This window comes from Pseudomonas cichorii (genome assembly GCF_003700275.1).
GTDB classification, from domain to species: domain Bacteria; phylum Pseudomonadota; class Gammaproteobacteria; order Pseudomonadales; family Pseudomonadaceae; genus Aquipseudomonas; species Aquipseudomonas cichorii_B.
Genome location: NZ_RBRE01000093.1, coordinates 1 through 56,269, shown reverse-complemented (window position 1 = coordinate 56,269; position 56,269 = coordinate 1). Strand labels below are relative to the sequence as shown.

At 56.1% G+C, this 56,269-nt stretch carries 62 protein-coding genes and 4 tRNA genes (1 of these 66 cut by a window edge); 3 read left to right on the top strand and 63 right to left on the bottom strand.

Features of this window, described 5'->3' with window-relative positions; genetic code table 11:
• The 7 genes from ALQ04_RS25175 to ALQ04_RS25145 form a co-directional block, all read right to left on the bottom strand.
• Positions 1-368, bottom strand: partial view of an NAD-dependent epimerase/dehydratase family protein gene (locus ALQ04_RS25175; protein WP_122318521.1) — the start only. Its footprint begins 562 nt before the window's first position; 368 of the gene's 930 nt are visible here — the first part of the coding sequence; the start codon lies at positions 366-368; the stop codon falls past the left edge of the window.
• Positions 361-1,245 (bottom strand): sugar nucleotide-binding protein, encoded by an 885-nt coding sequence (locus ALQ04_RS25170; RefSeq protein ID WP_122318520.1) that lies wholly within the window; start codon positions 1,243-1,245, stop codon positions 361-363. The genes ALQ04_RS25175 and ALQ04_RS25170 overlap by 8 nt, the downstream gene beginning before the upstream one ends.
• Before the next feature lie 260 nt (positions 1,246-1,505).
• On the bottom strand, positions 1,506-3,578 hold the full coding sequence (locus ALQ04_RS25165) for a mechanosensitive ion channel family protein (protein WP_409077293.1): 2,073 nt from the start codon (positions 3,576-3,578) through the stop codon (positions 1,506-1,508).
• 477 nt (positions 3,579-4,055) lie between these two features.
• Entirely contained in the window at positions 4,056-4,904 is an 849-nt protein-coding gene (locus tag ALQ04_RS25160) for an ureidoglycolate lyase (protein WP_122318518.1), read from the bottom strand.
• A gap of 38 nt (positions 4,905-4,942) precedes the next feature.
• Positions 4,943-5,677: an SDR family oxidoreductase gene (locus ALQ04_RS25155; protein WP_122318517.1), complete on the bottom strand. Its 735-nt coding sequence runs from the start codon at positions 5,675-5,677 to the stop codon at positions 4,943-4,945.
• Positions 5,677-7,068, bottom strand: a complete 1,392-nt coding sequence (locus ALQ04_RS25150) for an MFS transporter (protein WP_122318516.1) — start codon at positions 7,066-7,068, stop codon at positions 5,677-5,679. The genes ALQ04_RS25155 and ALQ04_RS25150 overlap by 1 nt, the downstream gene beginning before the upstream one ends.
• 202 nt (positions 7,069-7,270) lie before the next feature.
• Positions 7,271-8,221 carry a LysR family transcriptional regulator gene (locus ALQ04_RS25145; protein ID WP_122318515.1) on the bottom strand — a complete coding sequence of 317 codons (951 nt, stop codon included), beginning with the start codon at positions 8,219-8,221 and terminating at the stop codon, positions 7,271-7,273.
• A 115-nt stretch (positions 8,222-8,336) separates the two neighbouring features.
• On the opposite strand from ALQ04_RS25145, the gene ALQ04_RS25140 reads away from it, so the two are divergent.
• Together ALQ04_RS25140 and ALQ04_RS25135 are read left to right on the top strand one after the other, a co-directional pair.
• Entirely contained in the window at positions 8,337-9,518 is a 1,182-nt protein-coding gene (locus tag ALQ04_RS25140; RefSeq protein WP_122318514.1) for a fumarylacetoacetate hydrolase family protein, read from the top strand.
• Between the two features lie 43 nt (positions 9,519-9,561).
• Entirely contained in the window at positions 9,562-11,349 is a 1,788-nt protein-coding gene (locus tag ALQ04_RS25135) for an IlvD/Edd family dehydratase (protein WP_122318513.1), read from the top strand.
• 47 nt (positions 11,350-11,396) lie between these two features.
• On the opposite strand, the gene ALQ04_RS25130 is transcribed toward ALQ04_RS25135, so the two are convergent.
• The 7 genes from ALQ04_RS25130 to ALQ04_RS25100 form a co-directional block, all read right to left on the bottom strand.
• A complete protein-coding gene (locus ALQ04_RS25130) occupies positions 11,397-12,557 on the bottom strand; it encodes an L-talarate/galactarate dehydratase (protein ID WP_122318512.1) in 1,161 nt (386 codons plus the stop codon).
• A 185-nt stretch (positions 12,558-12,742) separates the two neighbouring features.
• Positions 12,743-13,789, bottom strand: coding sequence for a LacI family DNA-binding transcriptional regulator (locus tag ALQ04_RS25125; protein WP_122318511.1), 1,047 nt, complete (start codon positions 13,787-13,789; stop codon positions 12,743-12,745).
• A 195-nt stretch (positions 13,790-13,984) separates the two neighbouring features.
• Positions 13,985-14,401 (bottom strand): hypothetical protein, encoded by a 417-nt coding sequence (locus ALQ04_RS25120; RefSeq protein ID WP_122318510.1) that lies wholly within the window; start codon positions 14,399-14,401, stop codon positions 13,985-13,987.
• Positions 14,398-14,970, bottom strand: coding sequence for a type VI secretion system amidase effector protein Tae4 (locus tag ALQ04_RS25115; RefSeq protein WP_122318509.1), 573 nt, complete (start codon positions 14,968-14,970; stop codon positions 14,398-14,400). Before ALQ04_RS25115 ends, ALQ04_RS25120 begins: the two co-directional genes overlap by 4 nt.
• A complete protein-coding gene (locus ALQ04_RS25110) occupies positions 14,970-15,554 on the bottom strand; it encodes a PAAR domain-containing protein (RefSeq protein ID WP_122318508.1) in 585 nt (194 codons plus the stop codon). Before ALQ04_RS25110 ends, ALQ04_RS25115 begins: the two co-directional genes overlap by 1 nt.
• Positions 15,555-15,826: 272 nt before the next feature.
• Positions 15,827-16,372 carry a single-stranded DNA-binding protein gene (locus ALQ04_RS25105; RefSeq protein ID WP_122318507.1) on the bottom strand — a complete coding sequence of 182 codons (546 nt, stop codon included), beginning with the start codon at positions 16,370-16,372 and terminating at the stop codon, positions 15,827-15,829.
• 9 nt (positions 16,373-16,381) lie between these two features.
• On the bottom strand, positions 16,382-17,776 hold the full coding sequence (locus tag ALQ04_RS25100) for an MFS transporter (protein ID WP_122318506.1): 1,395 nt from the start codon (positions 17,774-17,776) through the stop codon (positions 16,382-16,384).
• A 140-nt stretch (positions 17,777-17,916) separates the two neighbouring features.
• Between ALQ04_RS25100 and uvrA the strand changes: the two genes are divergently transcribed.
• Positions 17,917-20,751 (top strand): excinuclease ABC subunit UvrA, encoded by a 2,835-nt coding sequence (gene uvrA / locus ALQ04_RS25095; protein ID WP_183142273.1) that lies wholly within the window; start codon positions 17,917-17,919, stop codon positions 20,749-20,751.
• A 106-nt stretch (positions 20,752-20,857) separates the two neighbouring features.
• Here uvrA and bfr read toward each other — a convergent pair whose 3' ends face one another.
• The 49 genes from bfr to birA all read right to left on the bottom strand — a co-directional run bounded on the left by bfr (position 20,858) and on the right by birA (position 56,169).
• Positions 20,858-21,322: a bacterioferritin gene (gene bfr, locus ALQ04_RS25090; RefSeq protein ID WP_122318504.1), complete on the bottom strand. Its 465-nt coding sequence runs from the start codon at positions 21,320-21,322 to the stop codon at positions 20,858-20,860.
• Between the two features lie 155 nt (positions 21,323-21,477).
• Complete coding sequence (locus ALQ04_RS25085) at positions 21,478-22,926, bottom strand: catalase (RefSeq protein WP_122318503.1); 1,449 nt, start codon at positions 22,924-22,926, stop codon at positions 21,478-21,480.
• Positions 22,927-23,091: 165 nt separating this feature from the next.
• Positions 23,092-23,478, bottom strand: coding sequence for a 50S ribosomal protein L17 (rplQ, locus tag ALQ04_RS25080; protein WP_025262043.1), 387 nt, complete (start codon positions 23,476-23,478; stop codon positions 23,092-23,094).
• A gap of 42 nt (positions 23,479-23,520) precedes the next feature.
• Positions 23,521-24,522 carry a DNA-directed RNA polymerase subunit alpha gene (locus ALQ04_RS25075; RefSeq protein WP_025262044.1) on the bottom strand — a complete coding sequence of 334 codons (1,002 nt, stop codon included), beginning with the start codon at positions 24,520-24,522 and terminating at the stop codon, positions 23,521-23,523.
• Positions 24,523-24,544: 22 nt separating this feature from the next.
• The gene (gene rpsD / locus ALQ04_RS25070) at positions 24,545-25,165 is read right to left on the bottom strand and encodes a 30S ribosomal protein S4 (protein WP_122318502.1); all 621 of its coding nucleotides are present in this window, start codon (positions 25,163-25,165) and stop codon (positions 24,545-24,547) included.
• An 18-nt stretch (positions 25,166-25,183) separates the two neighbouring features.
• On the bottom strand, positions 25,184-25,573 hold the full coding sequence (gene rpsK / locus ALQ04_RS25065; protein WP_002555466.1) for a 30S ribosomal protein S11: 390 nt from the start codon (positions 25,571-25,573) through the stop codon (positions 25,184-25,186).
• 30 nt (positions 25,574-25,603) lie between these two features.
• Positions 25,604-25,960 carry a 30S ribosomal protein S13 gene (rpsM, locus tag ALQ04_RS25060; RefSeq protein WP_122318501.1) on the bottom strand — a complete coding sequence of 119 codons (357 nt, stop codon included), beginning with the start codon at positions 25,958-25,960 and terminating at the stop codon, positions 25,604-25,606.
• Between the two features lie 130 nt (positions 25,961-26,090).
• Positions 26,091-26,207 (bottom strand): 50S ribosomal protein L36, encoded by a 117-nt coding sequence (gene rpmJ, locus ALQ04_RS25055; RefSeq protein WP_002555468.1) that lies wholly within the window; start codon positions 26,205-26,207, stop codon positions 26,091-26,093.
• A 28-nt stretch (positions 26,208-26,235) separates the two neighbouring features.
• Positions 26,236-27,570: a preprotein translocase subunit SecY gene (gene secY, locus ALQ04_RS25050; RefSeq protein ID WP_122318500.1), complete on the bottom strand. Its 1,335-nt coding sequence runs from the start codon at positions 27,568-27,570 to the stop codon at positions 26,236-26,238.
• On the bottom strand, positions 27,571-28,005 hold the full coding sequence (gene rplO, locus ALQ04_RS25045; protein WP_007924183.1) for a 50S ribosomal protein L15: 435 nt from the start codon (positions 28,003-28,005) through the stop codon (positions 27,571-27,573).
• Between the two features lie 3 nt (positions 28,006-28,008).
• Complete coding sequence (gene rpmD, locus ALQ04_RS25040; protein WP_010220317.1) at positions 28,009-28,185, bottom strand: 50S ribosomal protein L30; 177 nt, start codon at positions 28,183-28,185, stop codon at positions 28,009-28,011.
• Between the two features lie 2 nt (positions 28,186-28,187).
• The gene (gene rpsE, locus ALQ04_RS25035) at positions 28,188-28,688 is read right to left on the bottom strand and encodes a 30S ribosomal protein S5 (RefSeq protein ID WP_024687031.1); all 501 of its coding nucleotides are present in this window, start codon (positions 28,686-28,688) and stop codon (positions 28,188-28,190) included.
• Positions 28,689-28,691: 3 nt separating this feature from the next.
• Positions 28,692-29,042 carry a 50S ribosomal protein L18 gene (gene rplR, locus ALQ04_RS25030; protein ID WP_002555473.1) on the bottom strand — a complete coding sequence of 117 codons (351 nt, stop codon included), beginning with the start codon at positions 29,040-29,042 and terminating at the stop codon, positions 28,692-28,694.
• 10 nt (positions 29,043-29,052) lie between these two features.
• Entirely contained in the window at positions 29,053-29,586 is a 534-nt protein-coding gene (gene rplF, locus ALQ04_RS25025; protein ID WP_122318499.1) for a 50S ribosomal protein L6, read from the bottom strand.
• A 12-nt stretch (positions 29,587-29,598) separates the two neighbouring features.
• Complete coding sequence (gene rpsH / locus ALQ04_RS25020) at positions 29,599-29,991, bottom strand: 30S ribosomal protein S8 (RefSeq protein ID WP_025262048.1); 393 nt, start codon at positions 29,989-29,991, stop codon at positions 29,599-29,601.
• A gap of 211 nt (positions 29,992-30,202) precedes the next feature.
• Entirely contained in the window at positions 30,203-30,508 is a 306-nt protein-coding gene (gene rpsN, locus ALQ04_RS25015) for a 30S ribosomal protein S14 (protein ID WP_122318498.1), read from the bottom strand.
• Positions 30,509-30,521: 13 nt separating this feature from the next.
• Positions 30,522-31,061 carry a 50S ribosomal protein L5 gene (gene rplE / locus ALQ04_RS25010; RefSeq protein ID WP_004883677.1) on the bottom strand — a complete coding sequence of 180 codons (540 nt, stop codon included), beginning with the start codon at positions 31,059-31,061 and terminating at the stop codon, positions 30,522-30,524.
• Positions 31,062-31,081: 20 nt separating this feature from the next.
• Positions 31,082-31,396 (bottom strand): 50S ribosomal protein L24, encoded by a 315-nt coding sequence (gene rplX, locus ALQ04_RS25005; protein ID WP_002555478.1) that lies wholly within the window; start codon positions 31,394-31,396, stop codon positions 31,082-31,084.
• Positions 31,397-31,407: 11 nt separating this feature from the next.
• A complete protein-coding gene (rplN, locus tag ALQ04_RS25000) occupies positions 31,408-31,776 on the bottom strand; it encodes a 50S ribosomal protein L14 (protein WP_002555479.1) in 369 nt (122 codons plus the stop codon).
• 23 nt (positions 31,777-31,799) lie between these two features.
• Positions 31,800-32,066: a 30S ribosomal protein S17 gene (gene rpsQ, locus ALQ04_RS24995; protein WP_002555480.1), complete on the bottom strand. Its 267-nt coding sequence runs from the start codon at positions 32,064-32,066 to the stop codon at positions 31,800-31,802.
• Positions 32,067-32,068: 2 nt separating this feature from the next.
• The gene (gene rpmC / locus ALQ04_RS24990) at positions 32,069-32,260 is read right to left on the bottom strand and encodes a 50S ribosomal protein L29 (protein WP_002555481.1); all 192 of its coding nucleotides are present in this window, start codon (positions 32,258-32,260) and stop codon (positions 32,069-32,071) included.
• A complete protein-coding gene (gene rplP, locus ALQ04_RS24985) occupies positions 32,260-32,673 on the bottom strand; it encodes a 50S ribosomal protein L16 (protein ID WP_025262050.1) in 414 nt (137 codons plus the stop codon). The genes rpmC and rplP overlap by 1 nt, the downstream gene beginning before the upstream one ends.
• A gap of 12 nt (positions 32,674-32,685) precedes the next feature.
• Positions 32,686-33,372 carry a 30S ribosomal protein S3 gene (gene rpsC / locus ALQ04_RS24980; protein WP_025262051.1) on the bottom strand — a complete coding sequence of 229 codons (687 nt, stop codon included), beginning with the start codon at positions 33,370-33,372 and terminating at the stop codon, positions 32,686-32,688.
• Between the two features lie 13 nt (positions 33,373-33,385).
• Positions 33,386-33,718 (bottom strand): 50S ribosomal protein L22, encoded by a 333-nt coding sequence (gene rplV / locus ALQ04_RS24975; protein ID WP_002555485.1) that lies wholly within the window; start codon positions 33,716-33,718, stop codon positions 33,386-33,388.
• A 13-nt stretch (positions 33,719-33,731) separates the two neighbouring features.
• Positions 33,732-34,007, bottom strand: a complete 276-nt coding sequence (gene rpsS, locus ALQ04_RS24970) for a 30S ribosomal protein S19 (RefSeq protein WP_002555486.1) — start codon at positions 34,005-34,007, stop codon at positions 33,732-33,734.
• 16 nt (positions 34,008-34,023) lie between these two features.
• On the bottom strand, positions 34,024-34,848 hold the full coding sequence (rplB, locus tag ALQ04_RS24965; protein WP_122210823.1) for a 50S ribosomal protein L2: 825 nt from the start codon (positions 34,846-34,848) through the stop codon (positions 34,024-34,026).
• 14 nt (positions 34,849-34,862) lie between these two features.
• A complete protein-coding gene (gene rplW / locus ALQ04_RS24960; RefSeq protein ID WP_002555488.1) occupies positions 34,863-35,162 on the bottom strand; it encodes a 50S ribosomal protein L23 in 300 nt (99 codons plus the stop codon).
• A complete protein-coding gene (gene rplD, locus ALQ04_RS24955) occupies positions 35,159-35,761 on the bottom strand; it encodes a 50S ribosomal protein L4 (RefSeq protein WP_122318497.1) in 603 nt (200 codons plus the stop codon). The genes rplW and rplD overlap by 4 nt, the downstream gene beginning before the upstream one ends.
• 12 nt (positions 35,762-35,773) lie before the next feature.
• The gene (gene rplC, locus ALQ04_RS24950; RefSeq protein WP_004397052.1) at positions 35,774-36,409 is read right to left on the bottom strand and encodes a 50S ribosomal protein L3; all 636 of its coding nucleotides are present in this window, start codon (positions 36,407-36,409) and stop codon (positions 35,774-35,776) included.
• An 81-nt stretch (positions 36,410-36,490) separates the two neighbouring features.
• Positions 36,491-36,802, bottom strand: a complete 312-nt coding sequence (gene rpsJ / locus ALQ04_RS24945; RefSeq protein ID WP_003186070.1) for a 30S ribosomal protein S10 — start codon at positions 36,800-36,802, stop codon at positions 36,491-36,493.
• Between the two features lie 140 nt (positions 36,803-36,942).
• Positions 36,943-38,136, bottom strand: coding sequence for an elongation factor Tu (gene tuf, locus ALQ04_RS24940; protein WP_025262054.1), 1,194 nt, complete (start codon positions 38,134-38,136; stop codon positions 36,943-36,945).
• 31 nt (positions 38,137-38,167) lie between these two features.
• Complete coding sequence (fusA, locus tag ALQ04_RS24935) at positions 38,168-40,270, bottom strand: elongation factor G (RefSeq protein ID WP_122318496.1); 2,103 nt, start codon at positions 40,268-40,270, stop codon at positions 38,168-38,170.
• A 30-nt stretch (positions 40,271-40,300) separates the two neighbouring features.
• A complete protein-coding gene (rpsG, locus tag ALQ04_RS24930) occupies positions 40,301-40,771 on the bottom strand; it encodes a 30S ribosomal protein S7 (RefSeq protein WP_010490886.1) in 471 nt (156 codons plus the stop codon).
• Between the two features lie 122 nt (positions 40,772-40,893).
• Complete coding sequence (gene rpsL, locus ALQ04_RS24925; RefSeq protein WP_002555494.1) at positions 40,894-41,265, bottom strand: 30S ribosomal protein S12; 372 nt, start codon at positions 41,263-41,265, stop codon at positions 40,894-40,896.
• 198 nt (positions 41,266-41,463) lie between these two features.
• Entirely contained in the window at positions 41,464-45,663 is a 4,200-nt protein-coding gene (gene rpoC / locus ALQ04_RS24920; RefSeq protein ID WP_122318495.1) for a DNA-directed RNA polymerase subunit beta', read from the bottom strand.
• Positions 45,664-45,726: 63 nt separating this feature from the next.
• Positions 45,727-49,800, bottom strand: a complete 4,074-nt coding sequence (gene rpoB / locus ALQ04_RS24915) for a DNA-directed RNA polymerase subunit beta (protein ID WP_122318494.1) — start codon at positions 49,798-49,800, stop codon at positions 45,727-45,729.
• Between the two features lie 219 nt (positions 49,801-50,019).
• Positions 50,020-50,385 (bottom strand): 50S ribosomal protein L7/L12, encoded by a 366-nt coding sequence (gene rplL, locus ALQ04_RS24910; RefSeq protein WP_025262058.1) that lies wholly within the window; start codon positions 50,383-50,385, stop codon positions 50,020-50,022.
• A gap of 78 nt (positions 50,386-50,463) precedes the next feature.
• Entirely contained in the window at positions 50,464-50,964 is a 501-nt protein-coding gene (gene rplJ / locus ALQ04_RS24905) for a 50S ribosomal protein L10 (protein WP_122318493.1), read from the bottom strand.
• A 193-nt stretch (positions 50,965-51,157) separates the two neighbouring features.
• Positions 51,158-51,853, bottom strand: coding sequence for a 50S ribosomal protein L1 (gene rplA / locus ALQ04_RS24900; RefSeq protein WP_122318492.1), 696 nt, complete (start codon positions 51,851-51,853; stop codon positions 51,158-51,160).
• Complete coding sequence (gene rplK, locus ALQ04_RS24895; protein WP_025262061.1) at positions 51,853-52,284, bottom strand: 50S ribosomal protein L11; 432 nt, start codon at positions 52,282-52,284, stop codon at positions 51,853-51,855. The genes rplA and rplK overlap by 1 nt, the downstream gene beginning before the upstream one ends.
• A 118-nt stretch (positions 52,285-52,402) precedes the next feature.
• Positions 52,403-52,936: a transcription termination/antitermination protein NusG gene (gene nusG, locus ALQ04_RS24890; protein WP_025262062.1), complete on the bottom strand. Its 534-nt coding sequence runs from the start codon at positions 52,934-52,936 to the stop codon at positions 52,403-52,405.
• A gap of 9 nt (positions 52,937-52,945) precedes the next feature.
• Positions 52,946-53,314, bottom strand: a complete 369-nt coding sequence (secE, locus tag ALQ04_RS24885) for a preprotein translocase subunit SecE (protein WP_122318491.1) — start codon at positions 53,312-53,314, stop codon at positions 52,946-52,948.
• A gap of 46 nt (positions 53,315-53,360) precedes the next feature.
• A tRNA-Trp gene (locus ALQ04_RS24880) sits at positions 53,361-53,436 on the bottom strand.
• 170 nt (positions 53,437-53,606) lie between these two features.
• A tRNA-Thr gene (locus ALQ04_RS24870) sits at positions 53,607-53,682 on the bottom strand.
• Between the two features lie 26 nt (positions 53,683-53,708).
• Positions 53,709-53,782 (bottom strand) — tRNA-Gly (locus ALQ04_RS24865).
• A gap of 24 nt (positions 53,783-53,806) precedes the next feature.
• Positions 53,807-53,891: transfer RNA gene (locus ALQ04_RS24860), tRNA-Tyr, on the bottom strand.
• A gap of 143 nt (positions 53,892-54,034) precedes the next feature.
• On the bottom strand, positions 54,035-54,463 hold the full coding sequence (locus ALQ04_RS24855; protein ID WP_122318489.1) for a hypothetical protein: 429 nt from the start codon (positions 54,461-54,463) through the stop codon (positions 54,035-54,037).
• 7 nt (positions 54,464-54,470) lie between these two features.
• Complete coding sequence (locus ALQ04_RS24850) at positions 54,471-55,220, bottom strand: pantothenate kinase (protein ID WP_122318488.1); 750 nt, start codon at positions 55,218-55,220, stop codon at positions 54,471-54,473.
• Positions 55,210-56,169 carry a bifunctional biotin--[acetyl-CoA-carboxylase] ligase/biotin operon repressor BirA gene (birA, locus tag ALQ04_RS24845; protein WP_122318562.1) on the bottom strand — a complete coding sequence of 320 codons (960 nt, stop codon included), beginning with the start codon at positions 56,167-56,169 and terminating at the stop codon, positions 55,210-55,212. The genes ALQ04_RS24850 and birA overlap by 11 nt, the downstream gene beginning before the upstream one ends.
• Between the last annotated feature and the right edge of the window lie 100 nt (positions 56,170-56,269).

The following is a 56,269-nucleotide window of genomic DNA, read 5'->3' as shown; positions in this document are numbered from 1 at the left end:
GCCGCACTGGAGGCGAACAGGACACGCTTGATGCCGGCCTCGCGCATGGCTTCGCAGACATTCAGGGTGCCAATGAAGTTGCTCTGATGGGTCTTGACCGGATCTTCCACCGACGCCTGTACCGAAGCCACCGCAGCCAGGTGCACGACTGCCTGACAGCCCTGGGCCGCGCGGGTCACCAGGGCGCTGTCGGCGACATCGCCCTCGATCAGTTCCAGACGCGGGTTAGCCATCTGCAGGTTGCTGCGCTTGCCGGTTGAAAGATCATCGAGGATGCGTACCGCATACCCCTGGGCCAGCAAGGCGTCGGCCAGGTGCGAGCCGATGAAGCCCGCACCGCCGGTAATCAGGATTGGAGCGTCAGACATGTCGATAGTACCGATCCAGCAGGCTTGGCAAGCCCGCACGCCAGGCGCGCGGCTTGATACCGAAAGTGTGGAGAATCTTCTTGCAGGCCAGTACGCCATGCTGCGGCTCTTCCGCGGCATCGGGACGGGCGGCGTGAGCTTGCGCAGTGGGCGACTCGATAGCCAGCGGATGCATCAGCCGCGCCTCGGTGAGAACCGCCTGCCCCAGCGCCAGAGGCGTCGTGGCCTCATGCCCCGCGTAGTGGTAAGTACCCCACAATGGCGCTTCGCAATCGAGCTGCTTGAGTATGGAGATGAGCACTCGGGCAGCATCGTCGACGGGTGTCGGGTTGCCGCGGCGGTCATCGGCCAGCAGCAATTCGTCAGGCTTTTCGGCACGAGTCAGGAAACGGCCCAGTACACCGTCGGCGCTGTCGTCCAGCAACCAGCCAAAACGCACCAACACATGTTGCGGGCAGGCCGCACGCACGCTCTGCTCGATGCGCCACAAGGCCTGGCCACGCAGGCCCAGGGGAACAGGGTCGTCCTTTTCGCTGTAGGCCGTTGCCCGCGAGCCATCGAACACTCGATAGCTGGAAGGTTGCACAAGAACGATGTTGTGGTGCTGACACAATTCGGCCAGGCGCTCGACTGAGCGTTCCTGTTGGGTCAGACGCGCCTCACCCACTGTCTCCGCCTGAAACCAGTCGAAGTAGTAAGCAAGGTTGATCAAGGCATCGGGACGGGTGTCATCGAGCAGTTGCGTCAGGCTCGCTGCATCCCAGCCGTCTTGCGGGGGACGCGGCGCGAGGAAACCAATGTCTTCCTCGGCACCCAGACGAATCAGCGCTTGCCCGAGGGCATTCCCGCCGCCCAATAGCATAAGGCGCATTCGCATAGAGTCAGCAGGCTCGGTATCAGAATCATCAAGTAATCAGGTGAAAAACGTCTGCAAACATACCACGTTGACCGCTATCACCCAACAGTTGCCACGGGTACTCGATCATGCGGCGCTGAAAACAGACTGCACAGGAACGAATTCACTCTCGAAAAAGCGCCATATTCATGGAACTGCCGTAGCGCCCCCATCCCACAGGATGCACACAATCCATTGTGGTAGGGGGCTTGCCCGCGACAGGTCAGGACGGTGTTTACAGCTTACTCGGCGGCGGGTTGCGGGGCCGGGGCTGCGCCCGGGTTCATGACCACCTGTGGATAAGTCTGGGCAAAGCGCACGTCCGGATTCTTGTCCACAAGCCGCTTGAGCCGCTCGTTGAAGGCACGGCCCACGCTGTACTGGCCGCCCGACGAGGTACGGAACTGGGCAGTCAGGACCACGCCGTTGAGGTCCATGCGGTCGACCCCGAACACTTCCAGCGGTCCTTGCAGGTTGTTCTTGAGCAGAATGTCCTCGGAGATCGACTGCCCGGTCTCGCGAATCAGCGCCAGGGCTTCGTCGATGTCGGAGTCATAGGTGAACTGCACCGAGAAGAACGCATAGGCGAACTGCCGGGACTGGTTGGTCACCGCCTTGATCTGCCCGAACGGCACCGAATGCACGAACCCCTTGCCGTCACGCAGGCGCACGGTACGGATCGTCAGGCTTTCGACCGAGCCGGAATGGCCAGTGCTGAGCACCACCCAGTCGCCGACGGAAAAGGTGTCTTCGATGATGATGAACAAGCCGGTGATCACGTCCTGTACAAGTTGCTGCGAACCGAAACCGATGGCCAGACCGACTACCCCGGCACCGGCCAGCAGCGGTGCGACATTGATCCCCAGGTTGGCCATGGTGGTGATCGAGCAGATCACTACCAGAATGATTTTCACCGCATTGCGCAGCAGCGGCAGGATGGTCTTGATCCGCGTGCTGGGCTGACGTCCGTTGCGATGGTTGAGCGGCGGTTTGAGAGCTTCCTGAATAGCCGTGTCGAGCACCACCCACAGCAACCAGGTGACCAGGAAGATCAGGCCGATACTGCTCAGCGAGTCGCTGATCACCCGTCCCAGGGTATTGCGCTGGGCGAACTCGAACATCGAGAAACCCCAGATCCGCCCCAGGATTTCGATGAACGCCACCGCCAGCACAATGCGCAACACCGCATACATCAGGCTGAGCAGGCGCGCCTTGTACACATGCCCGCCACGCCCCGGTTCTTCGGACTGCTTGAAAAAGTGCTCGAAGACCGTGCTCAGGAATACCGTAGCAATCAGCAGCAAGGTGGTGAACAGTGCGCAACGCAGCGCTTCCTGACTGTCCTCCCCGGCGCCGATCAGGTTGATGGCCGACACCAGGATCATCAGCAGGATCGGCAAGTGCCAAAGGTTGGAGAAGACCTTCAAGGACTTCTGTAGCGCGGGCCTCTCCAGGCGGCTGTTCAACGAGCGGTTGCGGATCAGATGCGCAATGGGACGCCGCACCTTGATCACCAGCATGCAGAACACGACCGAAGCGAACAGCCCGGTGAAGACCGACACGCTGGTGGTGAAGTTGCTGCCCAGTTGCCTTGCAATCTGCGGGCTGGTCAGCGCATCGCTGAGTGCTGCCAGAAAGCCGATGACGAACAACGGTTTCGGGCTGTAGCGACGAATCATGCGCACGGCGGCACGCTTGTGGCCGGAGTTGAACATGACGACGACGCACAGCAGCACCGAGGTGGAAACAATGCCGCTGCTGGTCGCATAGGCAAAACACAGCGACAGCGCACGCCCCACAGAGCTCGGCATGAAATGGCTGACATACAGCGTCAACGGCAGACAGATGACCGCAGGCAGGGTGAAAGGCAGTACATATTTGAGCAGCGCCCGACTGCGCTCGCGGACCTGGAGAAACGGACGTCGATTCAGGCGGATCGCCAGAAAACGCCCCAATGTTGTCAGTACGGCAAATGCGCCCATCCACACCACCGACAACAACAGGAAGTCGCCCACGACACTCCACGGAGAACGTGCCGTGCGCTTGTTGACCAGATCGCCAATCTCGTCGGCCGCCCGGTCAGCCCGCAGGCGCCAGGCATCCCACAGGCTTTCGTCGAGGTTGAGGGTCTTCTGAATGTCGTCGATGCTGGTGCTGATCGCCCCGAGCAAACCACCCTGAACCAGTATCTCGGCAGCGGCGGGGTCGGCCTCGGCGGCTTTTTCATCGGGTTTGTCTGCCGGTTTTTCATCGGCCTTGTCGGTCTTCTCTTTTTTCTCGGTGGCCTTGTCGTCGACAGGAGCCGCTGCAGCCATAGGCAGAGCCGGCACGTCGGCGGCCTGAACATGCAAGCTGCCTGCAAAAAACAGCAGTCCCAACAGGATCAAGGTTTTTAACTGAGACACCGGGCAGTTTCTCCTTCGCTGAAATGACCGACAGGGCCAAAACTCCAAGAAACTGATTCCGGTTCGGCCCGCAAGTTCGATGATGCGCACAAATGTATGGCACTTGCGCATCAAGTATCAGCGTTGTTTGCTCGACGTAGAACAAGCATTCTACGTCATGACCTCAATCGGCCTTGAGGTTCCAGAATGTCCATAGCTACACAGCCTCGCCCGTCATTTCCGCCCTTCTCCGGCGAAACTGCCGTCCAGAAGTACGTATGGTGGAGGATGGCTGGCACAGTCACGCCCCGGAAAAGTATCCATGGCTTACACCGAGGATACCTATTGGCGCGACCGTGCCTAATTTGTCACCAATCGTGAACTGCGGGAGCGGATTCATCCGCAAAATTAGTCAGCCTGCACCGTCACCTGCTGCTGTTCACCCAGCCCGGCAATGCCCAGGCGCATGGTTTGACCGGGACGCAGGAAAACTGGCGTGGGCTTCACTCCCAGACCAACGCCCGGTGGCGTGCCGGTGGAGATCACATCGCCCGGTTGCAGGCTCATGCAGCGGCTCAGGTAGGCGATCAGTTGCGGGACGTTGAAGATCAGCGTGCGGGTATTGCCCTGCTGATAACGATGCCCATCGACCTCCAGCCACAGGTCGAGCGAATGCGGGTCGGCAATCTCGTCACGGGTCACCAGCCATGGGCCGATAGGACCAAAAGTGTCGAAGCCCTTGCCTTTGTCCCAGGTCCCGCCACGTTCCAGTTGCCATTCACGCTCGGACACATCGTTGATCACGCAATAGCCGGCCACGTGTTCCATGGCATTGACTTCGTCGATGTAGCGCCCGCCCTTGCCAATGACCACGCCAAGCTCCACTTCCCAGTCGGTCTTGCTCGAACCTCGCGGAATCTCCACCGCATCGTTCGGCCCGCAAATGGCACTGGTCCACTTGTTGAAGATGATCGGCTCCCTGGGCACTTCCATATTGGATTCGGCAGCGTGATCGGCGTAGTTCAGGCCGATGCAGATGAACTTTCCCACCTGCCCCACGCAAGGCCCGATACGCGGCTTGCCCGGCACCAGCGGCAGGCTGGCGGGATCGAGTGCAGCCAGGGCTGCAAGGCCGTGCGGGGTCAAGGCATCGCCGGCAATGTCCGGCACATGAGCGCCAAGATCGCGGATCTGGTTGTTGGCATCGAGCAGGCCGGGCCTTTCCGAACCTTTTTCGCCGTAACGTAGCAATTTCATCGGGTTCTCCTGTTTCTGTCGAAGGTGCAAACCGGGATTCAGATACTCATGCCGCCATCGATGACATGCAAAGCACCTGTAGTGTAGGAAGAGGCATCGGAGCCCAGATAAAGAACCAGTCGAGCGATTTCCTCTGCACTGCCGAGTCGGCCCATGGGCTGACGTTCGACAAACTGCCGGTAAACCTGCTCTTCGCAAATCCCTTGCTGGAGCGCCTGGGCAGCAATGCGCGCACGGAGCGAAGGCGAGTCCACAGTGCCCGGGCAAATGGCATTGCAACGAATGCCCTGGCCAATGAAATCTGCAGCAACCGATTTGGTCAGCCCCACCACTGCGGCCTTGCTCGCGGTGTAGGCGAAGCGATTGGGCACGCCTTTGACGCTTGAAGCCACCGACGCCATGTTGATGATCGAACCACCGCCACGCTCCAGCATACCGGGCAGAAATGCCCGGATCATGCGGTACATGGCCGTGACATTCAGCTCCATGGAACGGCTCCAGGCGGCTTCGTCGCACTCGAAAATATTGCCCGCGTGCACATAGCCCGCGCAATTGAACAACACATCCACCGCGCCGACCTGCTCGCTCAAGGCGAGGATATCCGTGGCCGAGGTTACATCCAGAACCATGGCCTGCAGACCGGCAATGCTCTGCAACTGGCGGATGTCGATATCGGTCGCAATCACTTCGGCACCCGCTTCGACAAAGGCCCTGGCACTGGCCAGGCCGATGCCCTGGCCGCCAGCGGTAATCAGAACGCGCTTGTTCTTCATCATGCTTTCTCCATGCCCAGATGTGTAGGAAGCACAGGGCTGGCAGCCATTTTCTTGCCCAGCATGCTGCCGGGAATCGCCAGAATCAGCCCGCCACTGACCAGCAAGCAGAGCGCCAGCACATAGGTTCCGTTATTGATATTGCCGGTGAGGGTTTCGGCGACAGCCGTGATCATCGAACCGGTAAAGCCGGACAGATTGCCGATGGCGTTGATCATGCCGATACCGGCTGCTGCGGCGACACCGGACAGCAGCGTGCCCGGCAGGGTCCAGAAGATCGGCATCAGGCTCAGAATTCCCGAAGCCGCCACCGTGAGAAACAGCACGGACAGCACCAGATCCTGAGAAAAGTAAGCGCTGAGAATCAGGCCAATCCCGCCGATAAAGGCCGGAATCGCGGCATGCATGCGCCGCTCGCCGGTACGGTTGGAATGCCGGGCATTGAGCAGCATCGCTACGGTCGCCACGCCATAGGGAATCGCGGTCAGCAGGCCGATATGCAGGGTATTGGAAATACCGGCGCTCTTGATGATCGAGGGCATCCAGAACGCCAGGCCATAGAAACCGGTATTGAAGGTCAGCAGAATCAGCACCAGCAGCCACACACGCGGGTTGAAGAAGACTTCACTCATGCGCGTGGCCTTGCCGTGGCTGTCCTTTTGCAGATTGGCCTTGAGCATGGCCTTTTCCGCTATCGAGAGCCATTTGGCCGAGTCGATGTTGTCGCACAGACAGGCAATCACCACAAAGGCCATGACAATCGAGGGAATGCCTTCGATGATCAGCATCCATTGCCAGCCGGCCATGCCCTGTATGCCGTTCATGCTGGTCATCAACCAACCGGACAACATGCCGCCCAGCGTCAGGCTGACCGGCAAGGCCATCAGAAACCCGGACATTACCCGGCTCTGCCGATGGGTCGGAAACCAGTAATTGAGGTACAGGATGACACCGGGAAAGAAGCCGGCCTCACAGACACCGAGCAGAAAACGCAGCACATAGAACATCGTGCTCGCTTCGATATGGAAAAAGCGCGACAGCGGCAGCGTAAACGCCACGGCAATCGAAACCACCGCCCAACTGAGCATGATCCGGGCGATCCAGAAGCGCGCGCCGAACCGGTGCAGCAGCAGATTACTCGGCACCTCGAACAGGAAGTAACCCCAGAAGAACACGCTGGCACCCAAGGCATAGACGGTATTGCTGAACTGCAGATCGTTGAGCATATCCAGCTTGGCAAAGCCGATATTGACCCGATCCAGATAGGCCGCCATGTAGCACAGCAGCAGGACCGGCAGAATCCTCAGGATGACCTTGCGGTAGGTTCGATCCTCGAAAGCAGGGTCATTGGCGTGCGCACTGGCACTCTGGTTCTCAGCGTGTGTTTGCATGGAAGTAACCCTTGGCACGTTTACATGCCTGATTGTTTTTATTGAAGGGCTCGTTGTCAGGCAGGCATTCCCTTGGCAATGCAAAGGCGGGAAGCGCGGCGATTACCCGATCACGTGCAGAAGCTGATGGGTAATCTATGCCAGGGATCGATTCAGTCCCAATGGCATTTTTGGATTAAGCGATAACAGGAAGTTATCGGAATCAGCTCGATTTTTCCTGCGCCAGCCGCGCGTTTTCCAGCAGAATTCCGGCGAACTCCAGGGCCGGACCGGTCAGCTGATCGCCCTTGCGGGTCAAGATGCCGTAGTACTGCGGCGTCAGGTGCATTTGCGTTTCCAGGGTCTTGAGCAGCCCGCTTTCCAGATGCGGCGCCACCATGGCATCGGGCAGCATGCCGATCATCGGGCCGCTCTGCAGTACCTTGAGAAAGGTCTGCATGGAAATGGTGTCGATGGTGTTGCGCGGCACCTGTACCCCGGCGTTGGCGAACGCCTCTTCCATGCGTCCACGAATCGGCGTGCCTTTGGGATACAGCATCCACGGCCAGTCCACCAGCTGCTGCAGGGTCATCGGTCCGGCATCGCACAACGGATGACGGCTGTTGACCACAATGCTGAACGGCTCGGGCGCCAGCGGCTGAAAGTCGTAGCGCTGTTGCTGGCCCTGATCGGTGAAGCGCCCGATGGCCAGGTCCAGCATGCGCTCTTCGAGCATTTCCATCAGGTGATCGCTGGTCTGTTCGACCACTTCAATCGCCAGCAGCGGCCAGCGCTCCTTGATCTGCACAATGGCTTCGGGCAATACCACTGCGGTCGCGGCAAAGATACCGCCGACCTTGAGATGACCATGGCCACCGGCGCTCAGATTATTGATCTGCTCGACAAAGGTACGGGCGTCGTTCAGGGCCAGTTGCGCGTAACGCACCACCTGCACACCAAGGGCGGTCGGCACCATGCTGCGCGGCAAACGCTCGAACACCGCAAAGCCGAGCAGGCTTTCCAGCTCCTTGAGCATCTTGCTCAGGGCCGGCTGGCTGAGGTTCATCTGCTGAGCTGCCAGGTGCATGTTCTGCGTGCGACCCAAGGTATCGATAAGCGTGAGGTGCCTGAATTTGAGCCAACTGCAGAAGTTGGAGAATGACAGGTCAGACATGGGTTTCCCTCTGCAAGGTAATAACGCCAGGTTATCGATAAGTGAGAATTTGCCATTGGAGTTTATCCACAGGCCCACCTAGCGTGCAGTTTTTATCGCTCAGGAAGCCTGCGCCATGTCGATCACCCTCACGCCCGAAAACACCCTGCCCGTGGACAGTCAGTACGCAACCCTGATCGGCCGTGCCTGGATTCCCGGCTCCGTGGCCGGGCCTTCGCCCATCGTGTTGCGGGCTGACGGCGTCTTCGATCTATCCCGGCATTTCGCGACGCTCAGTGACCTGCTTGAGCAGGACAATCCCCTGCAAGCCCTCGCCCACGCGCCCGGCAGCTTTATCGCCAGCGTTGAAGAACTGCTGACCAATACCGGCGCTCATAGCGATCCAGCGAAGCCTTTTTTGCTGGCACCGGTGGACCTGCAAGTCATCAAGGCCGCAGGTGTCACCTTTGCTGCCAGCATGATCGAGCGGGTGATCGAGGAAAAAGCCGGCGGCGACGCGGCCATGGCCGAAGGTGTGCGCGCTATCGTCCGGAACGTGATCGGCGACAACCTGCGGGCGGTCAAACCCGGCTCCGAACAAGCCATGCGCCTGAAAACGCTACTGATCGAAAAAGGCATGTGGTCGCAATATCTGGAAGTCGGCATTGGCCCGGATGCCGAGATTTTCACCAAGGCGCCGGTGCTGTCAGCCGTGGGCAGCGCCAGCCAGATCGGCATTCATCCCGGCTCGCAGTGGAACAACCCGGAGCCGGAAGTGGTTCTGGCGGTGAACAGTCGCGGCCAGGTTCATGGCGCGACTCTGGGCAATGACGTCAATCTGCGCGATGTCGAAGGTCGCAGCGCGCTGTTGCTGGGCAAGGCCAAGGACAACAATGCGTCCTGCGCCATCGGCCCGTTCATCCGGCTGTTCGATGAACATTTCGGACTCGACGATGTGCGCAACTGTGTCATCGACCTGGAAGTGCGTGGCGAGGATGGCTATCTGCTGAACGGCTCCAGTTCCATGAATCAGATCAGCCGCGATCCGCTGGACCTGGTTGGCCAGACTCTCAATGCCCATCACCAGTATCCCGATGGCTTCATGCTGTTTCTCGGCACGCTGTTCGCGCCCACCGAAGACCGCGATCACCCCGGCGCCGGGTTCACCCACAAAACCGGCGACCGGGTGCGCATCAGCAGCCAGCTGCTCGGCGGGCTGCACAATCGGGTCACCCATACCGATAGCGCAACGCCCTGGAGCTTTGGCATCGGCGCGCTGTTGCACAACCTGGCGGCACGAGGATTACTGGCCCGCTGACACAGCGTCTCAAGACTCAATCGACAACAAGAGAACAATAAATATGAGCCTGCCCCCAAAACGCCCGCTCCGCAGCCAGCAATGGTTCGACGATCCCGATCACGCCGACCTGACCGCTCTTTATGTAGAGCGCTACATGAACTACGGGTTGACCCGCGACGAACTGCAGTCCGGCCGCCCGATCATCGGCATCGCCCAGACCGGCAGCGACCTGACGCCGTGCAACCGCCATCACATCCAACTGGCCCAGCGGGTCAAGGCCGGCATTCGCGATGCGGGCGGCATTCCCATGGAGTTTCCGGTCCATCCGATTGCCGAGCAGAGTCGCCGCCCCACCGCGGCCCTGGATCGCAATCTGGCGTATCTGGGGCTGGTAGAAATCCTGCACGGTTATCCGCTCGATGGCGTGGTACTGACCACCGGCTGTGACAAGACCACACCAGCCTGCCTGATGGCCGCCGCCACTACCGACCTGCCTGCCATTGTCCTTTCCGGGGGACCGATGCTCGACGGCCATCACAAAGGCGAGTTGATCGGCTCCGGCACCGTGCTCTGGCATGCCCGCAAGCTGCTTGCCGCCCAGGAAATCGACTACGAAGGCTTCATGGAAATGACCACTGCGGCGTCTCCTTCGGTGGGCCACTGCAATACCATGGGCACCGCACTGTCGATGAACGCGCTGGCCGAAGCGCTGGGCATGTCGTTACCCGGATGCGCCAGCATTCCGGCCCCGTATCGTGAGCGCGGGCAGATGGCCTATGCCACCGGCAAGCGGATCTGTGAACTGGTGCTGCAGGACGTACGACCATCGCAGATCATGACCCGCGAAGCCTTCGAGAATGCAATTGCCGTGGCCTCGGCGCTGGGCGCCTCCAGTAATTGCCCACCTCACTTGATCGCCATCGCCCGCCATATGGGCGTCGATCTGAGCCTGGACGACTGGCAGCGCATTGGCGTCGATGTGCCGTTGCTGGTCAACTGCATGCCCGCCGGCAAATACCTCGGCGAAGGCTTCCATCGTGCGGGCGGTGTACCGGCTGTGATGCACGAACTGCAGAAAGCCGGGCGCCTGCATGAAGATTGCGCGACGGTCAGCGGCAAGAGTATCGGCGAGATCGTGCGTAACGCGATCACCAGCAATACCGAAGTGATTCTGCCCTACGATGCGCCACTCAAACACAGCGCCGGGTTCATCGTGCTCAGTGGCAATTTTTTCGACAGCGCCATCATGAAAATGTCGGTAGTCGGCGAGGCCTTTCGCAAAACCTACCTGTCGGAGCCCGGCGCGGAAAACAGTTTTGAAGCACGCGCCATCGTGTTTGAAGGGCCGGAGGATTACCACGCACGGATCAACGACCCGGCACTCGACATCGATGAACGCTGCATTCTGGTGATTCGCGGCGCAGGTACCGTCGGGTATCCCGGCAGCGCCGAAGTAGTGAACATGGACCCGCCCGCCGAGCTGATCAAACGCGGCATCGACTCCCTGCCGTGCCTGGGCGATGGCCGTCAGAGCGGGACATCGGCCAGCCCGTCGATTCTCAACATGACACCGGAAGCGGCCATTGGCGGCGGTCTGGCATTGCTGCGCACCAACGACCTGCTGCGCGTCGATCTCAATGCCCGCTCGGTGAATCTGCTGGTGGATGAAGCCGAACTCGCCCAACGCCGCCAGGCCTGGACACCGAATATCCCGCCATCACAGACACCCTGGCAGGAACTCTACCGGCAACTGGTCGGACAGTTATCCACAGGCGGCTGTCTGGAGCCGGCCACTTTGCACATGAAGGTAATTGCCCGCAGCGGCGGCGCGCCACGGCATTCGCACTGACGATAAAGCGACCGCCCGGCATTCGCCGATGCCGGGCGGCCAAAACCTCAAGGACGGGTGCCGACTTCTGCGACCTGGGCGGTCCACGGCTTGACCTGTTCACTCAACGACAAGCCAAGGCCCGGACGGGTCGGCACCAGCATGCGGCCATCGCGGGTTTCCAGGCGCTCGTTGAACAACGGCTCCAGCCACTCGAAGTGCTCGACCCATGGCTCGGTCGGATAGGCGGCAGCCAGGTGAACGTGCAGCTCCATGGCAAAGTGCGGCGCCAGCATCAGGCCCGCCTGCTCGGCCATGGCCGCGACCTTCAGGTACGGCGTGATACCGCCCACTCGCGGCGCATCGGGCATCAGGAAATCAGCACCACGCAACTTGATGAACTCGGCATGCTCGGCAACGCTGGTAAGCATTTCACCTGTCGCAATCGGCGTGTCGAACTGCTGGGCCAGAGCGGCATGGCCTTCGGCGTCATAGCAATCCAGCGGCTCTTCGATCCAGATCAGGTTGAACTCCTCGAAACGGCGGCACATGCGCTGCGCCGTCGGGCGATCCCATTGCTGATTGGCATCGACCATCAACGGAAAGTCATCGCCCAGGTGCTGGCGTATGGTGCTGACGCGATGAATATCGATGGAGCAGTCCGGCTGCCCCACTTTCAACTTGATGCCACCAATCCCTTTCTCACGGGACAGGTCGGTATTTTTCATCAGTTGATCCAGCGGAGTGTGCAGGAAACCGCCCGAGGTGTTGTAGCAGCGCACCGAGTCACGCTGTGCCCCAAGCAACCGCGCCAGTGACAGGTTGGCGCGCTTGGCCTTTAGATCCCACAAGGCCACATCAAACGCCCCGATGGCCTGGGTCGACATGCCGCTACGGCCAACCGAAGCACCCGCCCAGCACAGTTTGGTCCACAGCTTGGCGATATCGCTGGGGTTTTCACCGATCAATACCGGGGCGATTTCCTGGGCATGGGCAAACTGCCCCGGGCCTCCGGCGCGTTTCGAGTAGCTGAAGCCCAGGCCACGGTGGCCATCTACCGTTTCGATTTCGGCAAACAGAATGGCGATTTCGGTCATCGGTTTCTGGCGACCGGTCAGCACCTTGGCATCGCTGATCGGGTTGGCCAGCGGCAGGAATACCGAGGACACCTTGACGTAGGCAATGCGGTCATCATCGCCAGACTTGAGGTTTTGTTGTTGTGCGAGCATGTGCGCGTCTCCTTGGCTATCCAGATTCGTGAACGAATAGGGGTATTGTCAGGCGGCCAATGATTGCGCAACCATTCCTACCCAAAAATAAAGCCATCGCTTGACCAAGCCTATGACCATACCGTCGATCCTACGCTGATTGCGCAATCATTCAACGACTCGTTCGTCGGCTTTAAAAAACGGAGTCAGGTACTCTGACGATCGATCAAGGTAAAGCCGGTGTCGATCCGCACCGGATCAGCGCTGCCCGCCGGGTATTTGAAGCGCTCCAGAAGCGCCTGTGCGACCTGGTCACCAATACGCTTGCCGTCGACCCGTACCGTGGAAAGTGCCGGATAAACCTGGGCAGCACTGCTCAGATCCCCGAAGCCCATCACCGCCAGATCCTCCGGCACGCGCAAACCTCTGCTGGCGGCCTCGGCCAGAACGCCTTGGGCTACGGTGTCGGAACTGCACACCACCACATCCGGTGCTGCGGAGCTGGCCAATAATTGCCGCAGCCCTTCGCGCCCGGTTTCCAGCGTCGCGGGCGGGGTCAGCACCTGCATCGGCACTTGCGTCATACCTTGCCGGTTCAATTCCGCGATCAGGCTGTTACAGCGCCGCAAGCCACGGGGATCGCTGATGGTCACGACAGAGAAACGCTGGTAACCCTTGGCCAGCAAATGTTGCGCTGTGGCCTGCCCTACTCCCTCATGGGAAAAGCCGACCAGCATGTCGAGAGGGTTCTCGCTCAAGTCCCAGGCCTCTACGACAGGAATACCCGACTGCGCCAGCCGCAGACGGCTGGATTCAGTGTGCAAGGTGCCGGTCAGCACGATGCCATCAGGACGCCGCCCCAGCACCGCCTCAAGCAGTTTCTCTTCCTGCTCTGCTGAATAACCGGTAAGCCCCAGCAGCGTCTGATAACCGGCCTCGGTCAAACGGTCCATCAGCGTCTGGACGGTATCGGCAAATATGGAGTTGGCAATGGTCGGCAGGAAAATCGCCACCAGCCGACTCTTGTTACTGGCAAGCCCACCGGCCAGCAAGTTCGGCACGTACCCCGTCTTGCGTACCGCCTCCAGCACCTTCTCCCGCGCTTCCTTGCTGACCACTTCCGGACGATGCAAGGCCCGGGAAACCGTGATCGGCGAAACCCCCGCCACCTTGGCCACGTCGATCAGAGTCAGGCTCGATGCATTCCTGGGCAGGGACGCATCCGCCGCAGATTTGCCAGTTTTTTTTGCCATGAGGTTTCCGGGTTTGGGGTGCGATTTTGTAGAGAGGGGGAATTTATCAAAGCTGGGGGATCAGCAGGCGGCAGAATTCAAAAAGAATCCTGTGCCAAGGAGCGCTGGTTTGGATCGTCACAGGAGTATGAGGAACTTAAAACCAGAATCATCAAATTCATTCAAGCTCTTGACTACATACCCAGACTGATGACGTCATTGTCGAATATATTTATCTTGGGTCTTAATAAACTCATCGAATTCCGGGGAGTTATACACCGCCAGACAAGCATAAAATACCATTTTTTTCTTACTATATTTGCTTCCTGCGGAAACCTTGTCATAGGCCGAAAAAACGTAATCCATCGTTGCCTTGTAAGGGTTGTGGATCGTCTCCAAAGTTTCTTCATTTTGAAGAACGTCATGCATACCGCTCCCCATTACCCCATAGGTACCGATAGCAAGACTGATATCTGCTCTTATATCTGAATCATTTGGAAATTGCTTGGCAATACAATAGGAAAGACCATAATTCTTCAAAGACAGCCTAGCGGCTGCAACATCAGCTTCACCATAGGCAGTATTCCCTGCACCCACCATGAAAAACAGCAACGCCAGCAAAATTTGCCTCATCCTTTCAACTCCCAGTAATTCGTCCTGACAAGCGATCCTGAAGAGTTCACCCAAGACGAGCTATCCAAGCGTTGATAATCTGTACCATCGCTAGTTTCCTGTCCATTCCAAAGCACCACATGCCCTCTGGCATCACTCCACCCGGAAACCTCAACAACAATCAGCCCCTTCTTTCCAGCCATAGAGGCATCTTCCCCCCGGGCCATAACCAAATCAGGCTTCCCCCAGTTATACTCAAGAAAGTCAATCATATCATTGACTCTTAGAATATAAGCAAACCCATCACTGCCACGCACCCTGTAAATGCTTTTATTCTTGATTATCGTACCTCGTGGAACTTTGTAGCCGCCATAATTGAAAGCTCTACTCATTCTAAGAGCACAAGCGTTTGCATAATCATCTGGCATTTGCGACCTTAACTCTGCAGCCTCGCCACCTACCAGATTATAAACGGCTTCAGACTTCATAAGTCCGACTTCAGCATAGGCTGCCCACAAATCACTATAACGAGGCCTGTTAACCTTCACCGACGCTGAAACCTCACCCGCGCTTACAGTTAGATTAGTCATTACACATCACCTTCCATGTCGATTCGGTCATCCATGAGCACATCAGAAATAACAGCAACTCCACCAGCGCCGACTACTGCGGACAAGGTACGCTCCAAGTCCCCACCGAATTTAACACTCACAATTTCGCCCTGCGAATAACCCGATGTTTTAACATGAACATTCAAGTCCACATAAAATCGAGACACTGCATCAACAGGCACATGATTGCTGCCATACGAAAAATAAATTTCTCTTATTAGCTTTGTTTTTTCCAAGGCGGCAACAACAGGTACAAAACTGGCATTAGCATGCTCGCCTCCACCAAAAACAGTAGACTGCCCAGCAAGCACAGTATTGGATTGAGGCGGACAACCACAGGCTACATAGTCCCCTTCCAGGACAACCGGGCCAGCTGGCAAAGTAATAGTTCTTGGCCCTACGGCAACGATAGGTCCCTTTCCTGCGCTGCATGCAGGACAACTAGCCATATGGCCAATGGATGAGGTACTAATTGTGCTATCAATATTGATACCTATATTACCCTCTAGCACACACCCACCGGTAGAAGTCGGAGCTCCAACTCCAATCATTTCACGTCCCATGCAAGCATCCTTTCTTTGATCGATAGTACGATTTCGATCTTACCTGTCCCTGCTTAAAACATCGTAAAACGCACTATGCAAATCGTATCAATTCGTAACATCCACACGACTGGATCCTAGATATCAGCATCCGTTTACTATCACTGCTTTACGATACCTAGGGGAAAACGGAAACATCTAAAAACGACTAAACTTCAACCCCCAATAAACGCGAAGCCCCCGCATTGCGGGGGCTTCAGGGTATTACTTCATATACTGTTCTGAGCTATATCCTAGAACGGAATATCATCATCAAAGCTGTCGAAATCCGCCGCTGGCTGTGGCGCTTGCTGTTGCGGAGCCGGGCGGGATTCGCGTTGTGGCTGTTGCGAATACGACTGCTGTGGCGGAGCCGATTGCGGGCGCGATTGCTGTGGACGTGGCGCGGAGTTGCCGTAGCTGCCGCCGCCCTGGCCTTGTTGCGAGTCACCTTGTGGACGGCCGCCCAGCAGTTGCATGGTGCCTTGCATGTCGACGACGATTTCGGTCGTGTAGCGCTTGATGCCGTCTTTTTCCCACTCACGGGTCTGCAGCTTGCCTTCGATGTAGACCTGCGACCCCTTGCGCAGGTATTCGCCGGCGATCTCGGCAACCTTGCCGAACATCGAAACACGGTGCCATTCGGTCTTTTCGACTTTCTGGCCGGTCTGCTTGTCAGTCCATTGTTCGCTGGTTGCCAGACTCAGGTTGGTCACGGCGTTACCGTTAGGCAAGTAGCGAACTTCGGGATCCTGGCCGCATGTGCCGACCAATATGACTTTGTTAACCCCACGGGCCATAACGTTCTCCTAGGCTTCGCACGCTTCCGGCGCCGGATTGACCAGCTTTTCCAGAGACGCACGATCCAATAATTTTGTATCGAGTTTGATATATATGGCCGCCTCTTCGGCAACCACCACTGCATCCGTCACGCCTGTTACGGACATTAAACGCTCAGCCAGTCCTGCTTCACGCTGGGCCTCGGCCGACAACGGCAAGCGCAGGCTCGTCACGTACGGCGGTTCGCGCATGGTAACAGCAAAGGCCAACCAAATGGCGGCCATGGCAGCACCGCCGAGGAAGACAAAGTCCAGCCCGCCGTGCTGAAACAGCCAGCCACCGAGGATGCCGCCAGCCGCCGAACCAAGGAACTGACTGGTGGAATACACCCCCATCGCCGTGCCCTTGCCGCCTGCCGGCGAGACTTTGCTGATCAATGACGGCAACGAAGCTTCCAGCAGATTGAACGCGGTAAAGAACACGACCGTACCGATGACCAGCGCCCGCAACGTATCGCCGAATGCCCAGAAGGATAGCTCAGCGAGCATCAGAACTGTGACGGCGCCAAGCAGGACGCGCTTCATCTGACGCTTTTTTTCTCCGTAAATGATGAACGGGATCATCGCGAAGAAAGAGATCAACAGCGCGGTGAGGTAGACCCACCAGTGCTGCTCCTTGGGCAAGCCGGCTTTTTCGACCAGTGCCAGCGGTAATGCGACGAAACTGGACATCAGCATCGCGTGCAACACGAAGATACCCAAATCCAGACGCAGCAGGTCAGGATGCCGCAGGGTCGCGCCCAATGCCTGTTTCGCCACGCCCGATTCACGGTGCAGTAACGGACCATTGGCCTTCGGGACGACGAACGCAACGATGAGGACTCCCAGCAACGCCATGCCACCGGTCGCCAGGAACAGTCCCGACAAGCCGAATGCACCTGTCAGCAATGGCCCGACCACCATGGCGATGGCGAACGACAGACCGATGGTCATGCCGATCATGGCCATGGCCTTGGTGCGGTGCTGTTCGCGGGTCAGGTCGGACAGCAACGCCATGACCGCTGCGGAAATAGCCCCGGCGCCCTGCAGGATACGTCCGAAAATGACGCCCCAGATCGTATCGGCATTGGCGGCCACCAGGCTGCCCAGGGCAAAGACGATCAGCCCCAGGTAAATCACCGGCCGTCGACCAATCCGGTCGGAGATGATGCCGAACGGAATCTGCAGCACGGCCTGGGTCAGCCCGTAGGCACCGATAGCCAGGCCAATCAGGGCCGGGCTCGCGCCCGCCAGGTCCATACCGTAGGTCGCCAGGACCGGCAGAACCATGAACATGCCAAGCATGCGGAAAGCGAACACCAGGGCAAGACCGCCTGCTGCGCGCGTCTCGCCACTACTCATCCGTTCGCTGTAGGGATCGTGCATGGAAAAACCTCGTGTGAACCGGCGGCGATTCTACCAGTCCCATCGAGGTACAGCACATATACGAGATATACGCGACGCTTTGCCGCGTAATGGCATGCAGCCGTATACTCCGATGTTTATGCCCGCCAAGCGAGGCCGCAGTGGACAAGATCCTGATACGTGGGGCACGAACCCACAACCTGAAAAACATAGACCTGACCCTTCCGCGCGACAAACTGATCGTTATTACCGGCCTGTCCGGCTCCGGCAAGTCATCGCTGGCGTTCGACACGTTGTATGCCGAAGGTCAGCGCCGGTATGTCGAGTCGCTTTCTGCCTACGCTCGCCAATTTCTTTCGATGATGGAAAAACCGGACGTCGATACCATCGAAGGCCTTTCGCCAGCGATTTCCATCGAACAGAAATCCACTTCGCATAACCCGCGTTCGACCGTCGGCACCATTACCGAGATTTATGACTACCTGCGCTTGCTGTACGCGCGCGTCGGTCAACCCCGCTGCCCGGATCACGACATTCCGCTGGAAGCACAGACCGTCAGCCAGATGGTCGATCTGGTACTGGCACAGCCTGAAGGCAGCAAGCTGATGCTGCTGGCGCCGGTCATTCGCGAGCGCAAGGGTGAGCATCTTTCGGTATTCGAGGAACTGCGCGCCCAGGGCTTCGTCCGCGCACGGGTCAACGGCAAGCTGTTTGAGCTCGATGAACTGCCCAAGCTGGATAAACAGAAGAAGCATTCCATTGATGTGGTCGTCGACCGCTTCAAGGTGCGCCCGGACTTGCAGCAGCGTCTGGCAGAGTCTTTCGAGACGGCCTTGAAGCTGGCCGATGGCATTGCGCTGGTCGCACCGATGGACGATGAGCCTGGCGAAGAAATTATCTTCTCGGCTCGTTTTGCCTGCCCGATCTGTGGCCATGCCATCAGTGAGCTGGAACCCAAGCTGTTCTCGTTCAACAACCCGGCCGGTGCGTGCCCGACCTGTGACGGGCTTGGCGTGAAGCAGTATTTCGATGTGAAGCGGCTGGTCAACGCCGAACTGACGCTGGCCGAAGGCGCCATACGCGGTTGGGACCGGCGTAACGTCTATTACTTCCAGATGCTCGGTTCGCTGTCCAAGCACTACGATTTCAGCCTGGAAGTGCCGTTCAAGGAACTGGCTGCCGAAACGCAGAAAATCCTGCTCAACGGCAGCGGCACGCAGAATGTCGATTTCCGCTATCTCAATGATCGTGGCGATATCGTCAAGCGTGCGCATCCGTTTGAAGGCATCGTGCCGAACCTTGAGCGTCGCTATCGCGAAACCGAGTCGGCCACCGTTCGTGAAGAGTTGGCCAAGTTCCTCGGCACCCAGCCTTGCCCGGATTGCCGCGGCACGCGCTTGCGTCGCGAGGCTCGGCACGTGTGGGTCGGCGAGAAAACCCTGCCTGCGGTCACCAACCTGCCGATTGGCGATGCTACCGATTATTTCGGCGAACTGAAGCTGACCGGACGCCGCGGCGAGATTGCCGACAAGATCCTCAAGGAAATCCGCGAGCGCCTGCAGTTCCTGGTCAACGTCGGCCTGGATTACCTGACCCTGGATCGCAGCGCCGACACGCTGTCCGGCGGTGAAGCGCAGCGTATCCGTCTGGCGAGCCAGATCGGTGCTGGCCTGGTGGGCGTGATGTACATCCTCGATGAACCATCGATTGGCTTGCATCAACGCGATAACGACCGTTTGCTGGGCACGCTCAAGCACCTGCGGGATATCGGCAATACCGTAATCGTGGTCGAACATGACGAAGATGCGATCCGGCTTGCCGACTATGTCGTGGACATCGGTCCGGGCGCCGGCGTACACGGTGGCAATATCGTCGCCGAGGGTACGCCTGACGAAGTCATGTCACACCCGGATTCCCTGACCGGCAAATATCTGTCGGGCCGGGTCAAGATCGAAGTGCCAGCCAAGCGCACGCCGCGCAACAAGAAGCTGTCGCTCAGCCTCAAGGGCGCCCGTGGCAACAACCTGCGCAATGTGAACCTGGATATCCCGATTGGCCTGCTGACCTGCGTGACCGGCGTTTCCGGCTCGGGCAAGTCGACGCTGATCAACAACACGCTGTTCCCACTCAGCGCCACGGCGCTCAACGGCGCAACGACTCTGGAAGCCGCGACTCACGACAGCATCAACGGCTTGCAGCATCTGGACAAGGTCGTAGACATCGACCAGAGCCCTATCGGCCGCACGCCGCGCTCGAACCCGGCAACCTACACCGGCTTGTTCACGCCGATTCGTGAACTGTTTTCCGGCGTTCCGGAATCACGTTCGCGCGGTTATGGACCCGGGCGGTTCTCGTTCAACGTCAAGGGCGGTCGTTGCGAGGCCTGTCAGGGCGATGGCCTGATCAAGGTCGAGATGCACTTCCTGCCGGATATCTATGTCCCGTGCGACGTCTGCAAGAGCAAGCGCTACAACCGCGAAACTCTTGAGATCAAGTACAAGGGCAAGAACATCCATGAAGTGCTGGAAATGACCATCGAGGAAGCCCGCGAGTTCTTCGATGCTGTCCCGGCCCTGGCGCGCAAGCTGCAAACGCTGATGGATGTGGGGCTTTCCTACATCAAGCTCGGACAGTCGGCGACGACCCTGTCGGGTGGTGAGGCGCAGCGGGTCAAACTGTCTCGCGAACTCTCCAAGCGCGATACCGGCAAGACTCTGTACATCCTCGATGAACCGACCACCGGCCTGCACTTCGCCGATATCCAGCAACTGCTCGATGTGCTGCATCGCCTGCGCGATCACGGCAATACCGTTGTGGTCATCGAGCACAATCTGGATGTCATCAAGACGGCTGACTGGCTGGTGGATCTTGGTCCGGAAGGCGGTTCACGGGGCGGGCAGATTATCGCCACCGGTACGCCGGAGGAAGTTGCGGAGATGGAGCAGTCGTATACCGGGCACTATCTCAAGCCGCTGCTGATCAGGGATCGTGCTTGAGTGATGCTTTGTAAGAGCCTTCGCGACTGAATTGGCTCCTACTGCCGTTATGAAAAAGCCCCTGCCACGTGAGTGCGCAGGGGCTTTTGCTATCCGGGCGGGGAAATCAGAACTGCGATTGCAGGTAGTTTTCCAGACCGATGGCCTTGATCAGACCTGTCTGCTGTTCAAGCCAGTAGGTGTGGTCTTCTTCGGTGTCCGCCAGTTGTACGCGCAGGATGTCACGGCTGACGTAATCCTTGTGCAGCTCGCAGAGCTCGATGCCTTTGCACAGAGCAGCACGAACCTTGTATTCAAGGCGCAGGTCGTTGGCGAGCATCTCCGGGACGGTAGTACCGATTTCCAGATCATCCGGACGCATGCGCGGCGTGCCTTCAAGCATCAGAATACGGCGGATCAGCGCATCGGCGTGTTGCGCTTCTTCTTCCATTTCGTGATTGATGCGCTCGTAGAGCTTGGCGAAACCCCAGTCTTCGTACATGCGCGAATGAATGAAATATTGGTCACGAGCAGCCAGTTCGCCAGTGAGCAACGTGTTGAGATAATCGATTACTTCTGGATGGCCTTGCATCGCACCAGATCTCCCTGCTGAAAGGCCATAGTTTGAACCAAGCGGCGTGCAAGGTCACTTCAAAAAACGCAATAACCGGACAAAAAGCAGCGAAAAATCGCCAATCAGAAGCGAAAAACCGCCCAAATGAGGGCGGTTCTGTTTCTCACTTCGAGTTAGCCCAGCTGGACACCCAGAGCTTTGGCAATACCTTTACCGTAGGCTGGGTCCGCCTTGAAGAAGTACTGCAACTGACGCTGCACCACATCACTGGAAACCCCGGCCATTGCGCCGGCAATGTTGTTGAGCAGCAGAGCCTTTTGATCGGCATCCATCAGGTTGAACAATTTGCCTGCCTGACTGTAGTAATCGCTGTCTTCACGATGATCGTGACGATCGGCAGCACCACTCAGGGTCAGCGCCGGCTCGGCATAACGAGGCGCTTGTTTGGGCGCCTCGGCGTAGCTGTTTGGCTCGTAGTTCGGCGCCGCACCGCCATTGCTGCCCAATGCCATGGCTCCGTCACGCTGATAGCTGTTTACCGGGCTTTTCGCGGCATTGATCGGCAAGTGCTGGTGATTGGTTCCTACGCGATAGCGGTGAGCATCGGCGTAGGCGAACACACGTCCCTGAAGCATGCGGTCAGGTGAAAGCCCCACGCCTGGCACCATGTTGCTTGGCCCAAAAGCAGCTTGCTCGACTTCTGCGAAGTAGTTGAGCGGATTACGGTTAAGCTCCAGCTCACCCACTTCAATCAACGGAAACTCTTTCTGCGACCAGGTCTTGGTCACGTCGAACGGGTTTTCGTGATGATTGGCTGCCTGGGCCTCGGTCATCAGCTGAATGCATACCTGCCATTTCGGGAACTCACCACGCTCAATGGCGGTGAACAGGTCGCGCTGTGCGTAGTCCGGATCAGTACCAGCCAAGCGCGCAGCATCCGCTGGCGTCAGGTTCTTGATGCCTTGCATGGACTTGTAGTGCCATTTGACCCAGTGACGCTCACCAGCAGCGCTGATCAGGCTGTAGGTGTGGCTGCCGAAGCCATGCATATGGCGATAGCCGTCCGGGATACCGCGATCCGAGAACAGGATGGTGATTTGGTGCAAGGCTTCCGGGGAGTACGACCAGAAGTCCCACATCGCCTGAGCACTTTTCAGGTTGCTCTGCGGCAGACGTTTTTGCGTGTGAATGAAATCCGGGAATTTCAGCGGATCACGAATGAAGAATACTGGAGTGTTATTGCCGACGATGTCCCAGTTGCCTTCTTCGGTGTAGAACTTCACGGCGAAACCACGTGGGTCACGCTCGGTATCGGCGGAGCCACGCTCACCACCTACGGTAGAGAAGCGCAGGAAGATAGGCGTCTGCTTGCCAATCGATTCAAAAAGCCTGGCACTGGTATACGGCGTGATGTCACGGGTAACTGTGAAGGTGCCGTGAGCACCCGAACCCTTGGCGTGTACACGACGCTCGGGAATGTTCTCGCGGTTGAAGTGCGCAAGTTTCTCGATCAGATGAAAATCGTCCAGCAGCAATGGACCACGTGGACCGGCCGAGCGGGAATTCTGGTTATCCGCAACAGGGGCACCGCTTGCGGTAGTAAGCGTTTTATTCAGGCTCATTCGATTTCTTCCTCAGTCTTATGGGCTGGCTAATGGTCTGAGGAGGATTATTGGTCAGGAATGAAACACACTCAAATTTATTAAATAATAAGTGCTGATAGTTTTTCTGAATTTCAGAAACAAAAAACCGGGCACTAGGCCCGGTTCTTTGTTCAGACTGACGTCTTATTCAGCAGCTTCTACAACACCACCGACAGGACGATCAACCAGCTCGACGTACGCCATTGGCGCGTTGTCGCCAGCGCGGAAACCGCACTTGAGGATACGCAGGTAGCCACCCTGACGGGTTGCATAGCGCTTGCCCAGATCGTTGAACAGCTTACCAACGATTTCTTTCGAACGAGTACGGTCGAAAGCCAAACGGCGGTTAGCAACGCTGTCTACCTTGGCCAGAGTGATCAGCGGCTCGGCAACGCGGCGCAGTTCCTTGGCTTTCGGCAGGGTAGTTTTGATCAGCTCGTGCTCGAACAGCGACACCGCCATGTTCTGGAACATGGCCTTGCGGTGAGAGCTGGTACGGCTCAGGTGACGTCCACTTTTACGATGACGCATGGTTCATTCCTTACCAAACACAACGTTCGGTGATTACGACGATCAGGCAGTCGCCTTGTCGTCCTTCTTAAGACTTGCAGGCGGCCAGTTGTCGAGGCGCATGCCGAGGGAAAGACCACGAGAAGCCAGGACATCCTTGATCTCGGTCAAGGATTTCTTGCCCAGGTTCGGAGTCTTCAACAGTTCTACTTCGGTGCGCTGAATCAGGTCGCCGATGTAGTAAATGTTCTCCGCCTTAAGGCAGTTGGCCGAACGCACGGTCAGTTCCAAATCGTCAACCGGACGGAGGAGGATCGGATCGATCTCATCTTCCTGTTCGATTACCACTGGTTCGCTGTCACCTTTGAGGTCGACGAACGCAGCCAACTGCTGTTGCAGAATGGTTGCAGCACGACGGATAGCCTCTTCAGGATCCAGAGTACCGTTGGTTTCCATATCAATAACCAGCTTGTCCAGGTTGGTACGCTGCTCGACACGGGCGTTTTGCACCTCGTAGGCGATGCGGCGTACTGGGCTGAACGAAGAGTCAAGCTGCAGACGACCAATGCTGCGGCTTTCATCTTCATCGCTCTGACGCGAGTCTGCCGGTTCATAACCACGACCACGAGCTACAACGAGCTTCATGTTCAAGGCGCCGTTAGACGCCAGGTTAGCGATTACGTGATCGGGATTAACGATCTCGACATCATGATCCAGCTGAATATCGGCAGCGGTAACCACCCCCGAACCCTTCTTCGACAAGGTCAGCGTAACTTCGTCTCGACCGTGCAGCTTGATAGCCAGACCTTTAAGGTTCAACAGGATTTCAATGACATCTTCCTGTACACCTTCGATCGCGCTGTACTCATGGAGTACACCGTCAATCTCGGCCTCGACTACTGCACAGCCGGGCATGGAGGACAACAGAATGCGGCGAAGCGCGTTGCCCAGGGTATGGCCAAAACCACGCTCGAGAGGCTCGAGAGTAATCTTGGCGCGGGTTGGACTGACAACCTGCACATCAATATGGCGGGGTGTCAGGAACTCATTTACCGAAATCTGCATGGATGCACCTATTTTCTAGCCCTTACTTGGAGTAGAGCTCGACAATCAGGCTTTCGTTGATGTCGGCGGATAGATCACTGCGAGCTGGAACGCTTTTGAAAACGCCCGATTTCTTCTCAGTGTCTACTTCTACCCATTCTACGCGGCCACGTTGGGCACACAGATCGAGAGCCTGCACAATACGCAGTTGGTTCTTGGCCTTCTCGCGAATAGCGACTACGTCACCAGCACGAACCTGGTAAGAAGGAACGTTAACGGTTTTGCCGTTGACGCTGATCGACTTGTGCGAAACCAGTTGACGGGATTCAGCACGTGTCGAGCCGAAGCCCATACGGTATACAACGTTGTCCAGACGGCATTCGAGCAGTTGCAGCAGGTTCTCACCTGTTGCGCCCTTCTTGCCTGCAGCTTCTTTGTAGTAGCCGCTGAACTGACGCTCGAGAACGCCGTAGATACGACGGACTTTTTGCTTTTCACGCAGCTGGGTGCCGTAATCGGACTGACGACCGCGGCGTTGACCGTGGATGCCTGGAGCTGCTTCGATGTTGCACTTGGATTCGATAGCGCGAACGCCGCTCTTCAAAAAGAGATCGGTGCCTTCACGACGAGCAAGTTTGCATTTTGGACCAATGTAACGAGCCATTTCTTACAGTCTCCTGGATTACACGCGGCGCTTCTTCGGCGGACGGCACCCGTTGTGCGGGATTGGCGTCACGTCGGTGATGCTGGCGATCTTATAGCCACAGCCGTTCAATGCACGGACAGCGGATTCACGACCTGGGCCTGGACCCTTGACATTGACGTCGAGGTTCTTCAGACCGTACTCCAGCGCAGCTTGACCAGCACGCTCGGCAGCTACTTGAGCAGCGAACGGGGTGGACTTGCGTGAACCACGGAAACCCGAACCGCCGGAGGTAGCCCAGGAAAGAGCGTTACCTTGACGATCGGTAATGGTGACGATTGTGTTGTTAAACGACGCGTGGATGTGGGCGATGCCATCAACCACTGTCTTTTTAACTTTTTTACGAGGACGAGCAGCAGGTTTTGCCATGACTAAATTCCTGTCGATACGCTGGAGCGATTACTTGCGGATCGGCTTACGCGGACCTTTGCGAGTACGCGCGTTGGTCTTGGTACGCTGACCGCGTACTGGCAGACCACGACGATGACGCAGACCGCGGTAGCAGCCCAAGTCCATCAAGCGCTTGATTTTCATGTTGATTTCGCGACGCAGGTCACCTTCAGTGGTGAACTTCGCCACTTCGCCACGCAGCTGTTCAATCTGCTCGTCGCTCAGATCTTTGATCTTTACCGCTGGGTTAACCCCAGTGGATGCACAGATCTTCTGTGCAGTTGTGCGACCAACACCATAGATGTAGGTCAGCGAGATAACAGTATGCTTGTTATCTGGAATGTTAACGCCTGCAATACGGGCCATTCAGTGGGACTCCAATTGACAGCTACCTACGCCCCGGAAGCCAAGAAATAGGGCGCAAGATAATATCGCTGTAGTAACAAATAATCAACCCAGCAGCGCACTAGCTGCTGGGCTTAAGCACAAATCACAATCAGCCTTGGCGCTGTTTATGACGTGGTTCCGCGCTGCAAATTACTCGAACAACACCTTCGCGGCGAATAATCTTGCAGTTACGGCACAGCTTTTTCACCGATGCACGAACTTTCATCACCAACTCCTCGAACCTTATGGGTACCTCAGCGCAGCATTCCGCCGCCGCTGCCGTAACCCTTCAGGTTGGCTTTCTTCATCAGGGATTCATACTGGTGCGAAACGAGGTGAGATTGTACTTGCGACATAAAGTCCATCACAACCACGACCACGATCAGCAACGAGGTCCCGCCAAGGTAGAACGGTACGTTTGCCGCAACCACCAGAAACTGGGGAAGCAGACACACGGCCGTCATATAAAGAGCACCGAACATGGTCAAGCGAGTCAGGACGCCATCAATATAGCGTGCAGACTGCTCACCTGGACGGATGCCCGGAATAAAGGCACCGGACTTCTTCAGGTTTTCCGCTACGTCTTTCGGATTGAACATCAACGCCGTATAGAAGAAGCAGAAGAAAATAATCCCTGCACTAAACAGCAGAATATTCAACGGCTGACCAGGAGCGATCGACTGCGAGATGTCCTGCAACCAGCCCATACCTTCAGACTGACCGAACCAGGACCCCAACGAAGCCGGGAACAGCAGAATGCTGCTCGCGAAGATGGCAGGAATAACGCCCGCCATGTTCACTTTCAGCGGCAGGTGGCTGGTCTGCGCAGCGAAGACCTTGCGGCCCTGCTGACGCTTGGCGTAGTGAACAGCAATACGACGCTGACCACGCTCAATGAACACCACGAAACCGATGATCGCTACTGCCAGCAAACCGATTGCGACCAGAGCGAAGATATTGATATCACCCTGACGTGCAGACTCGAAAGACTGCCCTACCGCTCTCGGAAGACCGGCGACGATACCTGCGAAGATCAACATCGAGATACCGTTACCAACACCGCGCTCGGTAATCTGCTCGCCCAGCCACATCATGAACATCGCACCAGCCACGAAGGTGGTGACAGCCACGAAGTGGAAGCCGATATCTGCAGAGAAAGCAACGCCCTGACTGGCAAGGCCAACGGACATGCCGATAGCTTGAACCAGAGCCAGGACGACGGTGCCATAGCGGGTGTACTGGCTGATCTTGCGACGGCCAGCTTCACCTTCCTTCTTCAACTGCTCCAGTTGCGGGCTGACGGCGGTCATCAACTGCATGATGATCGATGCCGAAATGTACGGCATGATCCCCAACGCAAAGATACTCATCCGTTCCAGCGCGCCACCGGAAAACATGTTGAACAAGCTAAGAATGGTCCCCTCATTCTGTCGAAACAGGTCTGCGAGTCGCTCCGGGTTAATACCTGGAACCGGGATGTGTGCGCCTATTCGGTAGACGATAATCGCCAGGAACAGAAAACGCAGACGAGCCCAGAGTTCAGACATACCGCCTTTGCCGAGCGCAGAGAGAGCACCTTGCTTAGCCATTTATTCCTCGAACTTGCCGCCAGCTGCTTCGATAGCCGCACGCGCACCTTTGGTGGCTGCGATACCCTTGATGGTGACAGCGCGAGTAACTTCGCCGGACAGCATGATTTTCACGCGCTGTACGTTCTGGTTAATCACGTTGGCATCCTTCAGGGACTGCACAGTTACGATGTCGCCTTCCACTTTGGCCAGCTCGGACAGACGCACTTCTGCGCGGTCCATGGCTTTCAGGGAAACGAAACCGAATTTTGGCAGGCGACGATGCAGCGGCTGTTGACCGCCTTCAAAGCCCGGAGCAATTGTGCCACCGGAGCGGGAGGTCTGACCTTTGTGGCCACGGCCACCGGTCTTGCCCAAACCACTACCGATACCACGGCCCGGACGATGCTTTTCGCGACGGGAACCCGGCGCTGGACTCAGATCATTGAGTTTCATCGATTAACCCTCGACTCGCAGCATGTAGTAAGCCTTGTTGATCATCCCGCGATTTTCGGGAGTATCCAGGACTTCTACAGTGTGACCGATGCGACGCAGACCCAGACCCTTAACGCACAGTTTGTGGTTAGGGAGACGGCCGGCGGTGCTTTTGATCAGCGTTACTTTAACGGTAGCCATGATCAGATGATCTCCTCAACACGCTTGCCGCGTTTGGCAGCAATGGATTCAGGAGACTGCATGCCCTTCAGACCCTTGAAAGTGGCGTGAACCACGTTTACCGGGTTAGTAGAGCCGTAGCACTTGGCCAATACGTTCTGGACACCAGCAACTTCCAGCACTGCGCGCATAGCGCCGCCAGCGATGATACCGGTACCTTCAGAAGCAGGCTGCATGTACACCTTCGAAGCGCCATGAGCAGACTTCATTGCGTACTGCAGAGTAGTGCCGTTCAGATCGACTTGGATCATGTTGCGGCGAGCAGCTTCCATCGCTTTCTGGATTGCAGCAGGCACTTCACGTGACTTGCCACGGCCGAAGCCAACACGCCCTTTACCATCACCCACTACGGTCAACGCAGTGAAAGTGAAGATACGGCCGCCTTTTACGGTTTTGGCCACGCGGTTAACTTGAACCAGCTTCTCGATGTAGCCTTCGTCGCGTTTTTGGTCGTTATTTGCCATAACTTAGAACTCCAGCCCGCCTTCACGAGCAGCATCAGCCAGCGCTTTGACACGGCCGTGGTACTTGAAGCCAGAACGGTCGAAAGCCACTTGCGATACGCCAGCGGCTTTTGCACGCTCGGCGACCAGCTTGCCAACCTTAGTGGCCGCGTCGATGTTGCCAGTGGCGCCATCACGCAGTTCTTTGTCCAAAGTCGAGGCGCTTGCCAGGACTTTGCTGCCGTCGGCCGAAATGACCTGGGCATAAATGTGCTGCGAAGAGCGGTGCACGCAGAGACGCACGACTTCTAGCTCGTGCATTTTCAGGCGTGCTTTGCGAGCGCGACGCAGTCGGGTAACTTTTTTGACGGTCATTTGCTATGCCCTACTTCTTCTTGGCTTCTTTACGGCGGACGACTTCGTCTGCGTAACGCACACCTTTGCCTTTGTACGGCTCAGGACGGCGGAAGTCGCGGATCTCAGCGGCCACTTGACCAACCAACTGCTTATCGATACCACGAATCAGGATATCGGTCTGGTTGGGGGTCTCAGCGGTAATGCCATTAGGCAATTCGTAATCCACCGGGTGCGAGAAGCCAAGTGCCAGGTTCAGGACCGAGCCTTTTGCTTGCGCTTTGTAACCAACACCGACCAGCTGGAGCTTACGCTCGAAGCCTTGGCTTACGCCCTGGACCATGTTGTTAACCAGTGCACGAGTCGTGCCTGCCATTGCGCGAGTTTGTTGATCGCCATTGCGAGCAGAGAAACGCAGCTCACCGGACTCTTCAACAATTTCAACGGACGAATGGACGTTCAGTTCCAGAGTACCCTTGGCACCCTTCACCGAAAGCTGCTGACCGACGAGTTTGACTTCGACGCCGGATGGCAACTTAACGGGGTTCTTAGCTACGCGTGACATGCTTATCCCCCCTTAGAACACAGTGCAAAGCACTTCGCCGCCGACACCGGCAGCGCGCGCAGCACGATCCGTCATCACACCTTTGTTGGTGGAGACGATAGACACACCAAGACCGCCACGAACTTTTGGCAGATCATCGGAGGACTTGTACTGACGCAAGCCTGGGCGGCTGACGCGCTTCACTTCTTCGATGACTGGACGGCCTTCGAAGTACTTCAGCTCGATGGACAGCAACGGTTTGATTTCGCTGCTGATCTGATAACCCGCAATGTAACCTTCGTCTTTCAGGACTTTGGCTACAGCAACCTTCAACGTGGAAGATGGCATGCTTACGACGGGCTTTTCAGCCATCTGGGCATTACGGATACGAGTTAGCATGTCCGCTAACGGGTCCTGCATACTCATGGGCTAGACGCTCCTAATACAAAATAATTAGCCTTTCGGCTACAGCTTGTCGCCGAGATATTCCGGGCAAGTAAAAACACGGGCTCAGGCGAGCCGGCAATTCTAGACCTACACCAGAAACGAATCAAGCCCCAAAAGGGGCTTGATTTGATTTCAAGCTACCTGCCGTCGATTTCTTGCGAAACCTGTGGCAGGTAGCGAGAGATGCGCCTTACCAGCTGGCTTTAACCAGACCTGGAACGTCGCCACGCATTGCTGCTTCACGCAGCTTGTTACGGCCCAGGCCGAACTTGCGATAGACGCCGTGTGGACGACCGGTGATGCGGCAACGGTTACGCATGCGCGAAGCGCTTGCGTCACGTGGTTGCTTCTGCAGAGCTACGGTAGCTTCCCAACGCGCTTCTGGACTTGCGTTCAGATCAACGATGATTGCTTTGAGCGCTGCACGCTTGGCGGCGTACTTGGCAACAGTGAGCTGACGCTTCAGCTCACGGTTTTTCATGCTCTTCTTGGCCATTTTCCTACTCCAATCAGTTGCGGAACGGGAATTTGAAAGCACGCAGCAGTGCGCGGCCTTCGTCATCGTTCTTGGCAGTGGTGGTCAGGGTAATGTCCAGACCGCGGAGAGCATCGATCTTGTCGTAGTCGATTTCCGGGAAGATGATCTGCTCTTTTACGCCCATGCTGTAGTTACCACGACCATCGAAGGACTTGGCATTCAGGCCGCGGAAGTCGCGAACCCGAGGCAGGGAGATCGACAGCAGACGATCCAGGAACTCGTACATACGATCGCGGCGCAGAGTCACTTTGACGCCGATCGGCCAACCTTCACGGACTTTAAAGCCAGCGATGGATTTCCGAGCGTAAGTCACAACGACTTTTTGACCGGTGATCTTTTCCAGGTCAGCAACAGCGTGCTCGATGACTTTCTTGTCGCCGATCGCTTCGCCCAGACCCATGTTCAGGGTGATCTTTGTAACGCGCGGAACTTCCATCACGTTCGCCAGCTTAAGTTCTTCCTTAAGCTTCGGAGCGATTTCCTTCCGGTAAATCTCTTTTAGTCGTGCCATGGTCTTCTACCTAGCAGTGTTCAAGCATCAACCGCTTTTTGGGTCGACTTGAAGACACGAATTTTCTTGCCGTCTTCAACTTTGAAACCAACGCGGTCAGCCTTGTTGGTTGCGCCGTTGAAAATGGCGACGTTGGAAGCGTGCAATGGCGCTTCTTTCTCGACGATACCGCCCTGTACGCCCGACATCGGGTTTGGCTTGGTATGACGCTTCACCAGGTTGATCCCACCAACGACCAGACGGTCGTCAGCGAGAACCTTGAGCACCTTACCGCGCTTACCTTTGTCTTTGCCGGCGATCACGATGATCTCGTCGTCACGACGAATCTTTTGCATGTCGGATCTCCTTACAGCACTTCTGGGGCGAGCGAGACGATCTTCATGAACTTCTCAGTACGAAGTTCACGGGTCACTGGCCCAAAGATACGGGTGCCGATCGGCTCTTGCTTGTTGTTCAACAGAACAGCAGCGTTGCCATCGAAGCGGATGATGGAGCCGTCTGCACGACGCACACCGTGGCGAGTGCGGACTACAACAGCAGTCATCACTTGGCCTTTCTTCACCTTACCGCGCGGAATTGCTTCCTTGACGGTCACTTTGATGATGTCACCGATACCAGCGTAACGACGATGGGAGCCACCCAGCACCTTGATGCACATAACGCGGCGAGCGCCGCTGTTATCGGCCACATCGAGCATGGATTGAGTCTGAATCATATAATTTCTCCGACCCCTAGTCCTTAGACTTCCACAGCGCGTTCGAGGATATCAACCAGTGCCCAGGACTTGGTCTTGGCTACCGGACGAGTTTCACGAATAGTGACCTTGTCGCCGATATGGCACTGATTGGTTTCGTCGTGCGCGTGCAGCTTAGTCGAACGCTTAACGTATTTACCGTAGATTGGGTGCTTGACGCGACGCTCAATCAGAACGGTGATGGTCTTGTCCATCTTGTCGCTGACAACACGGCCAGTCAGCGTACGGACGGTTTTTTCGGCTTCAGCCATGATTACTTACCTGCCTGCTGGTTGAGCACAGTCTTCACGCGAGCGATGTCACGCTTAACTTGCGAGAGCAGGTGAGACTGCCCCAACTGGCCAGTTGCTTTCTGCATACGCAGATTGAACTGGTCGCGCAGCAGGCCGAGCAGTTGCTCGTTCAGCTGCTGTGCTGATTTTTCACGAAGTTCATTCGCTTTCATCACATCACCGTCCGCTTAACAAAGGAGGTGGCGAGCGGCAGCTTTGCAGCAGCCAGGGCGAAAGCCTCACGCGCCAGCTCTTCAGTAACACCCTCGATTTCATACAGGACTTTGCCTGGCTGAATCTGGGCAACCCAGTATTCGACGTTACCCTTACCTTTACCCATCCGAACTTCGAGTGGCTTTTTGGAAATAGGCTTGTCCGGGAATACACGGATCCAGATCTTGCCGCCACGTTTAACGTGACGGGTCAGAGCACGACGCGCTGACTCGATCTGACGAGCGGTGAGACGACCACGAGCTACAGACTTCAGCGCGAACTCGCCGAAGCTGACTTTGCTACCGCGCAATGCCAGACCACGGTTGTGGCCGGTCATTTGCTTGCGGAACTTCGTACGCTTTGGTTGCAACATTTGGCGTACCCCTTACTTAGCAGCTTTTTTACGAGGCGCTGGTGCTTGTGGTTTCAGTTCTTCTTGGCGACCACCAATAACTTCGCCTTTGAAGATCCAAACCTTTACACCGATCACACCGTAAGTGGTGTGAGCTTCGTAGTTGGCATAGTCGATGTCGGCACGCAGGGTGTGCAGTGGCACACGACCTTCGCGATACCATTCAGTACGTGCGATTTCAGCACCGCCGAGACGACCGCTCACTTGGATTTTGATGCCTTTGGCACCAATGCGCATGGCGTTCTGTACAGCGCGCTTCATGGCGCGACGGAACATTACACGACGCTCCAGCTGCTGAGCTACGCTCTGCGCAACCAGCATACCGTCGAGCTCCGGCTTGCGGATCTCTTCGATATTGATGTGCACAGGCACACCCATTTGCTTGGTCAGGTCCTGACGCAGTTTCTCAACATCTTCACCTTTCTTGCCGATCACGATGCCGGGACGAGCGGTGTGGATGGTGATACGTGCAGTCTGAGCCGGACGATGGATATCGATACGGCTTACGGACGCGCTTTTTAGTTTGTCTTGGAGATACTCACGCACCTGCAGATCTGCCAACAGGTAGTCTGCGTAAGTGCGACCGTCTGCGTACCAGACGGAGGTGTGCTCCTTGACGATTCCCAGGCGAATGCCAATGGGATGTACTTTCTGACCCATCTCTTCGACTCCGTTACTTGTCAGCGACCTTGACAGTGATATGGCAAGACCGCTTGACGATGCGATCAGCACGGCCTTTGGCACGTGGCATGATGCGCTTCAGCGAACGCCCTTCGTTGACGAAAACGGTGGAGACCTTCAGGTCATCAACGTCTGCGCCTTCGTTATGCTCGGCGTTGGCTACAGCCGACTCCAGCACTTTCTTCAGGATCTCGGCGGCTTTCTTACTGCTGAAAGCCAACAGGTTGAGCGCTTCGCCCACCTTCTTCCCGCGGATCTGGTCGGCGACCAAGCGGGCTTTCTGGGCGGAGATTCGAGCGCCCGACAACTTAGCGGCTACTTCCATCGTTCCTTACCCCTTAACGCTTGGCTTTCTTGTCTGCCACGTGCCCACGATAAGTGCGGGTACCGGCAAACTCGCCCAGTTTATGGCCGACCATGTCTTCGTTCACGAGAACTGGAACATGTTGACGACCGTTATGCACAGCAATGGTCAGACCGACCATTTGTGGCAGGATCATCGAACGGCGCGACCAGGTTTTCACTGGTTTGCGATCGTTCTTTTCCGCCGCCACTTCGATCTTCTTCAGTAGGTGAAGATCAATAAAAGGACCTTTTTTCAGAGAACGTGGCACTGTCGTATCCCTCTATTTACTTGCGACGACGGACGATCATTTTGTCGGTACGCTTATTACCACGAGTCTTCGCGCCCTTAGTCGGGAAGCCCCACGGCGATACCGGATGACGACCACCAGAGGTACGACCTTCACCACCACCATGTGGGTGGTCAACCGGGTTCATGGCAACACCACGAACGGTTGGGCGAACGCCACGCCAGCGTTTGGCACCAGCTTTACCCAGGGAACGCAGGCTGTGCTCGGAGTTCGAGACTTCGCCAAGCGTTGCACGGCATTCAGCCAGTACTTTACGCATTTCACCGGAACGAAGACGCAGGGTAACGTACACACCTTCACGAGCGATCAGCTGTGCAGAAGCACCAGCGGAACGAGCGATCTGAGCGCCTTTACCTGGCTTCAGTTCGATGCCGTGTACGGTGCTACCAACTGGAATGTTGCGCAGTTGAAGAGCGTTACCTGGCTTGATTGGAGCCAAGGCACCAGCGATCAGCTGGTCGCCAGCACTCACGCCTTTAGGGGCGATGATGTAGCGGCGCTCGCCGTCTGCGTACAGCAGCAAAGCGATGTGAGCAGTACGGTTTGGATCGTATTCGATACGCTCGACAGTGGCAGCGATGCCATCTTTGTCGTTGCGACGGAAATCAACCAAACGATAGTGCTGCTTATGACCACCACCCACGTGACGTGTAGTGATACGGCCATTGTTGTTACGACCACCAGTCTTCGATTTTTTCTCGAGCAGCGGTGCGTGAGGAGCGCCTTTATGCAGCTCCTGGTTGACCACCTTGACCACAAAACGGCGGCCAGGGGAAGTCGGTTTGCATTTAACGATTGCCATGATGCACCCCTTCCTTACTCAGCACTGCTGCTGAAATCGAGATCTTGGCCTGGCTGAAGGGAGATAACTGCCTTCTTCCAGTCATTACGCTTGCCCAGACCGCGAGCAGTGCGCTTGCTCTTACCCAGAACATTCAGGGTAGTAACACGCTCTACTTTCACGCTGAACAGGCTTTCGACGGCCTTCTTGATTTCCAGCTTGGTTGCATCGGTAGCAACCTTGAAAACGAACTGGCCTTTCTTGTCAGCCAGAACCGTGGCCTTTTCGGAAACGTGCGGGCCAAGTAGAACTTTAAATACGCGTTCCTGGTTCATCCCAGCAGCTCCTCGAATTTCTTCACGGCCGACACAGTGATCAACACTTTGTCGTATGCGATCAGACTAACTGGATCGGAACCTTGAACGTCACGTACATCTACGTGCGGCAGGTTACGAGCAGCCAGGTACAGATTCTGGTCAACAGCGTCGGACACGATCAGAACATCAGTCAGACCCATGCCGTTCAGCTTGCCAAGCAAGTCTTTGGTTTTCGGTGCTTCAACAGCGAAATCCTGAACCACGACCAGACGATCAGTACGAACCAGTTCAGCAAGGATGGAGCGCAGAGCTGCGCGATACATCTTCTTGTTGAGCTTCTGAGAGTGATCCTGTGGACGTGCTGCGAAAGTAGTACCACCGCCACGCCAGATTGGGCTACGGATAGTACCGGCACGAGCGCGACCAGTACCCTTTTGACGCCATGGGCGCTTACCGCCACCGGAAACGTCAGAACGGGTCTTTTGCTGCTTGCTACCCTGACGACCGCCAGCCATGTAGGCCACGACTGCCTGGTGAACCAGCGTCTCGTTGAATTCGCCGCCAAATGTCAGTTCGGAAACTTCGATTGCTTGAGCGTCATTTACATTTAATTGCATGTCAGCTTCCCCTTAACCGCGAGCCTTGGCTGCTGGACGTACAACCAGGTTGCCGCCAGTAGCGCCAGGAACAGCGCCCTTGACCAACAACAGATTGCGTTCAGCGTCCACGCGCACTACTTCCAGGGACTGCACGGTCACGCGCTCAGCGCCCATATGACCGGACATTTTCTTGCCCTTGAATACACGACCAGGAGTCTGGCACTGGCCGATAGAGCCCGGGACGCGGTGGGAGACGGAGTTACCGTGGGTGTTATCCTGACCACGGAAATTCCAGCGCTTGATCGTACCCTGGAAGCCTTTACCCTTGGACTGACCGGTTACATCAACCAGTTGACCAGCAGCGAAGATTTCAGCGTTGATCTGATCGCCAGCCTGGTACTCGCCTTCTTCAAGACGGAATTCCATGACAGTACGACCGGCAGCTACGTTCGCCTTGGCGAAGTGGCCAGCCTGAGCGGCTGTAACACGCGAAGCGCGACGCTCGCCGACAGTGACTTGCACTGCACGATAGCCATCGGTTTCTTCGGTTTTGAACTGAGTGACGCGATTCGGCTCGATCTCAATGACCGTGACCGGAATGGAGACACCTTCTTCGGTGAAAATACGGGTCATACCGCATTTACGACCGACTACACCAATAGTCATGTTGTAAACCTCATGAGTGTACGGGGCTTTCACCCGCTATGGCCGCCCATTTCAGAGCGTTACACGACTAAGACCCAAGTCTTAGCCGAGGCTGATCTGTACTTCCACACCGGCCGCAAGATCAAGCTTCATAAGAGCATCAACGGTTTTATCCGTTGGCTGGACGATGTCCAGTACGCGCTTATGAGTACGGATCTCGTACTGGTCGCGCGCGTCTTTGTTGACGTGCGGAGAGACCAGAACGGTGAACCGCTCTTTACGGGTCGGCAGTGGAATCGGACCACGCACCTGTGCACCAGTACGTTTCGCGGTTTCCACGATTTCCTGGGTTGATTGGTCGATCAGGCGATGGTCAAAAGCCTTCAACCTGATACGGATTTGCTGATTTTGCATTGGATTTCAGACTCCAGATTGCTGTTCCCACCGAGCGCAATACGCCCGTTAAAAGGAGGCGCAATTCTATAGACGAGATACCAGAGTGTCAACCCAATAAAAAAGCCCCCGCAAGCGGAGGCTTTTTCTGGAATCAACGCTTAGGCGATGATTTTGGCTACGACGCCAGCGCCGACGGTACGACCGCCTTCACGAATAGCGAAACGCAGACCGTCTTCCATTGCGATTGGCTTGATCAGGGTAACGGAAACTTTAACGTTATCACCTGGCATAACCATTTCTACGCCTTCCGGCAGTTCGCAGCTACCAGTTACGTCGGTAGTACGGAAGTAGAACTGTGGACGATAGCCTTTGAAGAAAGGAGTATGACGACCACCTTCTTCTTTGCTCAGAACGTAGATTTCAGCTTCGAACTGAGTGTGCGGCTTGACGGTGCCTGGCTTGACCAGAACCTGGCCACGCTCAACGTCGTCACGCTTGGTGCCACGCAGCAGAACGCCACAGTTCTCACCAGCACGACCTTCGTCCAGCAGCTTGCGGAACATCTCAACGCCAGTGCAAGTAGTCTTGGTAGTGTCACGCAGACCTACGATTTCTACTTCTTCCTGGATCTTGATGATGCCACGCTCAACACGACCAGTTACAACAGTACCGCGACCGGAGATCGAGAATACGTCTTCGATTGGCATCAGGAACGGCTTGTCGATAGCGCGCTCCGGCTCTGGGATGTAGCTGTCCAGAGTTTCAACCAGCTTCTTGACAGCCGAAGTACCCATTTCGTTGTCGTCTTGGCCGTTCAGAGCCATCAGAGCCGAACCGATGATGATAGGAGTATCGTCACCTGGGAAGTCGTAGGTGCTCAGCAGATCGCGAACTTCCATTTCGACCAGTTCCAGCAGCTCAGCGTCGTCAACCATGTCAGCCTTGTTCAGGAAGACAACGATGTACGGAACGCCAACCTGACGGGACAGCAGGATGTGCTCACGAGTTTGTGGCATCGGACCATCGGCAGCCGAACAAACCAGGATAGCGCCGTCCATCTGGGCAGCACCGGTGATCATGTTCTTGACGTAGTCGGCGTGACCTGGGCAGTCAACGTGCGCGTAGTGACGTACGGACGAATCGTACTCTACGTGTGCAGTGTTGATGGTGATACCACGAGCCTTTTCTTCTGGCGCGCTGTCGATTTTGTCGAAGTCGACTTTAGCCGAACCGAAAACTTCGGAACAAACGCGAGTCAGAGCAGCGGTCAGAGTGGTTTTACCGTGGTCAACGTGACCGATGGTGCCAACGTTGACGTGCGGTTTGTTACGTTCAAATTTTTCTTTAGCCACGACAGTGAACTCCTAGCCTAAAGGGGCTGAATCAGCCTTGTTTTTTAACGATAGCTTCGACGACATTCGACGGAGCTTCGGAGTATTTGGAGAATTCCATAGAGTAGCTCGCGCGACCCTGAGACATGGAGCGGACGTCGGTCGCATAACCGAACATCTCACCCAACGGAACTTCGGCGCGGATAACCTTGCCGGAAACCGTATCTTCCATACCCTGGATCAGACCACGACGACGGTTCAGGTCACCCATCACGTCACCCATGTAGTCCTCAGGTGTTACAACTTCAACCTTCATGATCGGCTCAAGAACAACACCGCCACCTTTGGTAGCCAGTTGCTTGGTCGCCATGGAGGCCGCCACCTTGAACGCCATCTCGTTGGAGTCGACGTCGTGGTAAGAACCATCGAAAACGGTAGCCTTCAGGCCGATCAGCGGATAGCCGGCAACAACACCGTTCTTCATCTGCTCTTCGATGCCTTTCTGGATGGCAGGGATGTATTCCTTAGGAACAACACCACCAACCACTTCGTTCACGAATTGCAGACCTTCCTGACCTTCATCAGCAGGAGCAAAACGGATCCAGCAATGGCCAAACTGACCACGACCGCCGGACTGACGAACGAACTTGCCTTCGATCTCACAAGCCTTCGTGATCTTCTCACGATAGGAAACTTGTGGTTTACCGATGTTGGCTTCGACGTTGAACTCACGGCGCATCCGGTCAACCAGGATGTCCAGGTGCAATTCGCCCATGCCAGAGATGATCGTTTGACCAGTCTCTTCATCAGTCTTGACGCGGAAAGAAGGGTCTTCCTGAGCGAGTTTGCCCAGAGCGATACCCATTTTTTCCTGGTCATCCTTGGTTTTTGGCTCAACGGCAACCGAGATAACCGGCTCCGGGAAGTCCATACGAACCAGGATGATTGGCTTATCAGACGAGCAGAGGGTATCACCAGTGGTGACATCCTTCATGCCGATCAGAGCCGCGATGTCGCCAGCGCGAACCTCTTTGATCTCTTCACGGGTGTTCGCATGCATTTGCACCATACGACCAACGCGCTCTTTCTTGCCTTTTACCGAGTTGATCACGCCATCGCCGGAGCTCAACACGCCCGAGTAAACGCGAGCAAAGGTCAAGGTACCCACGAATGGGTCGGTAGCGATCTTGAACGCCAGAGCCGAGAACGGCTCGTTGTCGTCTGCATGACGCTCCATTTCGACAGTCTCGTCATCCGGATCGGAACCCTTGATGGCTGGAATGTCGACAGGTGCCGGCAGGTAGTCGATAACGGCGTCGAGAACCAGGGGAACACCCTTGTTCTTGAAAGAGGAACCGCAAACAGCAAGAACGATTTCACCAGCGATTGTACGCTGACGCAGAGCGCCCTTGATTTCCTCGATGGAGAGCTCTTCACCCTCGAGGTACTTGTTCATCAGCTCTTCGTTGGCTTCGGCAGCTGCCTCAACCATGTTGCTGCGCCACTCTTCAGCCAGCTCCTGCAGTTCAGCAGGGATAGCTTCGCGACGTGGAGCCATGCCCTTGTCGGCATCATTCCAGTAAACAGCTTCCATGGACATCAGATCGATCTGACCCTGGAAGTTGTCTTCAGCACCGATTGCCAGCTGAATAGGCACAGGAGTGTGACCCAGACGCTGCTTGATCTGGCCGATCACGCGCAGGAAGTTGGCACCGGCACGGTCCATCTTGTTTACGTAAACAAGACGTGGAACACCGTACTTGTTGGCTTGACGCCATACGGTTTCCGACTGAGGCTCAACACCCGAGGTACCGCAGAACACAACGACAGCGCCGTCGAGTACGCGCAGCGAACGCTCTACTTCAATAGTGAAGTCAACGTGGCCAGGGGTATCGATGATGTTGAAGCGGTGTTTCGGGAACTGCTTGACCGAACCTTCCCAGAAGGCGGTAGTAGCAGCGGAAGTAATGGTAATACCCCGCTCCTGCTCCTGCACCATCCAGTCCATGGTCGCGGCGCCATCATGCACCTCGCCCATTTTGTGGTTCACGCCTGTATAGAACAGGACGCGCTCAGTAGTCGTGGTTTTACCCGCGTCCACGTGAGCAACGATACCAATGTTACGGTAGCGTTTAATATCGGTTGTACGAGCCATAAAGCCCTCGCAAAATTAGTGACGCTAAAATTAGAAGCGGTAGTGCGAGAAAGCCTTGTTGGCTTCAGCCATACGGTGCACGTCTTCACGCTTCTTAACTGCAGCACCTTTACCTTCGGCGGCGTCCAGCAGTTCGCCAGCCAAACGCAGAGCCATAGACTTCTCACCGCGCTTGCGCGCGAAGTCTACCAGCCAGCGCATTGCCAATGCATTACGACGGGAAGGACGAACTTCAACCGGAACCTGGTAAGTAGCACCGCCTACACGGCGCGACTTTACTTCGACCAGCGGAGCGATGGCGTCGAGAGCTTTCTCGAAGATTTCCAGGGGGTCGCTGTTCTTGCGTTCTTTAACCTTGTCCAGCGCGCCATAAACGATACGCTCGGCAACGGCTTTCTTGCCGCTTTCCATCACGTGGTTCATGAACTTGGCCAGGATTTGGCTTCCGTATTTTGGATCGTCAAGCACTTCGCGCTTGGCTGCTACGCGTCTTCTTGGCATGGATAAGCCCTCAAACGGTCTTCAGGTTAGCTCGGAACCACCATCCCCTGAGGAATGCGTCCGACCTTACTCTTATCGACTCAGAAAAATAGAAATCTGCAAATTCAAACAGAAACCAAATACTACTTAGGCTTCTTGGTACCGTATTTCGAGCGACCCTGGTTACGACCTTTAACGCCGGAAGTATCCAAAGAACCACGAACGGTGTGATAGCGAACACCTGGCAAGTCTTTTACACGACCGCCACGGATCAGTACCACGCTGTGCTCTTGCAGGTTGTGACCTTCACCACCGATGTACGAGGAAACCTCGAAACCGTTGGTCAGGCGCACACGGCAGACTTTACGCAATGCCGAGTTAGGTTTTTTCGGCGTGGTGGTATACACACGAGTGCACACACCGCGACGTTGCGGGCAGTTCTGCAGCGCAGGCACGTCGGATTTCTCGACGATACGCTTACGCGGCTGACGTACCAGCTGGTTGATAGTTGCCATCTACTAGCTCCACTGTTGTCTTGCGACGCTATTGTCTTACAAGAAAAGCAAATGACAGGACAGAAGTCCCGCCAAATTTAGGGGTACAAGAGTCTAAAGAGGATCCTGCCCCCAGTCAAGGCAAAGCCCCGACGTCTTCCTCCGGCGAACGCAACAAAATGCTGCAATTCATCAGAAGAAAACGCCGAGGCTTTACTCTTAATTACCGCTGGAGTTCAACGCTTCAGTCAGAGCGGCTTCTACTTCGCTCGCGCTGACACGCAACGGTTTGTCGATATCACGGCGACGTTTACGCTCGCTGTGGTACGCCAGACCGGTACCGGCCGGGATCAGACGACCCACGACCACGTTTTCCTTCAGGCCGCGCAGGTAGTCACGCTTGCCAGTCACAGCTGCTTCGGTCAGTACGCGGGTTGTCTCCTGGAAGGAGGCCGCGGAGATGAACGACTCAGTGGACAGGGAAGCCTTGGTGATACCCAGCAATACACGAGTGAACTTGGAGACGAACTTGTCTTCCGTGCTCAGACGCTCGTTCTCTACCAGAACGTGAGTCAGCTCCATCTGGTCGCCCTTGATGAAACTCGAATCGCCAGACTCGGCAATCTCAACCTTGCGCAGCATCTGACGCAGGATGGTCTCGATGTGCTTGTCGTTGATCTTCACGCCTTGCAGACGATAAACGTCCTGGATCTCGTTGACGATGTACTTGGCGAGAGCGCTGACACCCAACAGACGCAGGATGTCGTGCGGATCGCTAGGACCGTCGGAAATAACTTCACCACGGTTTACCTGCTCACCCTCGAAGACGTTCAGGTGACGCCATTTCGGGATCAGCTCTTCGTACGGATCGCTACCGTCGTTCGGGGTAATGACCAGGCGACGCTTGCCCTTGGTCTCTTTACCGAACGCGATGGTGCCGCTGACTTCAGCAAGAATCGACGCCTCTTTCGGACGACGAGCCTCGAACAGGTCGGCAACACGCGGCAGACCACCGGTGATGTCACGGGTTTTCGAGGTTTCTTGCGGGATACGAGCGATAACATCACCGATCGCGATCTGCGCACCGTCCGCAACACCGACCAGGGCGTTGGCTGGCAGGAAGTACTGGGCCGGTACGTCGGTACCAGGCAACAGCAGATCCTTGCCATCCAGGCCAACCATCTTCACGGCAGGACGGATGTCCTTACCGGCAGCTGGACGGTCTTTGGCGTCGAGAACTTCAATGTTGGTCATACCGGTCAATTCGTCTGTCTGACGCTTGATCGTGATGCCTTCTTCCATGCCCACGTAGGTCACGGTACCTTTCATCTCGGTGACGATTGGGTGGGTGTGCGGATCCCACTTGGCCACGATCGAACCAGCGTCGACCTTGTCGCCTTCCTTCACCGAAATCACTGCACCGTAAGGCAGCTTGTAACGCTCACGCTCACGACCGAAGTCATCAGCGATAGCCAGCTCGCCCGAACGCGATACGGCAACCAGATGGCCGTCGACACGCTCAACGTGCTTGAGGTTGTGCAGGCGAACAGTACCGCCGTTCTTCACCTGGACGCTGTCGGCAGCCGAGGTCCGGCTTGCAGCACCACCGATGTGGAACGTACGCATGGTCAGCTGGGTACCCGGCTCACCGATCGACTGGGCAGCGATAACGCCGACAGCTTCACCGATGTTCACCTGGTGACCACGAGCCAGATCACGACCGTAGCACTTGGCGCAGATGCCGTAGCGGGTTTCGCAGCTGATTGGCGAACGAACGATTACTTCGTCGATGCTGTTCAGCTCGATGAACTCGACCCACTTCTCGTCTACCAGAGTGCCAGCAGGCACGATGACGTCTTCGGTGCCTGGCTTGAATACGTCACGGGCAATGACTCGACCCAGAACGCGCTCACCCAGTGGCTCTACAACGTCACCGCCTTCAATGTGCGGAGTCATCAGCAGGCCATGTTCGGTACCGCAATCAACTTCGGTAACGACCAGATCCTGGGCAACATCCACCAGACGACGGGTCAGGTAACCGGAGTTCGCGGTTTTCAACGCGGTATCCGCCAGACCTTTACGAGCACCGTGAGTCGAGATGAAGTACTGAAGTACGCTCAAGCCTTCACGGAAGTTCGCAGTAATCGGCGTCTCGATGATCGAGCCGTCCGGCTTGGCCATCAGACCACGCATACCGGCCAACTGACGGATCTGAGCAGCAGAGCCCCGGGCGCCGGAGTCAGCCATCATGTACATCGAGTTGAACGATTCCTGGTCAACAGTCTCACCGTGGCGATCGACAACCTTCTCTTTCGAGAGGTTCGACATCATCGCCTTGGAGACTTCATCGTTGGCCTTGGACCAGAGGTCGATCACCTTGTTGTACTTCTCGCCCTGAGTAACCAGACCCGAGGCGTACTGACTTTCGATCTCTTTAACTTCTTCGGTAGCCGCGTCGATGATGCGAGCTTTCTCGTCCGGGATAACGAAGTCGTTAACACCGATCGAAACACCCGAAATGGTCGAATAGGCAAAACCGGTGTACATCAACTGGTCAGCAAAGATAACGGTCTCTTTCAGACCAACCACGCGATAGCACTGGTTGATGAGCTTGGAGATCGCCTTCTTCTTCATCGGCTGGTTGACGACGTCGTAGGACAGGCCGGCCGGAACCACCTGGAACAGCAACGCACGGCCGACGGTAGTGTCGACAATACGGGTGTTCTTGACGCTGCCGCCATCACGATCGTTGACCGTTTCATGGATACGGACTTTGACCTTGGCGTGCAGAGCAGCTTCGCCGGCGCGGAATACGCGGTCGACTTCCTGCAGGTCCGCAAACACACGACCTTCGCCCTTGGCGTTGATCGCTTCACGGGTCATGTAGTACAGACCCAGTACAACGTCCTGCGAAGGAACGATGATTGGCTCACCGTTCGCTGGCGAAAGGATGTTGTTGGTAGACATCATCAGCGCACGCGCTTCGAGCTGGGCTTCCAGCGTCAGCGGTACGTGAACAGCCATCTGGTCACCGTCGAAGTCGGCGTTGTACGCAGCACAGACCAGAGGGTGAAGCTGGATCGCCTTGCCTTCAATCAGGACCGGCTCGAACGCCTGGATACCCAGACGGTGAAGAGTCGGTGCACGGTTGAGGAGTACCGGGTGTTCGCGAATCACTTCAGCGAGAACGTCCCAGACTTCTGGCAGCTCGCGCTCGACCATCTTCTTGGCAGCTTTGATGGTCGTGGCCAGGCCACGCATTTCCAGCTTGCCGAAAATGAACGGCTTGAACAGCTCGAGAGCCATCTTTTTCGGCAGACCGCACTGGTGCAGACGCAGGGTCGGACCAACGGTAATTACCGAACGACCGGAGTAGTCAACACGCTTACCGAGCAAGTTCTGACGGAAACGACCTTGTTTACCCTTGATCATGTCGGCCAGGGATTTCAGAGGACGCTTGTTGGAACCGGTAATAGCGCGACCACGGCGACCGTTGTCGAGCAGCGCATCGACAGCTTCCTGCAACATACGCTTTTCGTTGCGCACGATGATGTCCGGAGCGGACAGATCGAGCAGACGCTTCAAGCGGTTGTTACGGTTGATCACTCGACGATACAGATCGTTGAGGTCGGAAGTCGCGAAACGGCCACCATCCAGCGGAACCAATGGACGCAGATCTGGCGGCAGAACCGGCAGAACGGTCAGAACCATCCACTCAGGCAGGTTGCCCGAACCCTGGAAGGCTTCCATCAGTTTCAGACGCTTGGACAGCTTCTTGATTTTGGTTTCGGAGTTGGTTTGCGGAATCTCTTCACGCAGACGGCCAATCTCGTGCTCCAGATCGATAGCGTGCAGCAGTTCGCGGACGGCTTCGGCACCCATGCGGGCATCGAAATCATCACCGAACTCTTCCAGCGCTTCGAAATACTGCTCGTCATTCAGCAGCTGACCTTTTTCAAGGGTGGTCATGCCTGGATCGATAACGACATAGCTCTCGAAGTAGAGAACGCGCTCGATATCACGCAGGGTCATGTCCATCAGCAGGCCGATACGGGACGGCAGGGACTTCAGGAACCAGATGTGGGCAACCGGCGAAGCCAGTTCGATGTGCGCCATGCGCTCACGACGAACCTTGGCCAGTGCGACTTCAACACCGCACTTCTCGCAGATGACACCACGATGCTTCAGGCGCTTGTACTTACCGCACAGGCACTCGTAATCCTTGACCGGGCCAAAGATCTTGGCGCAGAACAGGCCATCACGCTCAGGCTTGAACGTACGGTAGTTGATGGTTTCCGGCTTTTTAACTTCACCGAACGACCACGAACGGATCATCTCAGGCGACGCCAACCCGATACGGATCGCGTCGAATTCTTCGACTTGACCCTGGTTTTTCAGCAAATTCAGTAGGTCTTTCAAGGCCTTTCCTCCTGGCGGAGCAGGGAGCAGGCAATACCGCCCTGCCCCCGATCGCGTCACGTGTTATTCGGTTTCCAGATCGATATCGATACCGAGCGAACGGATTTCTTTGATCAACACGTTGAAGGACTCGGGCATGCCCGGCTCCATACGGTGATCGCCGTCCACGATGTTCTTGTACATCTTGGTCCGACCGTTCACATCGTCCGACTTCACTGTGAGCATTTCTTGCAGAGTGTACGCCGCGCCGTATGCTTCCAGCGCCCAGACTTCCATCTCCCCGAAACGCTGACCACCGAACTGCGCCTTACCACCCAGCGGCTGCTGGGTAACCAGGCTGTAAGAACCAGTGGAACGCGCGTGCATCTTGTCGTCCACCAAGTGGTTCAGCTTCAGCATGTACATGTAGCCAACTGTTACAGCACGCTCGAACTTGTTGCCGGTACGGCCGTCGAACAGTTGCATCTGGCCGCTTTCCGGCATATCTGCCAGTTTGAGCATTGCCTTGATTTCACTTTCCTTGGCACCGTCGAACACCGGAGTTGCCATAGGCACGCCGTTACGAAGGTTCTTCGCGAGATCCTGTACTTCCTTGTCGGACAGGTCATCCAGGCTTTCCTGGCGGCCACCGATTTCGTTGTAGATCTCGTTGAGGAACTTACGCAGTTCAGCAACCTTGCGCTGCTCTTCGAGCATGCGGTTGATTTTCTCGCCCAGACCTTTGGCCGCGAGGCCCAGGTGAGTTTCGAGAATCTGACCAACGTTCATACGCGAAGGTACGCCCAACGGGTTGAGGACGATATCCACCGGCGTGCCGTTGGCATCGTGCGGCATGTCTTCAACCGGCATGATCACGGAGACCACACCCTTGTTACCGTGACGACCGGCCATCTTGTCGCCCGGCTGGATGCGACGACGGATTGCCAGGTAGACCTTGACGATTTTCAGAACGCCTGGAGCCAGGTCATCGCCTTGCTGCAGCTTGCGTTTCTTGTCTTCAAACTTGTCATCGAGCAGGCGACGACGATCAACGATGTAAGCCTGAGCCTTTTCAAGCTGCTCGTTCAGAGCATCTTCAGCCATACGCAGTTTGAACCACTGCCCATGCTCAAGACCATCCAGGACTTCATCAGTGATTTCCTGACCTTTTTTCAGGCCAGCGCCACCTTCAACTACACGACCAACCAGCGCAGCACGCAGACGCTCGAAAGTAGCGCCTTCGACAATACGGAACTCTTCGTTCAGATCCTTGCGGATCTCGTCGAGTTGCGACTTCTCGATGGACAGCGCGCGAGCATCACGCTCTACACCATCACGGGTGAAGACCTGAACGTCGATGACAGTACCTTTGGTACCGGTCGGCACACGCAGGGAAGTGTCTTTAACGTCGCTGGCTTTCTCACCGAAGATGGCGCGCAGCAGTTTTTCTTCCGGGGTCAGCTGGGTCTCGCCTTTCGGAGTGACCTTGCCGACCAGGATGTCGCCAGCGCCGACTTCGGCACCTACGTAAACGATACCGGCTTCGTCCAGCTTGTTCAGCGCAGCTTCACCCACGTTCGGGATGTCTGCAGTGATTTCCTCTGGGCCAAGCTTGGTGTCACGCGCCACACAGGTCAGTTCCTGAATGTGGATCGTGGTGAAACGGTCTTCCTGAACAACGCGCTCCGACAGACAGATGGAGTCTTCGAAGTTGAAACCGTTCCAGGCCATGAACGCGATACGCATGTTCTGACCCAGAGCCAGCTCACCCATGTCGGTGGACGGGCCATCAGCCATGATGTCGCTGCGCTGAACGCGATCACCCTTGCTCACCAGCGGACGCTGGTTGATGCAGGTGTTCTGGTTGGAGCGGGTGTACTTGGTCAGGTTGTAGATATCTACACCCGCCTCGCCCGTTTCAACTTCGTCATCGGCAACACGAACAACGATACGGCTTGCATCAACCGAGTCGATCACACCACCACGACGAGCAACGACACAAACGCCGGAGTCACGGGCAACGTTACGCTCCATGCCGGTACCGACCAACGGCTTGTCGGCACGCAGGGTTGGTACAGCCTGACGCTGCATGTTCGAGCCCATCAACGCACGGTTGGCGTCGTCGTGCTCAAGGAACGGAATCAGGGACGCTGCGACCGAAACTACCTGCTTGGGCGAAACGTCCATCAGGGTTACGTCGGCAGGCGCCTTGACGGTAAATTCGTTCAGGTGACGAACAGCTACCAGCTCGTCGATCAGTTCCTGCTTGTCGTTCATTGCGGCCGAAGCCTGTGCAATGACGTGGTCCGCTTCTTCGATTGCCGAAAGGAAAACGATTTCGTCGGTTACCAGACCTTCCTTCACAACGCGGTACGGGCTCTCGAGGAAACCATACTGGTTGGTGCGGGCATAGGCCGCCAGGGAGTTGATCAGACCGATGTTCGGACCTTCCGGTGTTTCAATCGGGCATACACGACCGTAGTGAGTCGGGTGTACGTCACGAACTTCAAAGCCGGCGCGCTCACGAGTCAGACCACCAGGGCCGAGTGCAGAAACACGACGCTTGTGAGTAATCTCGGAAAGCGGGTTGTTCTGGTCCATGAACTGGGAAAGCTGGCTGGAACCGAAGAACTCCTTGACTGCCGCTGCGACAGGCTTGGCGTTGATCAGGTCCTGAGGCATCAGGCCTTCGCTTTCTGCCATGGACAGACGCTCTTTGACCGCACGCTCTACGCGGACCAGACCGACCCGGAACTGGTTCTCGGCCATTTCGCCAACGCAACGAACACGACGGTTACCGAGGTGGTCGATGTCATCGACAATGCCTTTACCGTTACGGATATCGACGAGAGTCTTGAGAACAGCAACGATATCTTCCTTGCACAGAACGCCCGAACCTTCGATCTCGGTGCGACCGATACGACGGTTGAACTTCATGCGACCTACAGCAGACAGGTCGTAGCGCTCTGGACTGAAGAACAGGTTGTTGAACAGTGTCTCGGCGGCATCCTTGGTTGGCGGCTCGCCAGGACGCATCATGCGATAGATTTCTACCAGGGCTTCCAGTTGGTTGCCGGTGGAATCGATCTTCAATGTGTCGGAGATGAACGGACCGCAATCGATGTCGTTGGTGTACAACGTTTCGATGCGGACAACCTGAGCCTTGGCGATTTTTGCCAGGATTTCAGTGTTCAGCTCGGTGTTGCACTCAGCGATGATTTCGCCAGTCGCCGGGTGCACGATGACCTTGGCGGTAGTGCGGCCCAGGACGTAGTCCAGCGGCACTTCCAGCTCTTTGATACCGGCTTTTTCCAGCTGGTTGATGTGACGAGCGGTAATACGGCGACCTTGCTCGACAATAACCTTGCCGTTGGCGTCCAGGATATCGAGGACGGCAATCTCACCACGCAGGCGCTGAGGTACCAGCTCCAGGCTCAGGTTTTCGCCGCGAACGTGGAAAACGTTGGTGGTGTAGAACGCATCAAGCACTTGCTCGGTTGTATAACCAAGGGCGCGCAGCAGTACGGAAGCAGGCAGCTTGCGACGACGGTCGATACGGACGAATACGCAGTCTTTCGGATCGAACTCGAAGTCCAGCCACGAACCGCGGTAAGGAATGATGCGAGCGGAGTACAGCAGCTTGCCGGAGCTATGCGTCTTGCCACGGTCGTGGTCGAAGAATACGCCTGGCGAACGGTGAAGCTGGGACACAATAACGCGCTCGGTACCGTTGATTACGAAGGTACCGTTTTCAGTCATCAGGGGGATTTCACCCATGTAGACTTCTTGCTCTTTGATGTCCTTGATCGCTTTGTTCGACGATTCTTTGTCGAAAATGATCAGACGGACCTTGACTCGCAGAGGTACAGCGTAAGTCACACCGCGCAGCACGCACTCTTTGACATCAAATGCCGGTTCGCCCAAGCGATAACCTACATACTCCAGCGCAGCATTGCCGGAGTAGCTGATGATCGGGAAAACGGATTTGAAGGCTGCATGCAGACCGACGTCGCGGAACTGATCTTTGGTCGCTCCCGCCTGCAGGAATTCGCGATACGAATCCAGCTGGATGGCCAGTAGATACGGCACATCCATTACGTCCGGCAACTTGCTAAAGTCCTTGCGGATACGTTTTTTCTCAGTATATGAGTAAGCCATCAGCGTTCCCCAGCTTGGTCACCTGCTTGTTTGGCTCCCTCCGACGGAAGCAGCCAGAAAATCGTGCAAACCCCTTGGTTTGCGCCACCATCTTGGTGGTACTTGCACGTTAGGGACGCTGGCAAAGCCAATCGTCCGTAACGGAAAAAGGCCGGTGGCAAAAGCCACCAGCCATCAGCCTTTCGCTTAACGCGTGGGCTGGACGTTCAAAATCGATGCTTATTTCAGCTCGACTTTGGCGCCTGCTTCTTCCAGAGCAGCTTTGGCTTTTTCAGCAGCGTCTTTAGCTACTGCTTCCAGAACCATTGCTGGAGCGCCGTCAACGACTGCCTTGGCTTCTTTCAGGCCCAGACCGGTCAGTTCACGAACTGCTTTAATAACGTTAACTTTCTTCTCGCCAGCTTCGGTCAGCATGACGTTGAATTCGGTTTGCTCTTCAACAACAGCAGCAGCAACAGCTGGACCAGCCGAAGCAGCAGCGGCAGTTACGCCGAATTTTTCTTCGAAAGCTTTGATCAGCTCAACGACTTGCAGAACGGACATCTCGGCTACTGCGTTGAGGATATCGTCTTGAGAGATAGACATGAATCTAATTCCTGAATTGGGGGACGGCCTACGCGACCATCGAAATAAACAAAAATACGCGAGAAAAAGTGCTCAGCCTTAGGCTGCGGCAGCTTCTTTCTGGTCGCGAACAGCCGCCAGAGTACGAGCCAATTTGCTGGTAGCGCCTTGAATCACGCTCATCAGCTGGGAAATTGCTTCGTCACGGGTCGGCAAGGTTGCCAGTACGTCGATCTGATTAGCTGCGAGGAACTTGCCCTCGAACGCAGCTGCCTTGATCTCGAACTTGTCCTGACCTTTCGCAAACTCTTTGAACAAACGCGCAGCAGCGCCAGGATGTTCATTGGAGAACGCGATCAAGGTCGGGCCTGTGAACGCATCGTTGAGGACACTGTAATCAGTACCTTCAACAGCGCGCTTGAGCAGGGTGTTACGTACTACACGCACGTATACGCCAGCTTCACGGGCCTCTTTACGGAGTCCGGTCATTGCGCCTACTGTCACGCCACGGGCATCAGCCACGACAGCAGACAGAGCGACTTTGGCAGCCTCGTTGACTTCAGCGACGATGGCCTTCTTGTCTTCGAGTTTAATTGCCACGGGTTTAACTCCTGCTTGTTACCGTTTCATCTGGCCAGGGCCGGATGTCGTTTTGGTGTCTGATTCGGTAAGGAACCGGGAGCACCATCTGCGTAGGCTTGAGGTTTAAGACTTGCGTCGCCTACGGTCTTGGATAGCCCCCGCCAGGCAGGGACCCCAATCTTTAGTAACACAAAACTGTGTTACGTCTGTCTTACGCGTCCAGGGAGCCTTGGTCGATGACCAGGCCTGGGCCCATGGTGGTGCTCAGGGTAACGCGCTTGACATAAATGCCTTTCGAGGAAGCTGGCTTGATGCGCTTGAGATCAGCGATCAGAGCTTCAACGTTTTCCTTCAGCTTGACGGCGTCGAAACCGACCTTGCCAACGGAAGTGTGGATGATGCCGTTTTTGTCGGTGCGATAACGAACCTGACCAGCCTTGGCATTCTTGACGGCGTTAGCAACGTCAGGAGTAACAGTGCCGACTTTAGGGTTAGGCATCAGGCCACGTGGACCCAGAACCTGACCCAGTTGACCTACAACACGCATTGCATCAGGAGAAGCAATAACTACGTCATAGTTCAGGTCGCCAGCTTTCATTTCGGCAGCCAGATCGTCCATGCCGACACGATCAGCACCAGCAGCCAGAGCAGCTTCAGCAGCCGGGCCCTGGGTGAAGACAGCAACACGTACGGTTTTACCGGTACCGTGCGGCAGAACGGTTGCGCTACGAACAACCTGGTCGGACTTACGAGGGTCAACGCCCAGATTAACAGCAACGTCTACAGACTCGCTGAACTTGACGGTAGACAGCTCGGTCAGCAGAGCAGCAGCGTCTACGAAGTTGTAGACCTTGCCAGCTTCCAGCTTGCTAGCGATTGCCTTTTGACGTTTGGTCAACTTAGCCATTACACACCCTCCACGTTAAGGCCCATGCTACGAGCGGAACCGGCGATAGTACGCACGGCCGCTTCCAGGTCAGCAGCTGTCAGATCGGCACTTTTGGCCTTGGCGATATCTTCCAGCTGAGCACGAGTCACGGTGCCAACCTTAACGGTGTTCGGACGAGCCGAGCCGCTGGTCAAACCTGCAGCTTTCTTCAGCAGAACCGAGGCAGGGGTACTTTTTGTTTCAAAAGTGAAGCTACGGTCGCTGTATACAGTGATGATCACTGGAGTCGGCAAGCCTGGCTCAAGACCCTGAGTACGGGCGTTGAATGCTTTACAGAATTCCATGATGTTCACACCGTGCTGACCCAGAGCAGGACCAACTGGCGGGCTAGGGTTAGCCTGAGCGGCTTTCACTTGCAGCTTGATGTATGCGGTTATCTTCTTGGCCATGAGGCACTCCAATTACGGGTTCAAACGCCAATCAAGGCTCCCCGGCTACTTACACGTATATCCCAGTGACGAAAAAACCCCACAGCCTTAGGCTGCGGGGTATGGGATTCCAGCTCAGTTATGCCTTTTCGACCTGACTGAACTCCAGCTCTACCGGAGTAGAACGTCCGAAAATGAGCACAGCCACTTGGATACGGCTCTTTTCGTAGTTAACTTCTTCGACCGTGCCATTAAAATCAGCAAACGGACCGTCGGTGACACGTACAACCTCACCCGGCTCGAATAGTGTTTTTGGCTTCGGCTTATCGCTGCCATCAGCAACACGACGCAGAATTGCTTCTGCTTCTTTGTCGGTGATTGGAGCTGGCTTATCGGCAGTACCGCCAATGAAGCCCATGACGCGAGGAGTGTCCTTGACCAAGTGCCAAGTACCCTCATTCATTTCCATCTGTACAAGCACATATCCAGGGAAGAATTTACGCTCGCTTTTGCGCTTCTGGCCATTACGCATTTCAACCACTTCTTCAGTGGGAACCAGAATTTCGCCGAAGCCATCTTCCATGCCTGCCAGCTTCACACGCTCGATCAAAGAGCGCATGACATGCTTCTCGTAACCCGAGTAAGCATGCACTACGTACCAACGCTTAGCCACGGGACACCCTTAGCCAACTATCAAGGAAACAAGCCAGCCGAGCAGGGAATCGAGCCCCCACAACAGCAACGCCATGACCAACACAACAGCCACAACAATCAGAGTGGTTTGCGTGGTTTCTTGGCGAGTAGGCCATACGACTTTACGGATCTCTGCGCGCGCTTCTTTTGCCAGGACAAAAAAGGCTTTACCCTTGCCGGTTTGAAGACCAACAAATGCAGCAACAGCAGCAAGCGCAAGAAGCGCCAGAACGCGATACAGAATCGGGGCGGACGAGTAATACTGATTACCGACAACACCTACGACAACCAAAGCGACTACCAGGAGCCACTTAAGCGAGTCAAAGCGCGAGTCTGATGCTTCAGCCTTGGGATTCATCTACGGAGATCCTGTGAAAAGAAAGCCAGATTACATCTAGGAAATCTGGCAGGTCAGGAGGGAATCGAACCCCCAACCTACGGTTTTGGAGACCGTCGCTCTGCCAATTGAGCTACTGACCTAAAAGCGAAATCAGGCCGACCATTATGCGGACCTGACAAAAGTTTTTCAACAACTCATTCAGAAGCGACCAGCAGATGCTGCAGGCCACCACCAAATGCTTTAAGCGCAACACTTCAAAAGCGAAGCTACTTAAAACAAAGGCAGATATTTTCATATCTGCCTTTAGCAATGGAGCTCTTGAGCGGATTTGAACCGCTGACCTCACCCTTACCAAGGGTGTGCTCTACCAACTGAGCTACAAGAGCGAAACACTTTGCAAGAACCACAAACATGGAGCGGGTAGCGGGAATCGAACCCGCATCATCAGCTTGGAAGGCTGAGGTTCTACCACTAAACTATACCCGCGCAATTTGCAGATCGCGCTAAATATGGTGGAGGGGGAAGGATTCGAACCTTCGAAGTCGTAGACGTCAGATTTACAGTCTGATCCCTTTGGCCGCTCGGGAACCCCTCCTAAGCGAGGCAGCATTCTCAACTCATGCTACCCTTCTGTCAACCTTTTTCTCATTAAAAACCTGAGGTTACATGCGTTGACTACTACAAGCTTCACTTGCGAGGTTTACACCTCACTGCGAAGCGGGCGCCATTCTATGCAAACTACTCCGCAGTTGCAATGCCCTCACAAGACATTATTTTGTTTTTTAATTGCGGAAAATCCTGAAGCAGCTGATTGACCACGCCATCCCCGACCAGACGTCGACTCTCTGGCGAAATCCTGAGCCAGTAACCACTCACACCAGACGTCTGTAAAACCTGAAACTGCGACTGGATATCCAGGCTATTGAGACGCTGCTCGACAGCTCGCGCATCCTCCTGGCGAGGAAAACCTCCCAGATAGACACAATTGGTTTGCGCCTCACGAGAGGCATGGCCCAGATCGGACTCGCTGAGCAGGCGGATATCCTGCTGGGGAGCGCGATACAGCGACAGAGGCAGCACCTCCTTGGCGCGCAGAGGAGCTTCTTGTTGATGCCAGATGTAGTAGAAGGCATTCAACATCAACAACAAAAGGAATAGCCAACGCATAAAAACCTCAGCGTAACGGACAGGCCAGAGCCAAACCGACGAAAACCAGGTCAGGCACCACTCGAACATCAGTAAGCACACCTTCAACCAGCGCGGCATCACCACCGGTTACGAACACACAAAAATCATCACCCCAGTAGCTCCGGGCAAGATCCAGCTGCGTCAGCGCAAAACCTCGCAACATCAAGGAGCAACCACGCTCGACAGCCTCGGCGGTTGCACGCCCCGGCACAAAACTGACGAGCGCACGCTCGGCTGCCGCATCATCGTATCGAATACGTCGCGTGTGGGTGCGTAGCTGATTGCGCATCAACGGCATACCCGGACAGATGAAGCCACCCAGGTGCTGACCGCTCGCATCGACAAAGTCCGAGGTCACTGCAGTCCCCAGATCGATGACCAGGCAGGCCTTGCGGGCAACATGATAAGCCCCTACGAACGCAAGCCAGCGATCCAGCCCGAGGCGCTCATAGTCATCATAGCCATTCACAACTCCCGCCAACTCTCGCGCAGGAGCGGCACAGACAGGATGGATCGAGAAGCCCTGAACAAGAGCAGACACGAGTTTCTCGGTCTCTTCAGCGCTGCGTACGCTGACCAGTCGACAGGCACTCAGTGCCAGCCCGGGAAGACGCCGCAAATGCTCCAGCAGCGCCTGGTCAGAGTCGACTACGCCACCGGCAAACAGCGCAACGCCACCCACATTGATCACACGCCACTTGATGAAGCTATTTCCGCAGTCGAGTTCAAGCACCATCACGCAACCTCAGGCTAAGCTCACCACCACTAAAGCTTTTCTCGACACCAGCTACATCGAGACGTAATGCACCAAGCACATCGACCCCCAAGACAATCCCCTCAACCACTTCCACACCAGAGAGCAGCGTAACGGCACACCCCTGCCATAAATGCCCTTGCTCCCACTCGGCCTGGAACGCTGCAAACCCCTGCTCCCGATGCCGGGCAAGCAAAGCATCGAGCTTTTGACTGATACGTACAGCCAGGTCGTTACGATCAGAGAGAACACCTGTCTCCAGGCGCAAGGATGTCCAGGACTGATCCACATCGGCAGAAGACTGCATATTTACATTGATTCCCACACCGATCACCACGTGACATACGTCCGCGGGATCACCGATCAACTCAAGAAGAATGCCGGCAATCTTGCGCTTGCCCACCAGGACATCATTAGGCCATTTAAGCCCCGCGCCCTTGACCCCGCAATCACGCAAGACCTGCATGACAGCAAGCCCTACAAGCAAGCTGAGACCTTCAAGCTGGCGCATACCGCCATCAACACGCAGCGCCAGGCTGTAATAGAGGTTTTCACCAAAAGGACTGACCCACTTGCGACCCCGACGGCCTCTTCCGGCCGTCTGCCTCTCTGCCAGGACCAGCATGGGCATAGCCGCAGCCTGACCGATCAGACGCACTGCCTCGGCATTTGTAGAGTCGATAGAGCTCGCAACATGGACCGACCACCCCGAAGGCAGGCCGCTTTGCGATATGGAAGACGACGATAGAAGAGAGATGGGATGTGCGAGCCGGTAACCACGACCACGCACCTTATGTATCTCAACGCTCAGTTCAGCCTCAAGCTGTTGAAGCTGCTTCCAGACGGCGCTTCGGCTAACGCCGAGAACATCACCCAGAACCTGCCCGGAGTGAAACTCGCCATCAGCAAGAAGCCTTAACAAGGTCATCATGTAAATATCGCCTAGCAATGAGGCACGCATAATAGCCACGCACGCATGCAATGCATAGAAACGAACAAGTGTTTTTCGGCCCACAAAGACAAAACCCCCA

Excerpts from the sequence above, each read along its gene's own strand:
- ALQ04_RS25170 (WP_122318520.1), bottom strand. The coding sequence starts at position 1,245 with ATGCGAATGCGCCTTATGCTATTGGGCGGCGGGAATGCCCTCGGGCAA.
- ALQ04_RS25165 (WP_409077293.1), bottom strand. The coding sequence starts at position 3,578 with ATGGCTGCAGCGGCTCCTGTCGACGACAAGGCCACCGAGAAAAAAGAG.
- ALQ04_RS25160 (WP_122318518.1), bottom strand. The coding sequence starts at position 4,904 with ATGAAATTGCTACGTTACGGCGAAAAAGGTTCGGAAAGGCCCGGCCTG.
- ALQ04_RS25155 (WP_122318517.1), bottom strand. The coding sequence starts at position 5,677 with ATGAAGAACAAGCGCGTTCTGATTACCGCTGGCGGCCAGGGCATCGGC.
- ALQ04_RS25150 (WP_122318516.1), bottom strand. The coding sequence starts at position 7,068 with ATGCAAACACACGCTGAGAACCAGAGTGCCAGTGCGCACGCCAATGAC.
- ALQ04_RS25145 (WP_122318515.1), bottom strand. The coding sequence starts at position 8,221 with ATGTCTGACCTGTCATTCTCCAACTTCTGCAGTTGGCTCAAATTCAGG.
- ALQ04_RS25140 (WP_122318514.1), top strand. The coding sequence starts at position 8,337 with ATGTCGATCACCCTCACGCCCGAAAACACCCTGCCCGTGGACAGTCAG.
- ALQ04_RS25135 (WP_122318513.1), top strand. The coding sequence starts at position 9,562 with ATGAGCCTGCCCCCAAAACGCCCGCTCCGCAGCCAGCAATGGTTCGAC.
- ALQ04_RS25130 (WP_122318512.1), bottom strand. The coding sequence starts at position 12,557 with ATGCTCGCACAACAACAAAACCTCAAGTCTGGCGATGATGACCGCATT.
- ALQ04_RS25125 (WP_122318511.1), bottom strand. The coding sequence starts at position 13,789 with ATGGCAAAAAAAACTGGCAAATCTGCGGCGGATGCGTCCCTGCCCAGG.
- ALQ04_RS25120 (WP_122318510.1), bottom strand. The coding sequence starts at position 14,401 with ATGAGGCAAATTTTGCTGGCGTTGCTGTTTTTCATGGTGGGTGCAGGG.
- ALQ04_RS25115 (WP_122318509.1), bottom strand. The coding sequence starts at position 14,970 with ATGACTAATCTAACTGTAAGCGCGGGTGAGGTTTCAGCGTCGGTGAAG.
- ALQ04_RS25110 (WP_122318508.1), bottom strand. The coding sequence starts at position 15,554 with ATGGGACGTGAAATGATTGGAGTTGGAGCTCCGACTTCTACCGGTGGG.
- ALQ04_RS25105 (WP_122318507.1), bottom strand. The coding sequence starts at position 16,372 with ATGGCCCGTGGGGTTAACAAAGTCATATTGGTCGGCACATGCGGCCAG.
- ALQ04_RS25100 (WP_122318506.1), bottom strand. The coding sequence starts at position 17,776 with ATGCACGATCCCTACAGCGAACGGATGAGTAGTGGCGAGACGCGCGCA.
- bfr (WP_122318504.1), bottom strand. The coding sequence starts at position 21,322 with ATGCAAGGCCATCCAGAAGTAATCGATTATCTCAACACGTTGCTCACT.
- ALQ04_RS25085 (WP_122318503.1), bottom strand. The coding sequence starts at position 22,926 with ATGAGCCTGAATAAAACGCTTACTACCGCAAGCGGTGCCCCTGTTGCG.
- rplQ (WP_025262043.1), bottom strand. The coding sequence starts at position 23,478 with ATGCGTCATCGTAAAAGTGGACGTCACCTGAGCCGTACCAGCTCTCAC.
- ALQ04_RS25075 (WP_025262044.1), bottom strand. The coding sequence starts at position 24,522 with ATGCAGATTTCGGTAAATGAGTTCCTGACACCCCGCCATATTGATGTG.
- rpsD (WP_122318502.1), bottom strand. The coding sequence starts at position 25,165 with ATGGCTCGTTACATTGGTCCAAAATGCAAACTTGCTCGTCGTGAAGGC.
- rpsK (WP_002555466.1), bottom strand. The coding sequence starts at position 25,573 with ATGGCAAAACCTGCTGCTCGTCCTCGTAAAAAAGTTAAAAAGACAGTG.
- rpsM (WP_122318501.1), bottom strand. The coding sequence starts at position 25,960 with ATGGCCCGTATTGCAGGCGTTAACATTCCAGATAACAAGCATACTGTT.
- rpmJ (WP_002555468.1), bottom strand. The coding sequence starts at position 26,207 with ATGAAAGTTCGTGCATCGGTGAAAAAGCTGTGCCGTAACTGCAAGATT.
- secY (WP_122318500.1), bottom strand. The coding sequence starts at position 27,570 with ATGGCTAAGCAAGGTGCTCTCTCTGCGCTCGGCAAAGGCGGTATGTCT.
- rplO (WP_007924183.1), bottom strand. The coding sequence starts at position 28,005 with ATGAAACTCAATGATCTGAGTCCAGCGCCGGGTTCCCGTCGCGAAAAG.
- rpmD (WP_010220317.1), bottom strand. The coding sequence starts at position 28,185 with ATGGCTACCGTTAAAGTAACGCTGATCAAAAGCACCGCCGGCCGTCTC.
- rpsE (WP_024687031.1), bottom strand. The coding sequence starts at position 28,688 with ATGGCAAATAACGACCAAAAACGCGACGAAGGCTACATCGAGAAGCTG.
- rplR (WP_002555473.1), bottom strand. The coding sequence starts at position 29,042 with ATGACCGTCAAAAAAGTTACCCGACTGCGTCGCGCTCGCAAAGCACGC.
- rplF (WP_122318499.1), bottom strand. The coding sequence starts at position 29,586 with ATGTCACGCGTAGCTAAGAACCCCGTTAAGTTGCCATCCGGCGTCGAA.
- rpsH (WP_025262048.1), bottom strand. The coding sequence starts at position 29,991 with ATGAGTATGCAGGACCCGTTAGCGGACATGCTAACTCGTATCCGTAAT.
- rpsN (WP_122318498.1), bottom strand. The coding sequence starts at position 30,508 with ATGGCCAAGAAGAGCATGAAAAACCGTGAGCTGAAGCGTCAGCTCACT.
- rplE (WP_004883677.1), bottom strand. The coding sequence starts at position 31,061 with ATGGCACGACTAAAAGAGATTTACCGGAAGGAAATCGCTCCGAAGCTT.
- rplX (WP_002555478.1), bottom strand. The coding sequence starts at position 31,396 with ATGCAAAAGATTCGTCGTGACGACGAGATCATCGTGATCGCCGGCAAA.
- rplN (WP_002555479.1), bottom strand. The coding sequence starts at position 31,776 with ATGATTCAGACTCAATCCATGCTCGATGTGGCCGATAACAGCGGCGCT.
- rpsQ (WP_002555480.1), bottom strand. The coding sequence starts at position 32,066 with ATGGCTGAAGCCGAAAAAACCGTCCGTACGCTGACTGGCCGTGTTGTC.
- rpmC (WP_002555481.1), bottom strand. The coding sequence starts at position 32,260 with ATGAAAGCGAATGAACTTCGTGAAAAATCAGCACAGCAGCTGAACGAG.
- rplP (WP_025262050.1), bottom strand. The coding sequence starts at position 32,673 with ATGTTGCAACCAAAGCGTACGAAGTTCCGCAAGCAAATGACCGGCCAC.
- rpsC (WP_025262051.1), bottom strand. The coding sequence starts at position 33,372 with ATGGGTCAGAAAGTACATCCCATTGGCATTCGCCTGGGAATCGTCAAG.
- rplV (WP_002555485.1), bottom strand. The coding sequence starts at position 33,718 with ATGGAAGTAGCCGCTAAGTTGTCGGGCGCTCGAATCTCCGCCCAGAAA.
- rplB (WP_122210823.1), bottom strand. The coding sequence starts at position 34,848 with ATGGCAATCGTTAAATGCAAACCGACTTCCCCTGGCCGCCGTTTTGTG.
- rplW (WP_002555488.1), bottom strand. The coding sequence starts at position 35,162 with ATGAACCAGGAACGCGTATTTAAAGTTCTACTTGGCCCGCACGTTTCC.
- rplD (WP_122318497.1), bottom strand. The coding sequence starts at position 35,761 with ATGCAATTAAATGTAAATGACGCTCAAGCAATCGAAGTTTCCGAACTG.
- rplC (WP_004397052.1), bottom strand. The coding sequence starts at position 36,409 with ATGACTATTGGTGTAGTCGGTCGTAAATGCGGTATGACCCGTATTTTC.
- rpsJ (WP_003186070.1), bottom strand. The coding sequence starts at position 36,802 with ATGCAAAATCAGCAAATCCGTATCAGGTTGAAGGCTTTTGACCATCGC.
- fusA (WP_122318496.1), bottom strand. The coding sequence starts at position 40,270 with ATGGCTCGTACAACCGATATTAAACGCTACCGTAACATTGGTATCGTT.
- rpsG (WP_010490886.1), bottom strand. The coding sequence starts at position 40,771 with ATGCCAAGAAGACGCGTAGCAGCCAAGCGCGAAGTGCTTGACGATCCA.
- rpsL (WP_002555494.1), bottom strand. The coding sequence starts at position 41,265 with ATGGCAACTATCAACCAGCTGGTACGTCAGCCGCGTAAGCGTATCGTC.
- rpoB (WP_122318494.1), bottom strand. The coding sequence starts at position 49,800 with ATGGCTTACTCATATACTGAGAAAAAACGTATCCGCAAGGACTTTAGC.
- rplL (WP_025262058.1), bottom strand. The coding sequence starts at position 50,385 with ATGTCTATCTCTCAAGACGATATCCTCAACGCAGTAGCCGAGATGTCC.
- rplA (WP_122318492.1), bottom strand. The coding sequence starts at position 51,853 with ATGGCTAAGTTGACCAAACGTCAAAAGGCAATCGCTAGCAAGCTGGAA.
- rplK (WP_025262061.1), bottom strand. The coding sequence starts at position 52,284 with ATGGCCAAGAAGATAACCGCATACATCAAGCTGCAAGTGAAAGCCGCT.
- secE (WP_122318491.1), bottom strand. The coding sequence starts at position 53,314 with ATGAATCCCAAGGCTGAAGCATCAGACTCGCGCTTTGACTCGCTTAAG.
- ALQ04_RS24855 (WP_122318489.1), bottom strand. The coding sequence starts at position 54,463 with ATGCGTTGGCTATTCCTTTTGTTGTTGATGTTGAATGCCTTCTACTAC.
- ALQ04_RS24850 (WP_122318488.1), bottom strand. The coding sequence starts at position 55,220 with ATGGTGCTTGAACTCGACTGCGGAAATAGCTTCATCAAGTGGCGTGTG.
- birA (WP_122318562.1), bottom strand. The coding sequence starts at position 56,169 with ATGATGACCTTGTTAAGGCTTCTTGCTGATGGCGAGTTTCACTCCGGG.